Consider the following 57347-nt stretch of genomic DNA (forward strand, 5'->3'; position numbering starts at 1 on the left):
AATTCACTCCCAATATGATTTAGTCCAGTGTACACAAAAAACCTGAGCAATAGACTTTTTTAAGTGTCTACTACTCAGGGTACAGTTTATCCATCGCGGCCTTCCCTTTTTGTTGTTCAAGGTTTGTCACATGGCGTGCACGCGAGCCGGCAGCTCGACCCACTCGCCCGATAGATGGCCCAAATGATGCGTCAGCCAAGCGTTGAAACCGATGACGAGCGTCAATCGACCCGCTTCATTGATGCCCGCCGAGACGACACGAATCAATCTCTCCTCGATATGTTGCGAGACGAGAGTGATGCGGGCGAGTGCGAGTACGGACCGGACGATTTCATCGGCCGACACGTCAATGGAAACGGCGATGTCCGGGACCGATAATTCGATTGCCTGCCCAGGCTGACATAAGTAGCGGTCAATTAACACGTCCAAGACGATTCCATGTTGCCGTTCCCCGCTCGTCGGAGCGCGATAGAACGTCACTCCCTCAGTCGTCGTATAATCCGTCTGTCCCATCAAACATGCCTGTAAAAATTGATACATCGCCTGTCGCTCCATCGGTTCATATCCTCCCACTTGGTGACTATTCGCTACTATCATATGTGGCAACTCTATTCGGCACAATTCGCCTTATCACATATAAGCCTTGGCGTTCCGTCATTGAAAACACACCATGACCCATATGGCGCGTGAATTGGGAACGCGTTTTCGGGTACAATAATGGGGAAAGGAGCGGTTCATATGCAGAAGAGATGGAAGGTTGGACTCGCAACATTATTCACTGGCTATTATGCCATCAGCTACTATGCGTTCAAACGCATGACACGAGGGAAACGCAAGACGCCCGAGATGCTGTTGGCCCCCTACACGAAGGAAGATCAATCCTTTTATCACGACGTGCCATTTGAGCACGTCTCGCTCCGCTCGCAAGACGGATATCGCCTCTATGGGCGTGTCTACCGAAACGAAGGCTCATCGAAGTGGATCGTCTTCGTGCATGGCTATACGGCGTCCCACAGCTTCATGGCCCCGCATTTGGCGATGTTCCATCGCCTCGGCTACAATCTGCTCGCCGTCGATTTGCGGTCCCACGGCGAATCCGAGGGCGTGTACGCCTCGTACGGCTATCATGAGAAACATGACATCGTGGATTGGGTCGACTGGTTGCGGGTTAATGAGTCCGTCTCCGAGGTCGGGCTACATGGCGTGTCGATGGGCGCCGCCTCGATTTTACAGGCCGGTCCATTGACAGATGTCGATTTTTTGATTGCCGAGTGCCCGTTCGATGACATGAGACAACTCATGCGCCATCAGTTGAACGTCTTACACCGACTGCCTGGTGATTTGTTGTTGCCGGGAATCAATTACTTCCTTTGGACGCGAGCCGGATTCCGGATGCACCAAGTCCGACCGAAACGAGCGCTCGCGGCAATCGATGTGCCGGTCTTGTTCATCCATGGGACAGAGGACGATTACGTCCCGACCTGGATGTCCGTCGAGATGAATGCGCTCAACCGCAAAAATGAGATCGCCCTCATCCACGGCGCGGAACATACGAACTGTATTTTGAAAGACCAGCCCGCGTATGAAGCGGCCGTCAGTCAGTTTCTGAATCGACGACGTGAATCGGTCCAGCAATAAGATCGAGCAAGGCATGAACGACCATCACCGGCCAGAGGATACCCATCGCCACATATAAATAACCGAGCCCCCACCCGACGAGACTGGTCGCGAGGATGCCTCGGACACCTTGATAAGCGTGGGCCAACCCGAATAACGCTCCGCCGATCAAGGCGAGCATCGGGGGCGAGACGTCCATCCACAATGTGACCGTGTAGAGCAGAACGCCACGGAAGATGAACTCTTCGGTCACTCCAGCCGTCCAAGACACGGCGCCCCACGCTCTCGCCTCCTGAATCGTCTGAGGCAACAGTAGCCGTTCAATCTCGAGCTCATAATATGGCCGTAACCGGCGCCGCAAACCCGGAGACGTTTTCACGAGCAGATAGAACGCGATCAATGCGGAGATGAGGACGCTCGTCAAAAAGAAGAACTGCCAGGCGCGCAAATCCCCCTCGGCCGGGGCGAAGCCGAGCCCGACCGCTTCAGGCGGGACCTGGAACAAAAAGATGAGGGCGAGCAACAGCAAACAGAGCCCCCACGCCGATTTGATGGTCTGATCGTACACGCGGCTTCGTCCGAGCGTTTCAATCATCGGTTTCATCAACCGGGCGTTGAACAATTGGACAATCAATAAATACACGAGAATGATGGTAAAGACGGCCTGTTCGAGCATGGATATCCACTCCTGTCCTTCCTGTTAGCTATATGCTACACTATTCGGGTATTGTCTAGAAAGCTAGGAGGCGGAATCTTGAAACGATTGATTTTGCGACTGACCGGTCTCTTGCTTGTGATCGTGCTGTGCCTCGGCGCAATCGGCTGGTTTGGTCAACATGATAAAGTGAACAACGCCCTTTACCGGGCCTATTACGGGGATCACGGCATCCCTGCTGTCCATCGTGACGTGTATGAAGATGCGGCGGCGACGTATGACGTCGATTGGCGGCTTCTTGCCGCGGTCCATCGCGTCGAGACGATTTTCTCCCATAGCTCATCGATGCGTTCATCAGTCGGGGCGATCGGTCCGTTCCAATTCATGCCGCGGACGTGGCTCGGTTGGCAGTACGACACCGACGACCAAAAAGGTGACGTGCCTGAGGACGAGGTCGATTTGACAGACCTCGCGCTGATCGAACAGTATGGCGGTCTCGGACGCGACGGTAACAACGATGGCCAGGCCGACCCGCACAGTCTCGTCGATTCGGCCCATGCAGCCGCTTATTATTTAAGCGAGCACGGTGGGACGACGGCAGATTCGACCGATTCGATTCGGAACGCCATCTTCGAATACAACCGAAGCGAGCAGTATGTCAACGATGTGATGTCGTTTTATGAGTCATATCAAACTGACGTGTCTTATTTACCGGATGACAAGGCGACGGCGACGCAACAAGTCGCCCGCTATACGATTCGCTATTTGGAATGGTTCGCCGGCTGGGTCTGACCTGGCACTATTTGAGCAAAAGTGAGGAAACATTATGAACACCCATATCGAGGAAGTGACGATTCGCGTCAAGTCGGTCTTCAATGAGGACAAGACGAAACGATATATGCGAACGTACGAATTCACAGATGTCGTCGACGGCGTCATCTGTGCCGTCATCATCTACTCACCCCGGATGAGCGATGCCTTCTTGTCTGGCACGACCACGCAGCGGGCGTATATGCTCATGCGTAACCATCTCGATCAACCGATCCGTGAGATGCGCGTCATCAGTCTCGTCCCGACACTCGCCATCAATGACAATCTGCCTTACGTCGAGTCACAGCTTGACGAGGTCAACTTTCATTACGTGGAGGAAACGCTCGACGAGGTCGAGGCGACCGGCGGAATGGTGATCGTCGGCTGGGGCTCGCCAGGACGCTTGATGCACCATGCGACCCCGTATAAGACGCTGTTCGCCGACCACGAGGCCCATATGTTCTGTATCGGCACGACGTCCAAAGGCGAGCCGCAACAGATTCGTATGGCCAACGAGAACACTGTGCTCGAGGCGTTCAATAATGAATCGGTCAAACCGAAGTTTAGAATCGTGAAAGAAACGAAACAAGACGACTCCGAGTGAGTCGTCTTGTTTCGTTTATACGCCAATCCATACGCTCACTCCGAACAATACAATCAAGAGCGACGCCAACAGAAAGTCGTACCGAGTGATGGCGACTACTTCATACGTCGCTCGTGGTTCGCCCGTGAACCCGCGTGCCTCCATCGAGAACGCGATGCGTTCCGCTTGTCGGATCGATCCGGCCAGAAGCGGGATGACTAAATTCGGAACGTGCCGAATGTGATCGAGTCGTGTCTCTAAACGAACGCCTCGCAAAGCATGCGTTTCATACAGTTGCATCAGTTCATGCTTCAAAATCGGAAAGAAACGAAAGCCGACGAAGACACTGTAAGCGATTTTAGGTGACAACTTCCCTTGTTGCATCAAGCTGTAGACGAACCGTTTGGGATCCGTCGTCAGTGTGAACAGGAGTGACAACGCGGTGAATGCTAATACCCGTAAGGAGAGCGTCGCTGCTAGTATCACATTCTCGTCGGTGACGTCGTTGCCGAACAGCGTGAACATGACCTCCCCGCTCGTCTCTTTTCCAAAGACGAGCGTCGTCCACAATGTCCCGAGCGCGGTGAATAAAAACGGAATCATGAATAGCCCCCAGCGCTTCCAGTTCACGTTAGAAAAAAGAATTTGAAGTATAAGCGTTCCGATGAATACCGCAAGCGGCGTCCATGGATTGTACATAAAGGCAAGACCGAACATGAGACACGTCACGGTCATAAATTTGATCGTCGGATTCATCTCTTGAAACGTCATCACGATTCCTCCAGCAATAAACCGTGAGCTTGTAGTAGCTCCGTCTCATTCCAGAGCGATGCATCATATGGCCCACTCAAGTAACCTTCATGCATCAAGTAATAGGTGTTCGCGATTCGGGCGAAACTAAGGTCGTGTGTCACAAACAGAACCGTCTGGCCGGCGCGGATTCGTTCAACCATCAATTCATAAAGCGCACGAAGCGATACCTCATCTTGTCCAGCAGTCGGTTCATCGAACGCGATGAGCCGTTTATTCGAGAGCATCATCACGCCGATGGCGAGCCTTCGTTTTTGACCGTGACTAAGCGAGAGTGGGTGGTCGTTACGAAACGGTCCAAGCCCGAGCCGGTTCATGATGTCCCCAATCGGACGATTATGGCCATATGCGAGTTCACGTGTCACATCACTCGTGATAAATAGATGAGCCGGAGATTGTGGGACGAGTCCCACTTCTTGATGTTCGCGGGCAAGGCTCTTGAGCCAAGTCGATTTGCCACTGCCGTTTCGACCAAGTACGGCAATGAGATCACCCTCGGCGACGGTCAGCTTGCTCGTTGCTAGGTTGAATGTTTTTCGTTTCAATTGCGGTACGTGAAATAAAATAGTATTTCCTTGTATCACTTCAACCGGAGAGAACGTATAATCCGGGCGGGCAACGAACGGTCCGTCATAGTTGATGCGTCCGTTCACGAGTTCCACTTCTCTGTCGAAGAACCCGCCCCATAGGAAGGGTCGATGCTCGATGACGACAACGTTTACCGTCTGTGCGACGTTGTCGAGCCACTGAACGAAACGGGTTGATGTCTCGGGATCAAGGTGCGCGAGCGGCTCATCGAGCAGTAGCCATTCCGGCTTCCCGATCAAAGCACAGGCGACAGCGATTTGTTGCTTTTCACCACCTGACAGGTCATGAATGACTCGGTCACGATAATCGGTCAACTGCAATTCCGCTAAAATCTTGGCCACACGCGCCATCATCTCGTCCCTCGCCACGGCAAAATTTTCGAGTGTGAAAATCAATTCCTCCTCGACCGTCTGCATGACGAACTGACTGTCAGGATCTTGAAACACCGTTCCGACACGACGATTCACCTCACCAGCTGCATACGTATCATAAGAGCGGTCAAACAAGTGTAATTTGCCTGTCACGATGCCATCGCAGTTATCCGGATACAGACGATTCAACAAAGAGAACAATGTCGATTTTCCCGACCCGCTCGCCCCCGTGATGAGTGTCCTCCCAGCCGTTAATTGAAGCGTGATATCCGTCAATACTTCGCGCTGTTTTTCCGGATAGCGGAATGACAGCTGTTCTGCCTCAACCATGCACACGTCCCTGACGCGCGATGGCATACCCTTCGAGCGCACCCGTCCGAAGCAACAAGTCGCTTAAAATCTTACCTCCCAGACCGGCAATGAGCATCCCGCTCGTCGCTCGTAACGCGAACATCGTCGCCACGTATGTCGGACTGAGGGCAGCGAGTCCACCCATGACGTACGTATACGCGAAACTAGTCGCAGCTGCACCAAATCCGGCCAGCATGAGCACCCAAAGGTCATATCGCTTGTAGCTCGTGACCGCAAACGCTGCTTCAGCACCAAGTCCTTGAATGATCCCGACTAAAATAATACGAGGTCCAATCGCGTTACCAATCATCATCTCAATCGTCGCCGCAAGCACTTCGGACAAGAATGCGGCGCCAGGTCGGCGGATGATATAAGCCGCAATAATCGAGACGATGAACCAAATCCCAAAAATCCATTCGTACGCGATCGGTCCAATCAAGCCAGCCCATAGATTCCCGACATGGACGAACGCCAAATAGACGACAGCGAACACGACCGATAAAATGGCCAACAAGACGATTTCTTTTAACTTCCACGACTTAAGCATGCTGTTGTCCCTCGTGTGACGGGCTGTTCACGCTGAACGTCACCGTCATGACGACGTGGCTCGTCTTCGCACGGACCCGGTCGAACGTCGCCTCGTAAAATGAAAACACCGGTTCGATGTCGCCGTGAATGCCCGAGGCGTAATGCATCGAGTCATTGAAGACGCCACGCTCTTTCGCAAAGGCAATTTCTTCGTAGATGATGTCCATATACTTCGCGTCCCCGAGCGGATAGAGGGCGAACTGGGAAGAGACGTACTGGGTCGATACCGGACCGTTCACAGGATCAGTCGTCACGTCGAGCAGGTTGTCTCCTGCCGTGTCGCCTGGGCAGCCGACCGAGAACGTCCCGCTCATCGACATATGTTCCCCGTTCTTCGACGCATGTGACAAGACGGCTTTGGCCACGTCGAACACATGCTCACTGCGTCCCCGGATGACCGTCGAGACGTCATCGGTATGCCGCCAAACGTTTTGCAAGTTCGTCTCTTTCAATGCCCCTTTGATGACACTCACAAAATCAGATGTCATTGGGCTCAGCGTAAAGCGGAATCCGACGATCGGACTCGTACCACATTGGTTGTTCATGTTCTATTCCCCCTTATTGTATGTACACAAAAAAGCCGCATCCATGAGAATGCGGCCACTCGTCCAATGTAATAATCCATTAGAAAAAGTGCCACACTTCCTCACGCCGGTATTACCCGGATCGAGTCATAAGGGATTGGAGCCATGCTCACATCTCAGCCGAAGCACCCCTAGTGTAGTCCAATGTATGCGGTTATCTATGCAACGAGAAGTATAGACGACCGCTCCGAATTTGTAAACGGTTTATGTGAAAGTCACGATACCGTTCCCCGGAAGCGTGTCCTGCAACGTCGTCCAATCGAGCGCCATCTCCTCATCCGTCAACAGACACGCGTCGAGTCCGGCCTCGATGACCGCACGCTCCATCCGCTGCCCGATCAAGACGAGCTCCGTCTGACGGTCCCCGTACGGCTCGACGTAGTCGGCGGCGAGCTCAGGTTCTGCCGTGAACATGAGACTCCGCTCTTCCTCCGGCAGCGTCGCGAGCCAACGTCCCGCGTGTTCGAGCGTCGATGCGTACCCCGCTTGCGAGAACAGGCAGGCGATGTCGTTCCGGGAGGCGATCCATAAGAAACCTTTGGCGCGGACGACTTGATCCGGGAACGCCTCGATCCAGGCGTGGAGCCGCTCCGGATGAAACGGACGGCGGCGGCGATAGACGAACGAACTGATGCCGTATTCCTCCGTCTCTGGTGTGTGTGTCTCGGCCTCTAGTTCTTGAATCCAGCCGGCGGCGTGCATCGCCTGCTCGAAATCGAAAAGATTGACGTCCAACAGCTCCGTCAACTCCACGTTCGCGTAAACTGACGTCAACAGTTTGGCGGTTGGATTGAGCGCCTTCAACAGCCCGGCCATCTCACCGAGTTCTGTCTCGGTCACGCGGTCCGCCTTGTTCAAGACGATGATGTCCGCGAACTCGATTTGGTCGACAAGCAGGTCGACGACCTCGCGGACGTCCGTCTCATCGATGGCCTGCTTCCGTTCATGAAGCGACTCGCCCGAGTTGAAATCTTTCAAGAACCGATACGCATCGACGACCGTCACCATCGCATCGATATAGACACGGCTCGTCAAGTCGATGCCAAGGGCGTCATCGGCGTATGTAAACGTTTGAGCGACCGGAATCGGTTCTGAGATGCCAGATGACTCGATGATAATCCCGTCGAGCTCACGGTCGTTCGTGATGTCCTGTACCGCTTCGAGCAGGTCCTCACGGAGCGTGCAACAGATGCAGCCGTTCGATAGCTCGACCAATTTTTCGTCCGTCCGCGAGAAACCGTTCTGCTCGATCAATCGTTCGTCGATGTTCAACTCGCTCATGTCGTTGACGATGACCGCATATTTCTTGCCGGACCGATTGTTCAACAGATGATTCATCAACGTCGTCTTGCCGCTCCCTAAATAACCGGACAGCACCGTGATTGGAATTCGTTTCATGTATCTTCACTCCTAAATCGTAATCATTACTCTTTAGATAATGACGGGTCACCTTTGTCTTGTCAAGAAAAAACACGCCCGTTCCCGGACGTGTTCCTTTCCCTATTCTTCCAACGCCTTGCGTTCCGCCTCGGAGCGGGGATACGTGTTCGCTTGCCACTCGGCCCGATAAATCGAATCGAGTTGCGTCAGACCGACCTCATCCTCATCCTTATCGGCATCGACACTCGGGGCCTCATCCCAGCGCGGATTCAAATACGTGTGGTCGTCTTCCTGGTTCGAATCCAATAGTTTTTGAATCCCGACCCGGGCCACTGCCGCGAGTGCCAAACCGATGCCTGCACGAACGAGCAATCGCTTCACCATCTCTTTACCTCCTTATCGTCCAAACCGATAGAGCGGCATCCCTTTCACGTCTGTATCGATTTTAAAGACCGACCCCGCGTCCGGATGGGCTTTGAGTGCCTCGTCATCCATTCCTTCACGAGCCGTCGTGATGGCGAGTTGGTTCAAGTCGTCACCGACGAAACAGCACGATGTGACGTTCGGGGCCGGCACGAGCACCTCGAGCACTTTTTCACCCGTCTCCGGGTTCCAGCGCGAGACGCGGCCGCCGGCGAAGTGTGCAATCCATAAGAACCCTTCCTCATCGGACGTCATGCCGTCCGGGAATCCTTCCTCGACGGTGAAATCGATGATGGCCTCCCCTTCGCCGAGCGTACCCGTCTTCAAGTCAAAGGCGTATTTACGGACCGTCTCGGTCGGTGTATCGATATGATAGAACGTCGAATGGTCGGGTGACCATGTCAGTCCGTTCGATAATGTCAACTCGCTCAACATGACCTCGGTCGTGCCGTCGCGATTCAGGCGGTATAGTGTCGCTTGTTCCGCCTCGTCTTCAAGATGGAGCGTGCCGGCGAAGATGCGTCCGTACGGGTCGGCTTTCCCGTCATTGAAGCGGAGCTTTCCTTCCGGGTCGTCGAGTTCGACGATTTTATCGAGCTCTTTTGACGTCTCGTCCCACTCATAAATCCCGTCTTTCAAGCCGACGACGACGCCGTCCGTCACTTTCGGGACCGCGAACCCGATCTGTTGTCCCATATCGAACGACGACAATTCATCTTCCTTCTCATCGTACCACCAAAGTGTATGTCCCTCGATATCGACCCAATAGAAGCGTTTCAGTTCCGCATCCCAACACGGGCCTTCCCCAAGCGTATTTCGAACTCGAATCCATAACGCAGCGTTTACTGTCTCCATTGAATTGCCTCCACTCTCTACATTGATTTCAAGTGACTATTCCCTGAGGGGGCAATCTCTATTCAACATTTCCCAAAATAGCAACCGCTCGGAAGAAAAATATTGAACCGGGCCGGCATCCTTCTAGGGCAGAAGACAAAAAAACTCCTTGAATCATGAGATTCAAGGAGTCCCTGTCATTTTGCGCCTTCGACATTCATATGCTTGCTGCGCAACTGGCCACAGGCCGCATCGATATCAGTCCCGTGCTCGAGACGGACACCGGTATTGATGCCCCGCTTCTTCAAGACGTCATAAAACGCCATGATGTCCTCAGACGTGCTCCGCTCATACTGAATATGCTCGTTGACCGGATTGTACGGAATCAAGTTGACGTATGACTTGTCTTTAATATCGTCAATCAAGTCGGCGAGTTCCTCGGCGTGCTCCGGCAAATCGTTCACTTTCGATAAGAGAATATATTCGAACGTGATGCGTTTGTTCGTCTTCTCGACGTAATAACGGATGGCCGGCATGAGCTTGTCGAGCGGGAACGCCCGGTTGATTTTCATGATTTGCGTCCGCAACGCATCGTTCGGGGCGTGGAGTGACAGCGCCAAATTGATGCGAAGATCGAGGTCCGCGAATTTGTAAATCTTGTCGGCGAGACCGCTCGTCGACACGTTGATTTTACGCGGTGCGATGGCGAGTCCGCGTTCGTCTTTGACGACACGGAGGAAATCGACCAAGTTATCGAAGTTATCGAACGGTTCCCCGATTCCCATGACGACGATATGACTGACGCGGGCACCTTCCCCGACCTCGTCCAAATAATGTTGCACGGTCATGATCTGTTCGACGACTTCGCCGGCCGTCAAATCGCGCGTCTTCTTCAAGAGACCGCTCGCACAGAAGCTACAGCCGATGTTGCAGCCGACTTGCGTCGTCACACAGACCGAACGTCCGTATTTGTGACGCATGAGCACCGTCTCGATATAGTGTCCGTCATGCAGTTTAAGTAAAAATTTGACCGTCCCGTCGCCCGCTTCTTGTTTGACGAACAGGTCTTGCGTCGAGATGACGTATTCGGCGGCGAGCGCCTCACGTACCTCGGCCCGTACCGAGATGTCCTCGATGTGCTTGACTCGGTCGATATAGAGCGAGTCCCAGATTTGTCTAGCGTGGAAGGCGCTGTATCCCCAAGAGACGCACGCTTCCGTCAGCTGATCGAATGTCAGCCCGTATATAGATGGTTTCATTGCTATCTGTCCTTTCTTCAATCCACATACGTACCATTGTAGCGGACGTGGACGACCGGTGCAACGTTCTTATAACGGTGGGACGGGACGTGTCACGTGACGCTCGAACGCATAGGCGAGACGAATCAAGTCGCGTTCGGCATAGCTCGTCCCGGTGAATGATAGACCGAACGGGGCCCCGCTCGCCTTCAAGCGATACGGGATCGTGACGGTCGGATGGCCGGCTTTCGCCGCCATGTCATAATTGTGGTCATGCGGCAAGACGAGCGCATGAAGTTCCTGCTCGGCCAACAATCGGTCGATGCCGTCCGTCTTGGCGTGATAGACGTCGTCGAGGCGGCGCATCAAATAGGCGTCCTCAATCAAGCGACCCGATTGTTCGTTCGCTTTCTCGAACGTCTTCTGTCCGTGCGGAATCGTCTCCGGATGACTGTTGTTCCAATTAATCAAATCCGACAACGTCTCATACGGGAGCTTCGTCGAGGCGAGATACGCCTCGATTCCGAGCTTGAACTCATGATACAGGATATCCCCTTGGTCGAGCCCTGCTTTCGACGGCAGTTCGACGGTGACGACCTCGATGCCGCTCTGTTTCAGCAATGCGATTGCTTCGTCGTAGAGCACCTGCTCTTCTTCCGACAAATCGGTCTTGACGACGCCGACACGCATCCCGACTGCTTGCCGCTCATCGAGACAAGTCCGGTAAGGCGGACCGGCCGGAAGATGCGCCGTCGCTGGGTCAGCGGGATCTTCCCCGACCATCGCCTCAAGGGCGAGCACCGCATCCCGGAGTGTCCGTGCCATCGGGCCGGCCGTGTCTTGCGACCGGGAGATCGGGATGATGCCGCTGCGGCTAATCAACCCGACGGTCGGTTTGATACCAACGATTCCGTTATGGACGCTCGGGTGGATAATCGAGCCGCTCGTCTCGCTGCCGACGGCGAGCAACGTCAAGTTGGCCGCGACCGCTGACGCCGAACCTGAACTCGACCCTCCGACATCGAGCTTGTCCCCATATGGATTGAGCGTCTGGCCACCGACCCCACTCCAGCCGTTCGGCATGCCCTCGGTCAAAAAGTTGGCCCATTCGGACAAGTTCGCTTTCCCGAGGATGATGGCCCCGCTCGCGCGCAGGCTTTGGACGAGATGGGCGTCCCGGCCGGCGAAGTGATGCGCGAGGGCGACGGCCCCGGCCGTCGTCTTCATCAATCCGGCCGTCTCGACATTGTCTTTAATCAACACCGGGATGCCGAGCAACGGCAAGCGGTCACCTCGTCGAAACGCCCGGTCGGCCGCCTCGGCCTCGAACAAGGCGTCCGGGTTCACTTGAATGACCGCTCTCAGCTTATCGTTCAACTGGGCGATTCGAGTCAAATAATAGGCCGTCACGTCACGCGCCGTGAACGTTCCTTCTTTATATCCGCGATGGGCGGTCTCGATATCGAGTTCGAAACATGTGTTTGGTTCAGTCATATAGATTCCTCCTTTGGTCACTCGATGGTATTCGCTATCGCCACATGATTTCCTGTTTTCGTTCGCCAACGAATATGTAACTTGGTACACTGAAAGAAAAGGGAGGTTACTATGAACCGTTCGTACGTTCTCGTCTTATTGTCCGTCTTTGCCTTGTTCTTCTTACAGCTATATGCCGGGGACGCTCCGTATACGCTACCGCTCTCCATCGTCCTCGTCATCTTGATTCTCGGCGCCACCTTGGTCCAACTTCGACGCAAACCAAACCGTTGACGCCGCTTCAAATCTGATGGTATGATGCTCTCACCAACTACATATCGATATCTCGAGTGAACGAGAGACCTGGCTCTATGACTTCACAGCAACCTGCTTCGGCAAGGTGCTACTTCCAGCAAGGCAGTTTGCCTTGGCCGATATGACAGAGCGCTCATGTCGATGACATGGGCGCTTTTTTTTGGAAATGAACATGAGGGGGACTTATTAATGGAAAAAGCAACATTCGCAGGCGGCTGTTTTTGGTGCATGGTGACGCCGTTCGAGGAACAACCTGGCATCGAGTCAATCGTATCCGGTTATACGGGAGGTCACGTCAATGACCCGACGTATGAACAAGTGAAGACAGGGACGACGGGACACTATGAGGTCGTCGAGATCACGTTCGACCCGACGCTGTTCGCTTATGAACGACTGCTCGAACTATATTGGATTCAGACCGACCCGACCGATGACGGCGGCCAGTTCCAAGACCGCGGCAGCCAATATGCGCCGGCCATCTTCTATCATACGGAAGACCAACGCGTGAAAGCAGAACAGAGTCGCGACGCGCTCGCGGCGAGCGGACGCTTCAAACAGCCGATTGTCACGAAGATTCTACCGGCCGACACGTTCTATCCGGCCGAGGAATATCATCAAGACTTCCATAAAAAAAATCCGGCCCACTATAAAGAGGACCGGAAGAAATCTGGGCGCGACGCATTCATCGAGCAAGCCTGGTAAACAAAAGACGGGTCGTCTGACCCGTCTTTTTAGCTCTTGGCAATCCCGAGCATGAATCCGGCCACGACGATGAGCCCGATTCCCATAAAGACGAAGACCCGTTCTTTCGTCGTCTTCTCTTCTTTCAATAGATAAATCCCGCCGAGCGTCGCCACGACGACGTTCAATTGGGACAAGGCGAATGACGTCGCGATGCCGACCTCACCGCTTGACACGAACAGCCCGAAGTTCCCGATCCCCCAAGCGAGACCGGCCAAAATGTTTTTGAACGTCTTCGGGTCGAACTTCTTCACATCTTTCTCACGCAGGCTGAACAAGAGCGCCGCGACGAACATCCCGACCGACTGCGGCAAGATGGCCGTGATGCCGTCGACCTCGAAATAGTTCGTCAAGACGGCATACGTCACATAACCGATACTCGACACGAGCAGGACGAGCAAACCTTTCTTCAAGGCGCCGCTGCTATCGCCATCTTTTTGTTGTTGGTATGACGTCAGTGCCGCCCCGATGATAATCAACACGAGCGCAGAAAAGCCGAGCCACAACTCGGTCGTCGTCTTCCAATCGCCGAGCACGATGACCCCGAACAACGACGTCCCGACGAGTTGCATCCCGGTGCTGATCGGCATCGCTTTCGATACACTTAAAATTTGGAACGACTGGAACTGTAAATATTGCCCGAGTGCCCAGAACACACCAGATATGAAGCCGGTCACGATTGCGAGCGTCGTGAACTCCGGATTGAAGACGAGTGCGATGATGACCGCCATCACCATCGCCCCAATCGTCGTCCCGATTAACTGTTGAATCGGCTTGCCGCCGACTTTCGAGACGATGAGTGGGATACTCCCCCACATCAAGGCAGGTAAGAGTGCGAGTAAAATCATTTCCATAGATAACACCTGCTTTCGTAGAATAACATTACCCATGATTTTCCCACGTTTACGCCCGATTAAACTTTGTTCAAAAAAATTTAAAAATACCCATTGCCAAATGTTTTACTAGGATGATATAATAATTTTCGAACGGGGCATTAGCTCAGCTGGGAGAGCGCCACGCTGGCAGCGTGGAGGTCAGCGGTTCGAGCCCGCTATGCTCCATTATGGAAGTCACCACTCATTTGAGGGGTGACTTTTTTGCGTCTCCGCCCGGTTTAAGTCACCTGGTAGCGGGTAATGATTGTAAGACATCATTATTCTAAGGGGGACTTACTATGGATCGTGCCTCTGTCGAAGAGACCATTTTAGCCGTCATCGACTGTATGCGGGCAAGCAATCACTGTTTCTCAAAATGTTTACAAGAAGAGGATTTATTGATGGTCGCCGAGTGTATCCGGCTGACGAAAGAATGTTCGGAAGTGTGTGCGCTCGCCTTGAACGCGCTCGAGACCGATTCGGCTTTCACCAAACCGATTGCTGCACTCTGCGCCCAGGTGTGCGACACGTGCGCCGTCGAATGTGGCCGCCATTTGCATGACCATTGCCAACGTTGTTCCGAAGCGTGTCTCCGCTGTGCCGAGGCGTGTCGCAACCTCGTGGCCGCATAATCGCTTTTTAGTCTAACGATATGTTAGACTTTTTTTATACTTGTTTTATGAGAAAGGGACCGATTATGTCACATTCAATTCTTGCCATCGACGTCGAGACGGCCAACCGCGATAGTCGCAGCATCTGCTCTGTCGGCTGGAGCCTACTCGTCGACGGTGAAATCATCGAGACGAACCAACTACTCGTCAATCCAGAAGAAGACTTTGACGCAGGCAATATCCGCGTCCACGGCATCCGGCCGAGCGACGTCTGGGACGCCCCAGCCTTACCCGAGGTGCTTGAACAGCTCTATCCGACGCTGCGGGATGTCGACCTCGTCATGGCGCACAACGCCTCATTCGATATGGGCGCTTTCAAGAAAGCGATCGCCAAATATGATTTATATACGTTTCCGACGATCGAGTACGGCTGTACCGTCAAGCTGTCGCGAAAACTGTATCCTGGACTGCCGAATCACAAGCTGAACACGATGGCGGAATATTTGAACGTCCCGTTCATCCATCACGATGCGGCTGAAGATGCCCGCGTCTGCGCGTTGCTCATGCGCGACATGATGCAGAAGACCGGGATTCATGACCCGCGTGAACTGCACCGCTATACATCGGTCAAGCTCGGGAAGCTCGCCTATTGACCCATAAGCATGCCAGACAGGCCAAGACAATCGTCTTGGCCTGTCACCGTTTAAAGATCCATCTTTTTTGGACGTAATAACTGACGACGAACAAAAGGCTGTCGACGAGCACTTTAATCCACACTTCCCCGTCCCGAAACAACAGGAACAATACATAGACGAGACCGGCCGACAACGCCATCTGCACGCCGACGAGACCGAAGTATTTCGGCATCGCCCGTCTCGCTTTCGAATGGAACACGACTTTTCGGTTGACGATGTAATTGAATAAGGACGAGATGATGCGGGCCAATACCGTCGCAATCAAGACATGGGTCGTCTCGAACCACGGGTTCAATAAAAAGATGAATAAGGCATAGGCGCCGATATCTAATAAGAATGAGGCGACCGAGGATAATGAATAGGCTAAAAACATCCGATAAATCAGAATTGAGTCGATGACCGGCCGAAAATGGGACGAAGCGTTCTCGGCCACATACACGGTTTGAATCGGAATCTGTTGAATCGGGACTTGCCAACGTTTCGTGAACGTCAACATGTTCATCTCGAACTCATAGCGGTTCCCAGGCACATCCAGCAACTGTTCCGCATAGCGCAATGGAACCGCCCGTAGACCGGTTTGGGTATCTTTCAGCCGAAGTCCGCTGCCGACGAGCATGACACCACGGGTCATCTGGTTCCCGAATCGGCTCCGGAACGGAATGTGTGCGCCCGAGAAATCACGGCAACCCATGACCAGATGATGCGGCCGCTGAATACCCGCCTCATATACATGTCTTACATCTTCCGGCAGATGTTGTCCGTCCGCATCGACGGTGATGACACCATGCGTACCGGGGAATCGTTCGACGACGTGACGAATCCCCGTCTTCAACGCCGCACCCTTGCCTTGATTCCGTTCATGGACGAGAACAGTCGTCACCCACTTCCCGACCTCATCGAAGACAGTTTGGGACGTCTCGGCACTTCCATCGTTCACGACGATGACATGGACAAACCCTGTCTCTTTCAGCTCGCGGACAAGTGTGAGAAGCGCTTGATCCGGATTATAGGCCGGAATCACGACGACATACTTATCTAGACGTTCCACGGAATGCATTTGCATCGCCACCCCTCCTTCCCTCCTTCTATACCCAAGACGATGAAAAGTGATTCCTCGGTCCGCGGCAAATAAAAAACACGGTGCCTCGGAGGACACCGTGCCAGATTAACCGATGAAGATGAAGTAAGACGAAGCGAAGTAGACGAGTACGACGAGCACTGACGGCAAGACATAGCGGAACTTCGACGTCACGTCTTTACGAAGGAGCGTATACATGACCAACACCGACAAAATCGTGATGCCGATCGCCGTCACTAAGTGAGACGCAGCCACGTCGGCCAGAATCGAACCGTCTTGGTAAAACGCGTCCGACATGGCGATGATGAGCATGTTGAAGATGTTGCTTCCCAAAATCGAACCGAACGCCAAGTTGACGTTACGAAGTTTCAAGGCGACAAATACCGATACAGCCTCCGGGAGCGAGGTCGTCGCGGCAATCAAGAAGCTACCGACGAAGCTCGAACCGAGACCCGTGACGACGGCGATCTGATCGCCCAATACCGATAGTGCTGTCCCCGCCCCCATGATGACGAGTGCGGCGATGATGAAGCCGATGACCGCACGTTTGACCGTGATCGAACTCGTCGCACTCGCGCCGATTTCTTGTACGGCCTCATGTGCAGCTTCCCGCTCGACGGCAGGTTGTTGCGGGCGCTTGCCGATATAGTAAATCCCGATCCCGTACAATACCGCGATCAACAAGGCGTCAATTCCGATGCCGAGAATCGTGAAATCGATGCGCACGATCAGGGCAATCATCGTGACGAGCGTCAACATGAGACCTAGACCAGCTGTATAGAGATGATCTCGACTCGCCTCATTGAACATGCGCTTCTGACGATAGAAGAGGTCGAACATCGCCAAGATGAAGATGTTGAACAAGTTCGACCCGAGCATGTTACCGATGGCGATATCCGGGTTGTTGATCAAGACAGCCGAGACACTCGTCGTCACTTCCGGCAACGATGTCGCACCCGCCAGCAGCACTGTCCCGACGAGCATCCCGCTCATCGTCGACTTCTCACTGATGACGTCAGCGTAAGTCGAGAGTTTCATGGCGGCATACACGGTGATGGCAGCGGCCAAGATGAAATAAATAAATACCATTTGAATAAATCTCCCCTTTTCGTGAATTCAAAAAGACATTTTTATGGACGCCGAAAAAGCATCCATAAAAAGGTCTTGCGGACTTGGTAAGAAGCTCGATGGACCGAGTGCATTGCACCGTAATGACGACCCATCGACCACAGGTGTGGTCGCTACTCCCCCTCTTATGTTCACGACGAATATATCACGTTACATCTCATTTGACAATCATTTGACCTTTAAATGTGAAATGACGTCATCGACTGGCATCGCCGTCCGGTAAGACAGTTCTTCAATCGCTTGAAGCATCGGGAGCGGTAACGGTTCCCAGAGTCCTCCTTCTTTCAATTGAGCGGACAGGCCGTCAAGCTCCGGTTGATTGACGTCCGTGACGTGACGATAGCCTTCACGCATCGCCTCATGGATCTCATAGGCGGTCTGACAGAGCGTCGACGTCTCTTGGAGCCAGTCCTCTTCATGGAATCCTCGCTGAATGACGTCAAACAGTTTTCCGAGTTTGTCGAACCGCTCGTCGGCGACGCCATAAAACAATAGGTTCAGCTCTGTCTCGAACGATTCGATGAGCGTCGTCGTCTGACTGAACGGTTTGAACGCTTGGAGCAATTCGTGATAATACCACGACTGGTCGCGGAGCGGACGTCTGAAGCGATCCCATACTTGTTTACCGGCAGACTCAACGTCGAGTCGAATCGAACGAAGATTATGTATCTTGTCCGCCGCCAAGAGCGCCACTTCATCGTACTGCATCGTCTGCACGTGCTGAATCGTCATCCGTTTCCGTTCTTCCCATGAAAGGTGCTTCCCGGGTTCGGACACCGCTTCAACGAGTCGTCTCACTTCACTTCCGAACCGTTCTTCGATCTCTTCGGGGGTCGTCAACGTGTCTTCAAGCAAATCATGGAGCAAGCCGGCGGCCACGACCGGGACCGGTTGCCGGTCTTCGACGAGCAACATGGACACGGCGACGGGATGGGTTAAGTAGGGAATATTCGTTCCTTTTCGAAACTGTCCGTCGTGCCGGACGGCCGCGAATCGGAGCGCCTCTTCAATCAACTGGTGCACGGCGATTCCTCCTTCGATGGGTTCATAGAGCGTCCCCATCCTTTACCCATGCCTAGTCCCATCTACTCATTTCGCGTGTTAAAACATAGGGTAATGGTCCCGTTTTTTTCGTTTACGGCTCATAAATCATCTTCTTCGTCATCCCGCCGTCGACGACGAGGTTTTGCCCGTTGACGAAATCGTTCTGTTCATCAATCAAATAAGCGACTGCGCGGACGATATCGTCCGGTTTGCCGACCCGGCCCGACGGATGTTGCGCATGATCGATGTCACGGAGCGACTCGTCCGAGGTGTGAATCCAGCCGGGACTGATCGCATTCACCGTAATCGGACGCTCCGCGAGCGAGACCGCCATCGATTGGGTCAATGACACGATGCCACCTTTTGACGCGCCATACGCTTCCCAATCGGCTTCGTTTTGAAGCGAGCGCGTCGAGGCCAGATTGATGATGCGCCCGTATCCGGCTCCCTCGTTCAACGTCAAGAACGCTTTGGCACAAGCGAACGTTCCGACCAGGTTGACATCAATCACTTGTTTGAACGTCTCGACGTCAAGTTCGGTCATCGGTTTGACGAGTGATGAGACGCCACCATTGTTGATGAGTACATGGGCAACACCGACTTGGCGCTGAATGTCGGCGAACACGCGAGCGATCGCCTCATGGTCACCCAAATCCATCTCATGGAATGTCACGCCATCCAACTGTGGGTCGTCCCCTTTATCGAGTCCGATGACGTGATACGTGTCGCGGAAATGACGTGCCAATTCATAGCCGATGCCTTGGCTGACGCCAGTGATAATCATAATCTGTTTCATATACATCCCTCCTGGAGACTCACATACCCGGATTCGATAGAAACGAGTCCTACCCGTTCGTCCAGAGTCGTTGGTCAGACGTCGTCACGACCGTCGCACCAGCTTCGAGGGCGGCCTCGACTTCTTCAGTCGACGAAATCAATCCACCGGCGAAGACTGGGATTCCCGTCTCCGCTTTCACGGCCCTAATATATTTCGGGACGAGGCCCGGCAACACTTCAATATAGTCCGGTTGCGTCCGTTTAATGAGGCGATAGCTCCGCTCAAGCGAGCTCGAATCGATTAAAAACAGGCGTTGGACCGTTTTGACTTGTTTTTGCTTCGCTTTTAAAATGACGCTGCCTTTCGTCGAGATGATACCGTACGGACGATACGTCTGACAAATATACTCGGTCGCATATTCATCTGCCTTCAAGCCTTGAATCAAGTCAAGATGAACGAAGACGTGTTTGTCGTGGGCCTCCAATAATTGAAACACGGCATCGAGCCGGGCGACGTGCACTTCTAGCAACACACCGACACGGAACGGTCCCGTCACGAACTTCTCGAGGTCCCGCATATCGCGTAAGGCGGGTAAAATGGTTTGACCTTCTATCATATGGACACGTCCCTTTCTGTCAATCATGTCTTCATTATCTGAATAACATGAAGTGGAAATCAAGGTTTACCGATTCAATATAGCGGGAAAATAATTTTAACTTATGCACAGAGAGGAAGTAGCGATATGGTCAATGAAGTGGAAGTACGAATCGAGACACCGACACCGGAGGAACATCAGCGCCTTCGCGTCATCGCCGGGATGCCGAAACGTTCCGACTCGGGGACGGTGAAAGGACTGGCCAATACGTTATATGGCGTCTGTCTATATAAAGATGATCACATGGTCGGGATGGGCCGCGTCGTCGGCGACGGCGGAATGGTGTTCCACCTTGTCGATATCGTCGTCGACCCGGATTGTCAGGGGCTCGGGCTCGGAAAATTGATCGTGGAGCAGTTAATGGACTGGATTTTACAGGAAGCCGACGAGACGGCCATCATCAGCCTGATTGCGGATATCCCGGCCGACGGACTGTACCGTCAATTCGGCTTTGACTATTCGCGCCCGGAATCGGTCGGGATGGAATACCAATGGAATCGAGAATGATTCGTCGACGGGTACGCGTTCCCTATATAGGAGGTGACGTATGGAACTGAATATGATCGTCCTGCTCGGTCTAGCGCTAGCCGTCATCTCCGTACTCAGTCTGATCATCGAACGATTGTTCTTTCCAAGTATTCTTGCCTTTATCGCCATCGGCGTCGCCGTCGGCTTCTTCTGGGGCGGAAACGAGGTCTTTAAAATCGCCGGCGAAATCGGGATTATCCTGTTATTCTTTTTACTCGGTTTGAAGTTTCCGCTCGGAGAGTTGATGAAGCGTCTCAAGCTGGTGTGGAAGGCAGGTGTCCTGGACATCGTGCTCGCTTTTGGGGTCACGATTGGGATTGCCCTGCTGTTCGGACTCGATTTTTCCCAGTCTTTTTTAATCGGTGCCGTCTTGTTTGCGACGAGCTCGTCGATTTCCGCGCGTATGCTTGAGCGGCATGCAGATAAACATGAAGATGTGAAAGAGTTCGTCTTGACGCTTCTCATCTTTGAAGATATCTTCGCCCCGCTCATCTTGACCGTCGCCCCGTTCATCATTCAGGATGAGCCGATCGAGGTGTCTGATATCGGGAAAGTGTTCGCCGGCTTCCTCATCTTCGGTGTGTTACTCTTTATCGGATCGCGTTTCGTCAAGAAACAACCGAAAATCGCCAAACATCTGCTGCGGCAAGACGATGCGAGCATTGGCCTGATTGGCTTGATTCTCTTTTTCGCCGGAATCGGGATGGTGTTCGGACTGTCCGAGATTCTCGGGGCGTTCATCGCCGGCATCATGCTCGCAGGCATTCACGACGTCCGTCCGTTGAAACGGTTGACGGTCCCCGTCCGCGACTTGTTTTTGCCAATCTTCTTCATCTCGTTCGGGATTTCGATCAACCTGGAACAAGGCGTCATCGTCAACACGCTCTTCTTCGTATTGATCGTCTGGGGCGTCTTATCGAAATGGATTGTCGGCCGCGTCGGCGGCCGCATGTACGGCCTGACAAGAGTTCAGGCCAACGAGGCCGGCTTCTCGCTAGCTCCACGCGGGGAGTTCTCGATTCTCTTCACCGCCTTATCAAACGGGGCGATCAACTTGTTCGTCGGACTATATATTTTCGTCTCGGCCATCATCGGAATCGTCTTGTTCCGCTTCTCTGAAATTTTAGCCGCTAAGACGGAAGAAAAACTGGAAAAAGTTTTACCTGATGAGAAGAAGGATGATTCAAACAAATAATATAAGATACACAGGACCGATCTTCACACGAAGATCGGTCCTTGCCGTTTAAAATGAAGAGGCTTGTTTGGCTTGTTTCTTCTTCCGCTTTTTGCGCCAGATGAAAAAGGCGATGACTCCGATTAGCAAAATACCGTAAATGACATACGAATATACATCTAAATAGCTCAAAATCGACTCCCAATTCTCGCCGACGCGGATGCCGATATAGATGAGGATCGTATTCCAAATCACCGTCCCCGCTGTACTGAGCAACAAAAATTTCAAGAACGGCATATTCGACATACCGGCCGGGATGGAAATCAAACTCCTGACGACGGGCATCAAGCGGCCGAAGAACACCATCCATCCCCCGTATTTATCGAACCAGGCGTCGGCACGGTGCACGTCGGCGATGTCGAGTCGAATCCATTTTCCGTACCGTTTCGTCCACTTCTCAATCTGCTCGACGTCTAGATACAGTCCGATGCCGTACAATAGGACCGCTCCTAGGATGGCGCCTGCCGTCGCTGCGAAGATGACGAGCGGGACGATCAAATCGGTCTTCACGGCGAAAAAACCGCCGAATAAGAGCACGACCTCCGAAGGAATCGGCGGGAACACGTTCTCAATGAAAATCATGAACGCGATGCCAAAATAACCGAACTGTTCAATGACCTGGATCATCCAGTCTCTCATTTGCTTCACCCTCCAATAGTTCCTACTATACCCGTCACGTCCGGTCAAAAACCGTCGCAACATGTTAAAATGAAGCATTAGAAGGAAAGTGAGGAAACGACATGACTGAAATAACGCGTTGCCCATGGTGCGGCACCGACCCGTTGTACGTTCGTTATCACGATGAAGAATGGGGCAAGCCCGTCCATGATGATGTAAAGCATTTCGAATGTTTGACGCTCGAGAGCGCCCAGGCTGGACTCAGCTGGATCACCATCTTACGGAAACGCGAAAATTATCGGGACGCCTATGCCAATTTTGATGTCGTGACCGTCGCCTCGTTCGACGAGACGGATGTGGAACGATTGATGACCAATCCTGGTCTCGTCCGAAACCGTCGTAAAATCGAGGCATCCATCAACAACGCCAAGCGATTCATCGAGATTCAACAAGAGTTCGGGTCGTTCGATGCCTACATTTGGTCATTCGTCGACAACACGGTGATTCACAACGAGTGGGCATCGACCGACGACATCCCAGCCACGACCGAACTGTCCCACCAAGTGAGCAAAGACCTGAAGCGCCGCGGTTTCAAATTTTTGGGACCGACGACCGTCTATGCCCACCTGCAAGCGACGGGCCTCATCAACGACCATCTCACCTCTTGCTTCGCCAAATAATTTGATTATTTGGTCAATCCCTAAACAAAATCGTGCACTTCATTCATTTTTGTGACAAAATTTTGTCATGGTGCAATCCATAGATTTTGAAAGCGTTTTCATTATGAACGAGGGGGATGTTGTATGAACGGTGTATTGATTTCGATTACAGTGTATATGGCGCTCATGGTGTTACTCGGTGTCATCGCCTATCGGCGGACTGAGAGCATCGGCGACTATATGCTCGGAGGACGCGGCCTTGGTCCGGCCGTAGCGGCTTTGTCGGCCGGTGCTTCCGATATGAGTGGTTGGCTATTGATGGGCTTGCCGGGGGCGATGTTCGCGACCGGACTCTCGAGCGGATGGATCGTCATCGGGTTGACGATCGGTGCTTACTTGAACTGGTTGCTCGTCGCACCTCGTTTACGGACTTATTCTTATTTGTCAGAGGATGCCATCACGATACCAGATTTCTTTGAGAAACGTTTTAAGGATTCGCGTGGGACGCTGCGGACATTCTCTGCGGCCGTCACACTCGTCTTCTTCACGCTCTACGCCACGAGCGGGTTCGTGGCCGGCGGTCGCTTGTTTGAAGCGGTCTTTGATATCAATTTCGGGACCGGTGTCTTGATTTTGGCTTCGATTATCATTTTGTATACGTTCATTGGCGGCTTCTTAGCCGTCAGTTGGACCGACTTTGTCCAAGGACTCATCATGTTGTTCGCCCTCATCCTTGTACCGGCTATCGCCATCACGGCGACTGACGGGGTGAGCGCCGCGTTCCAAACAATCGGTGATATCGATGAGGCGCTACTTGATCCATTGACAGGACAGTCGCTTATCGGCATCGTCTCGCTCTTCGCTTGGGGTCTCGGTTATTTCGGGCAACCACACATCATCGTCCGTTTTATGGCCATCGAGAAGTTGCAAGACATCAAGAAGGCACGACGCATCGGCATCTCGTGGATGTTGTTCACCGTCGTCGGGGCCATGGCGACCGGATTGTTCGGACTCGCCTACTATACTCAGCGCGGGCTAGAAATCGACAACCCGGAAAATATATTCATCAATCTATCTGATTTGTTGTTCGTCGATCTCATCACCGGTGTGTTGCTCGCAGCCTTGCTTGCAGCCATCATGTCGACGATCTCGTCACAGCTCCTCGTCTCATCGAGTGCGGCGACGACCGATTTCTATCAGAAGTTCTTCCGCAAAGACGCCGGCGACCGCGAACTCGTCATGGTCGGACGGATTACCGTCATCCTCGTCTCGCTCATTTCGATTTGGCTCGCGTTCGGGGCGGATGACACGATTTTGAACTTGGTCGGATATGCCTGGGCCGGATTCGGCTCATCGTTCGGTCCACTCATCCTGTTCAGCCTGTTCTGGAAACGGACGACGCGTCAAGGCGCGCTGGCCGGGATGTTGACCGGTGCGTTCGTCGTCATCGTCTGGAAAAACGTTGCTGCCGATTGGTTCGGGACCTTCGGCGAGCTATATGAGATGATTCCAGCGTTCTTCTTGTCGAGCCTCGCCATTTATGTCGTCAGTTTGCTGACACCGCCACCGAGCACGACGATCACGAACGAGTTCGAGGAAATGGAACACATCTTGAAGTCAGAACGGATTTAACACTCGGAGTGCCATGCTACTATAGCCTGGCACTTTTTTCTTGTGCCCTGACAAGGACATTCTTCTTCCATGGCGAATGACTTGAGTAGACCAGTTTGGATCACACGAAAGGAAGTGACTCGTCCGTTGAAACGAGTAATCCCGTATAAACAAGCCATGTTGACCTTGCCCCTCCTCTTTCTGTTCGGCTGTGCGACCGCTGACGTCGAGACGTCTACGGAGCAAACGGAGACCCCGGCACCAGAGGCGGAGGCGGAAGCCCCGGCTCCTGTTCCTGAAGAGCCAGAACCCGTCGTGACGACGACGTCGCTCTATGCGATTGGCGATATCTTGTTGCACGACAGCGTGTATAATGCCGCCAAGCGCGGAGACGGCTATGATTTCACCGCCGCCTTCGAACCAATCGCTCCGATTTTGACCGAGGCCGACATCGCCATCGCCAACCAAGAGAGCATGATTGGGGGCAGTGAAATCGGTTTATCGAGTTATCCCGCCTTCAACAGTCCGTATGAGGTCGGCGATGCGCTCCAAGACGCTGGCGTCGACTTGGTAACGACGGCGAACAACCATACGCTCGACCGGGGTGTCACGGCCATCGAGAATTCAATCGCGCACTGGAACGAGATCGGCATGCCGTACACCGGTTCATTCTTATCGGAGGCGGACAAGTCCGAGCTTCGGACGCTGACCGAGAATGACATCTCATTTGCCTTTCTCGCCTATACGTACGGGACGAATGGAGTCGTTCCGAAACAACCGTATCACGTCAATTACATTGATCTCGAGGCGATGACCCTTGAAATCGAAGCGGCCGAGCAAGCGGCCGATATCACGGTTGTCTCGCTTCATTTCGGTAACGAATACGAGACGGTCCCGAACGAGGCGCAACAGACGCTCGTCCAACAACTGTCCGACCTCGGGGTCGATCTCATCATCGGCCACCATCCCCACGTCCTCCAACCGGTCGCCTGGGTGGATGGCGCCGAAGGCAATCGGACGTTCGTCGCCTACTCGCTCGGCAACTTCCTGTCCGGACAACAAGGGGACGACCGGAATACAGGTGGCATCGTCGGCATCGATGTCGTCAAGACGGTCGAGGCGGATGAGACGACGTTCGAACTCGCCAACCCGATGTTCTATCCGACGTTCACCCGCCGCACAAGTGCCGACGGTCCGTTCGAGGTCGTCCCGTTACAGTCGGCCAAGCCGGAGCTGTTCGAGGCCACGAGCCAACATATGTCGCAGTGGATGCCAGAGCTCGAAATCGTCCAATGAAGGATCACTTTCACAAGTGATTCTTTTTTTTTCGCCAAAAAGGTTGCTTTACGGCGAAGCATACGTTAGAGTAATTCGTATATTTATAAATACAGATGAATAATTATGTGTAAGGGGTGTAAGGAAATGAAACAAAAACTCGTATTAGCTTATTCAGGTGGACTTGATACATCGGTCGCAATCAAATGGTTGGATGAACAAGGGTATGACGTCATCGCCTGCTGTTTGAACGTCGGCGAAGGAAAAGACTTGGAACGCATTCAACAGAAAGCACTCAAAGTCGGGGCCGTCAAATCGGTCGTCATCGATGCGGTCGATGAATTCGTCAACGATTTCGCCCGTTACTCGATGCAGGCACATACTATGTATGAAGGCGTCTATCCGCTCGTCTCTGCCCTATCGCGCCCGCTCATCTCGAAGAAGCTAGTCGAGGTCGCACAAGCCGAAGGTGCCATCGCCGTCGCTCACGGATGCACGGGGAAAGGGAACGACCAAGTCCGGTTCGAAGTGTCGATCCATGCGCTCGATCCGTCGCTTGAAATCATCGCCCCGGTCCGGGAGTGGAAATGGTCGCGGGAAGAAGAGATCGCCTATGCGGCCGAGCACGGTATCCCAATCCCAATCGTCCAAGAAGAACCGTTCTCGATCGACCAAAACATTTGGGGCCGGGCTGTCGAATGCGGCATCCTCGAAGACCCTTGGGCCGCTCCACCAGCGAGCGCCTATGAATTGACGGCGCAACTCGAAGACACACCGAACGAACCGACCTATGTCGAAATCGAATTCAACGCCGGTGTACCGGTCGCCATCAATGGACAAGCGGCGACGTTCACAGCCATTCTTGAGCAGTTGAACATCGTCGCCGGGGCCCACGGCATCGGGAAAATCGACCATATCGAGAACCGGGTCGTCGGCATCAAATCGCGGGAAGTGTACGAGGCACCGGGCGCGATGACGCTCATCACCGCACACCAGGCGCTCGAGGCGCTCACACTCGTCCGGGAAGTCGCCCATTTTAAACCGATCGTCGAACAGAAGTTGACAGAGACGATTTATAACGGTCTCTGGTACTCACCATTGACGAAAGCACTCCTCGCCTTCATCGATGAGACGCAACAGACGGTGACCGGTACGGTCCGGATGAAACTATTCAAAGGACAGGCCATCGTCGACGGACGGAAGTCACCGATCTCGCTCTATGACGAGCACCTCGCGACATACACGTCAGCCGACACGTTCGACCAGCAAGCGGCCGTCGGCTTCATCAAACTTTGGGGGCTGCCGACGAAAGTGCAAGCGGAAGTGCTCGCAGAGAAAGGAACGATGGTGCATGAGTAAACTATGGGGCGGCCGGTTCGAACAGACGGCCAGTGAATGGGTCGACGAGTTCGGTGCCTCGATTCATTTCGACGCCCAGCTCGTGTTAGAAGATATCGAAGGGAGCATCGCCCACGTGACGATGCTCGGGGAGCAACATATTTTGACAGCAGATGAAGTCGCGCAAATCGTCGCTGGTCTGAAGACCCTAGCCAAGAAGGCACAAGCGAGCGAATTGACGTTTAACGTCTTCCATGAAGATATTCATATGAACCTCGAGGCGTTGTTGCATGAAGAGATCGGGCCCGTCGCTGGAAAGATGCACACGGCCCGTAGCCGGAACGACCAGGTCGCGACCGATATGCACCTCTATTTGAAGCGCCGCGTCCTCGAGACAATCGAAGGGATTGAAGCCGTGCAGACGGCACTCTATGACCACGCCGCTCAAAACGTTGAGTCGATCATGCCGGGCTATACGCACTTGCAACGGGCCCAGCCGGTGTCGCTCGCCCATCACTTGCTCGCTTACTTCTGGATGCTCGAGCGCGACAAGGAGCGTTTCGGTGACAGCTTGAAACGGATCGACATGAGCCCGCTCGGTGCCGGGGCTCTCGCTGGGACGACGTTCCCGATCGATCGCCACCGTTCGGCCGAGTTGCTCGGCTTCGCCAACGTGTATCCAAACAGCCTGGACGCCGTCAGCGACCGTGATTTCATCTTGGAATTTTTATCGAACGCGTCGCTCCTCATGATGCACTTGTCACGGTTCTGCGAGGAGTTGATTCTTTGGAGCAGTGAAGAGTATCGGTTCATCACGATCTCTGACGTGTTCTCGACGGGATCGAGCATGATGCCTCAGAAGAAGAACCCGGACATGGCCGAACTCGTCCGCGGGAAATCGGGACGGGTCGTCGGTAATCTGATGGGGCTTCTGACCATCATGAAAGGCTTGCCGCTCGCCTATAACAAAGACCTGCAAGAAGACAAGGAAGGCATGTTTGACACCGTCAAGACGCTCCAAGGGAGCCTCAGCATCATGGCCGGCATGATTCAAGACATGACGTTCCACACGGACACGATGAAACAAGCGACCGAGCGCGATTTTTCGAACGCAACCGAGCTCGCCGACTATTTGACGGCAAAAGGCATGCCGTTCCGGGAGGCGCATGAAGTGACGGGGACACTCGTCCGCTACTGTATCGATCATCGTCTGTATTTGGCGGAGCTGCCGATTGAGACGTATCATGCCCACTCTGGATTGATTGAACAGGACGTGTACGAGGCACTCTCTCCGGTGACGGCCGTCAAACGTCGCAACAGCTACGGCGGAACAGGGTTCGACTCCGTCCGTACGCAATTGAGCGAAGCAAAAGCCAAGTTACCGACCAACGTGTAACGAATAAATCAAAACAAGCGTCCGTTCCGCGAGGAATGGACGCTTGTTCATGTTGATGACTCCGTTGATTACAATTGTTCACCATTCGATGCAATCACTTGCTTATACCAATCAAATGACTTTTTCTTCTTTCGCTCGAGCGTGCCGTTGCCATAGTCGTCTTGATCGACATAGATAAAGCCGTAACGTTTTGACATCTCCGACGTACTTGCGCTGATGAGATCGATGCATCCCCAGCTCGTATACCCGATCAAGTCGACACCTTCTTCAATCGCTTGTCCCATTTGCTCGATATGGGCCCGCAAATATTCGATCCGGTAGTCATCGTTGATTGTACCGTCTGCTTCGACGACATCGTATGCGCCCAATCCATTCTCGACGATGAACAACGGCATCTGATAACGGTCATACATCTTCTTCAAGGTGATGCGTAACCCTTTCGGATCAATCTGCCATCCCCAATCGGACGCCTCCAAATAAGGATTCTTGATGCCACTGAAGAAGTTTCCTTTTTGTTTCGCCTTCTCAGGGGCACCGCTGGCGACCATCGACATATAATAGCTGAAGGAGATGAAGTCGACGGTGTGCTGTGACAAAATCTCTTCATCTCCTGGCAGCACTTCAATCGAGATATCATGTTTGTCGAAATAGCTTAACATGAAGCTCGGATAATATCCGCGCGCTTGCACGTCGGTAAAGAACAAGTTCTTTTGATCTTCTTCGAGCGCAGCTAACACATCGTCTGGATTACTCGTTTCCGGGTACACTTCCATTCGGGCGAGCATACAGCCGATTTGAGAATTTGGAATGATCTCATGACATGCGCGCACGGCACGAGCACTCGCCACGAATTGATGATGAAGCGCTTGGTACACAGTCGCCTCCACATTCTCAACGCGATCGACTAAAATCCCACTCCCGATGTATGCTGACATCGTCGAGACGTTAATCTCATTGAACGTCAGCCAATACTTTACTTTATCCTTGTAACGAGTGAAGACGGTCTCTGCGTAATGGACAAACAAGTCAACGAGCCGACGGTCCGCCCAGCCGTTATATTTTTTGACGAGTGTGAGCGGCAATTCATAATGCGACAATGTCACAAGCGGCTCGATCCCGTACTTGAGCAGCTCATCAAAGACGCGGTCATAAAACGCTAGCCCTTCTTCGTTTGGTTCGAGCTCATCCCCGTTCGGGAAAATCCGAGGCCATGAAATCGACATCCGGAACGTCTTAAAACCCATCTCGGCGAAGAGAGCGATGTCTTCTTCATAGCGATGATAAAAATCGATGCCGCGACGTTTTGGGAAATTCGCCCCATCATCAGCCGCTAACAGTCGCTCAAGTTCGGCTTCACTCTTCACGTCCATCTCGATTTCAGCTGTACGCGCTTCTTTAGGGACGAATGTCACCATATCGAAAATGGATAGACCTTTCCCTCCTTCTTTGTAAGCTCCTTCTAATTGATTGGCCGCCGTTGCGCCACCCCATAAAAAGCCTTCTGGAAATCGATGTGTACTCATATGTAATACTCCTCTCTTCATTGAACACTTTTTTGATACGGTCTAGCAGTCCATGTTCGACTCTGTAACCGTTTGCATTTCTGCTTGCTTGTAGTGTACTCATTCCCATTCGGCTTTTTTTGTATTTATTTATCATTTTTAGTAGATTTATAATACAATTTGCAGATACACCCGATTGATAGGAGAGATGATTTGATGGATGTGAATCAGAGAGACACGAATCAGGATTACACGTATTGGTGCCGGTTGTTGCATCAGACTACCCATCTGTCCGTGTTATTTTACAATGACCGATTATCGTTGCAGATGGCGTATCCAGAAACATCATTCATTCCCCCTTCTCTACGTCAACTTCTGGAGCGGTTAACTCTCTTAAATGAGCCTTCTAACATACCGGTTTGGCGTCGTCTCAATTCGAACGAACAGGTCGTGACGTTGGTCATCACCGACAACGAGCAGCCGATTGGCCTTTTCATTCTCGGTCCGTGTCTGGATTCGGCAGAAGTGGAACCGAATAGTTTTACGAATGGCTTGCCTGTTTTTTCGCGACAAGACCTACTACATGTAGCCGTGCTCGCGACCTCGATTTTGACCACGAGACGACTTTCTACGTCCGATGTCGTCCTAGATGGGGATTCGTCCAAGCGTCGCACGACAACCGAGGATACGAAAACCTATGAACGAGAGCTGTTCAAAAACAGACAAGACATTGCATTCCACGCGACGTATCAATCGGAACGGATGACGTTACGGTGTGTCAAGGAAGGTCAGAAGGAAGAGTTACTTCAGCGACTGGCATCACCCGACCGAGATGGACGAATCGGGGTGCTCTCCAAACAGAGCACTTTGCGAAATGAAAAAAACCTCCATATTTCTACCATCACGTTAGCGACACGTTATGCGATTGAAGGAGGACTTCATCCGGAAACGGCATATACGATGAGCGATCACTATATCCAAGGGGCCGAAGAACTTCGAACGATTGAAGCTGTACAACGTTACACCAAGGAGGCGTTATGTGAATTCACGGATCAAGTCAACAAATCAAAACAGCTTCGACATAGCGCCCCAATCATCAAATGCCAGTCGTACGTCTTTAAACATCTGTATGACGCCATCACCTTACAAGACGTTGCTCGATTCGTGAATCTTCATCCCAACTATTTGTCGTCCCTGTTTAAGAAAGAAGTCGGGCTTTCGTTCACAGAGTATGTGTTGCGAGAAAAAATAGCGGAAGCCAAAAAACTGTTAAAGTACACCGATTCCTCTCTTTCTGAAATTTACACATGGCTTAATTTCCACGACCAGAGCCATTTCACAAAAGTCTTTAAAACCTACACGGGCACGACTCCCAAACAATTCAAGCAACACGAGCACATGCCAACGATGTGAATTTGAATCTCCAACATATGGAATTAGTTTCACGCTCAACGTTAAAAGTGTCCGTAGGCGTAAAAACATCCTCAATACGCCGAGGTTTGGAGTGTCTGCCTAAAGCTGAATTTGTAGCCTCAAGCTGAATTTGTAGCCTCAAGCTGTATACGACCAGGTACTTAGTTTAGTACTTGCCAACTTCTTACGATGATGTTAACCTAACTTTAGTCAACGTTAACAGAAAAGGGGTTTACATAGTGAAAATTCATGATATGACACAAATTGCTATCGGTGCCGCGCTGCTCGCGAGCATCGGTTCGATTGCCATCCCAATCGGTCCGGTCCCAATTACGCTGCAAATGCTCGGTATCATGACGGTCGCTTCCGTCCTCGGTGCCAAAAAAGGCGGACTCGCCGTCATCGTCTATCTCTTGCTGGGCTTAATCGGCCTTCCAGTACTCAGCGGTTCGGGCGGACTTGCCCCGTTCGTCGGTCCGACGGTCGGATACTTGCTCGCCTTCCCAATCGCGGCCTTTTTGATTGGCTGGTCATCGGAACGGCATCGTTCGTTCCCTGCCCTCATCGGCTACAACGTCTTATTTGGACTCGGTCTTGTCTATTTGCTCGGCAGTCTTGGCTTGCAAGCCGTGTTTGGCATGACGTTCATCGATGCGCTCAAAGTGAACATTCCGTTCATCATCGGCGACTTAATCAAAGCAGTGTTGGCGGCAGCTACCGCTTATAAAGTGTCCACTAACCCTCAAATGCGCAAAACCCTCGCCTCTTGAAGGTTCAAACGTTTCAGCGGAAAGTATAGGTGGAACGTATATAGTATGGAAGGGGGTGTCCTTATGAGCGATTCGACGTTTAAAAAACGTTTGGCTAAAGCGACCCATCGCTTTCCGAAAGGACAACGACGCGGGAAAGACGAGACGCGGCACGAGAAGCGCGATATCGAGGCGTTCGAACGACGTCTGCGGGAAGCGAAAAGTAAAGTCGGAGAGATTCAAGAAAACATTGACCATATTGCCAGACGTTAAAACCTCGTCCTCGGACGGGGTTTTTTACTGTGCTGAACTGGTTAAGAATGCTCGGTACGTCGCATCGATCGAATAGCCTTAGTATATCCCCACAAACAAACCCCCGTCCGTAGACGAGGGTTTGGGATCACTTCAAACGCGGTCGGATGAACAGCGCGACGATGAACGAGAGTGCGAGCACGACGAGCAGTCCGAGCGAGAGATCGTTATAACCGAGCAAATTGAGGGCGACACTGATGGCGACGGCGACATAGAAACCACCGAGCGCCTTTTTGACGAGTTGCGAACTGAACCGCTGCAACTGTTTCGCCCCGATCGGTGAACCAATCATCGCACCGGCGATGAGCGCCAAGCCGTGCCAATAGTTCGCATCGGCTCCGGCAACGGCATAGTTGATCACGCCCGAGACGACGATGAGGAACGCCGCGGCGATACTCGTCCCGACGGCCCGTTTCATCTCGGTGTTGAGTAACTTGACTTGAAGTGGCGTCAATACGAACCCACCGCTGACACCCATAAGTGACGAGATGAATCCGCCGAACAACCCGATGAACCCGAGGCGTGGGACCGACTCCGAACCGACGCTACCCTCTTCGTGCTGTTTCGACCGGAAGAACGAGACGGCGAAATACGTCAACAGCGCGATATAGGCGAGCGAGATGACCGGCTTCGCGCCGTCGAGTGTCTCCAGATAAAATACGAGCGGCGTCGCCACCCAAGTCCCGACGACCCCGAACGCGCCAATCAAGAGGGCGTGTTTCGGATTGACGTTCTTTAATTTGATATGGGAGATCGTACCGGCCGTCGTCGACCCGAGCGTGAGCATGAGACTGAGGGCGATGGCCGCGCTCGCCTCGTATCCGAAGACGAGCAAGAGCGGCGTGAGTAAAATCCCGCCCCCGATGCCGAAGAATCCGCTCAAAATTCCGATGAGCGTTCCGAGCAAAAGAAACGATAGTAATGCTGTGACGTCCATGAACAAACCTTCTTTCTTTCCTTTTCATAACTAATCATAACAAAAAAGGAGCGCATGTTGCGCCCCTCACTTACAACACACGCTCTAAAAATTCGAATACCGTCCGGCGATATTCGGTTTGGAACGAGCGATGCGACTGCACGTGCCCATCATTCTCGGTCACCCACAGTTCGACATCCTCGCCGGCTTTGGCCAATTGCTCGCTCTCGCTTACGGGAATGGCATCGTCACCTTGACTATGAATCAATAACACCGGTGCCTCGATTTGAGCCATATCGTCAATCGGTTTGACCACATCCGCGTCGAGCCCCGTGAACCAAGGCGTCACCGTCATGATGACCGGTGTGAACGGGAAGTTCGGTAAATCGCTCCATACCGGCAGATTCGTCTCGAGATAGCCGCGGAGGTCACTGAACGGGCTATCGGCGATGACGGCGGCGACATCGGTCTCGTCAGCCGTCGCGAGTGCCGTCGCGGCACCCATCGAAACCCCATATAAGACGATGGGCCCGTCCGAGCGCTCTTTCGCGTACGCGATGGCGGCAGCAAGGTCAGATTGCTCCTTCGCCCCGACCGTCACGCGATCCCCTTCTGAAATTCCGGAGCCGCGAAAGTCGAACGTCAAAAACTGATACCCTTGCTCATGGAATTCCGGAATCAATTCTTTGAGCGGCAAATCGGATTGTTCACGGTTCTTCCCGTAGCCATGCGCAAAGACAATCGTCGCACGCGGCGTCGGGTGCGGGATCCACCAGCCGTATAAATCCTGTTGATCCTCTGATTCGATCGTGATGTTCTCATACTTGACGCCTAGCGTCTTCGGGGTGAACGTCAACGTCTCCCGTTCAGGTGACGTCAATTGATCTCCAATGTGGGCCGAGATGCCCACGACGGCAAGAAACGCGACGAGCACCAACACGCCGACGGCGATTCCCATATATTTGACCCAGCGATTCATCGCAGTGCCCCTCTCCTAAGTATAGTTCGCATCAGCCGTCTCACCGGAGCCAGCTCCGTAAGGCGACGAGCGCATGTTGTACCGGCTCCCACGTCTCAGACGGGATGACGTAACATGTCGCTTCGTGAATCGTGAACGTCTTGACGTCCGCACGTTTGACGATATTCTCGCCAATGGCACCGAACGGGTCACTGTTGACGTCGGTATGCTCGAACGTCTTCCACACCCGTTGACCGTTCTCCACTAACGCACATTCGAACGGCTTCACCGGACCCTCAATCCCGTATTCGGCATAATGCCATAACGTTGTCGCATCGAGCGGCGAACCGAGATGTAATATTTTCGCATCGCGGTCAATCATCCGTTCAATCGGCGATCCTGGCCCGAAGCCGACGTCGAGCGTATGTCCAGCCACGATGTGTTCGGCGTCCCGTCCCCACGCGGCGACCGACCACATCGGGTGATCGCTCCGGAACACTACCGGATACGAGCGGAACAGCTCTGGGACACGCCCCATCCCTCGGGTCGCTGTTTTCGCCGGGTCATACGCTGGCATCTCATCACGGATGGTCTGCCACCATTCGACCGGGACCGGTGGGGCTTCCCATTCAGCGGGATTTGAATTATCCCCGCTCTGGGTCGCCATCATGATGAGCCCGTCCGGTCCGACCGCTTCTTGGAGCGCCTCGATGACCGTCTGGGGCCCGCCGCACACCCAGCCAAGTTTTGATAGCGACGTGTGGACGAATAGTGCGTCCCCTCGTCGAATGCCCGCCTCTTGCAGATGGGCCACTAACGTTGTTTTCGTTTCCATATGTTTCATCGATCTCACTCCACGATGAGCTGGATCGTTGATCCGCTCCTTGATTTCTTGACTTCAATCCGGGCGTCGACCCGGTCTTTCAATTCTTGGACGTGGCTGATGACCCCGACGAGCCGGCCGCTCGATTGCAGCGACATGAGCAATTCAATCGCTTGATCGAGCGATTCGGCGTCGAGCGTCCCGAAGCCTTCATCGATCAGCATCGTCTCGAGACTGACCCCACCACTCAACTGCTGGACGACCTCGGCCAATCCGAGGGCGAGCGAGAGCGATGCCTTGAACCCTTCGCCGCCCGATAAGTTTTGGACCCGGCGTGACTGGCCGGTATAGGCGTCAAAGACTAATAATTCGAGACCGGACTTGGCATTTCCTTTCGCCGTCTCAATTTTTCGCTCTAATTGGAACTGTCCGCTCGTCATTTGATCGAGATGGACGTTGGCCGCATGGAGAATTTGATCGAAGAACGCCGTCTGCACGTACGTCTCGAACGTCAATTTTTGCGGATTCAGGCCACGTCCGGTGTCGGCAATCAATTTGACCGTCTCCAGATTCCGCTGATCCTCATCCGTCTTCTCCCGTAACGCGTTCCATTCGGCGACGATGTGACGATGGCGTTTCAATTGTCCGTCCGCCGTCACGAGTTGTTCGGACAGCGTTTCGAACGAACGGCCCTCTTCGTGCAACTTCTCCTGGAGCCGTTCAAGGTCTGGTCGCGGACGGTCCCCGATTTTCTCGTTCAGCGCCTTGACGGCGTGTTCGAGCCGGAAACCTTCCTCAAGCTCAGTCGCTTGGCGCTCGCGTAGTTCGGGCAGTTGCTCGACGCGCAAGCGATACTCCTTGAACACAGCTTCAGTCAACTCAATTCTCTCGAAAGCGGCCTCCAGTTCAGCCGTCGCTTCGGAAAGACGAGCATGTTCGAACTCGAGTTGTTCGCCAAGGAGACGGAGTCGCTCCGCTTCCCCCCACTTCAATCGATTCAATTCTTCAAGCCGACGTTCATACGTCTCCACGTTTCGTTCGATGTGAGCGAGTCGCGTCGCGAGCTGATTCCGCTCGGTCTGCAACATCTCTAACGTCGTCCCATCCGGTTGACGCATCGACTGAAGCTTCTCTTGGACGGTTTGGAGCTGTTCGAACAACTTCTGTCGTTCTTCAGCCTGCACACGCTTCGCCGTCTCGAGTTGCTTCAATTCGGTTGTGGTCGACCGCAGGAGACGCTCCATCCGTTGTCGTTCTTCGGCTTCTTGACGCAACTGACGGATGCGGGCGTCTTGGTGTTGCATCGCAGTGTCAGCCGCACCATCGAGCTTCAACTCAAGTCGAGCGAGATCGCGTTCACGGATCAGTTCATCGAGTTGGCGTTTGAGCGCCCGATAATCCGCCCGAGCTTCATGGAGGTCGGCCTCAATCCGTTTCAGTGTCTCAACGGCTGAGCGATGACCAGCTTGGTCGATGGACGTCCCCGTTCGCTCGACGTGTCCGTGGGTCAATGAACCGCAGACCGGACAAGGTTCTCCCGCTTCGAGATGCTCGCGTAGCGTGTCGGCCATGAGCGCATGCTCGGCCTCGACGAATTGGTCGACCTGTTTCGTCTGGGCGGTGAATTGTCGTTGGACTTCCTTCCCGTTGCGTTCACAGGCACCGAGTCGTTCCGTGACCTCTGCCACTTTCGACTCGAGTCGAACCTGATGTTGAAGCTGACTATACAGTCGTTCGGCCTCGACGAGTTGGTCTGGGGCCGGTGCGTGTTCCAGTTTAGCCGCAAGTTCGCCTTCGGTCGCTTGGAGCTCCTGGAGACGCGCTTCTTCTGAGAACAGACTGAGGGGCTCCAACCGGCGTTTCAAGTCATCCCGACGTCTAGTGGCCCGGTGCCATTCATCGACATAGGGCAACATCTCGTCAATCGCATTGACGCGACTTGTGGCTTGGTCTGCCTCCTGGCGCATGGTCGTGATGGCCTCTGCTTCTGCCTTCAACTCCTCCAACTGTCTCGTGTAGCCTTCGTCTCGTTGACGGGATACATCGCGTTCACGGGTCAACCGTTCGATATCGTGACGCACCGTTTCGGTACGTTGATAGAGCGGGCTGACGCTCGCCACTTGTTCAAGTCGCAAGATGAGCGCCTGGCGTTCTTCGCGTGCTTGTGCCGCTTGGCGGAATGCTTGGAGCGCGGTTGCGCGCACGTCCCGCTCTTCCATCAACTCGGCGAGCGCGGTCGCCTGATTCACTTCTCGTCGCAACGCCTCGAGTCGTTCCTCACCAGTCCGGCGCTGAGCCTGTAACGTGTCCCGCGCCGCCAAGAGTCGCTCCTCCCGGGCGTCGAGCCACGTCACGATTTCAGGCAAGTTGCGGGTCGACATGTCCTCGACGGCCTCGTCTTCGAGTTCCAACAGTTTTAAACGCGTCGTCTCGACCGCCCATTCGACGCGTTTGCGGTACTTGCCGTAACGTTCGATCCAATCCTCCTGAAAGGCGCGGTACGCCTCCGTCTTGAAGATTGATTGCAGAATCTGTTGCTTCTTCGTCGAATCGGAATCGAGGAGCTGACGGAACTGGTTCTGCGGCAACAGCAAGATTTGACTGAACTGCTCATAGCTTAGCTGCAACAACGATTCAATCGTCTGTTCGACGTCGTTCACTTTCGTTGCCAACGGTTTCCATGTTTCTTTCCATTCATAGAGCACCGCCTCGTGCGGAATCGGCGTCTTGTTTTTCGGATGCGGTTGTTGCGGCTGACGAACGAGCCGATACCGTTCATCACGAATCGTGAACGTGAAGTCGATTTCAGTCTTCCGTTCCGGGTCCGCATATTGGCTTCGGAAATCGCTGGCGTTCCGGAGTGCCCCGCTGGCCCGGCCATAGAGTGCGAACGTCATCGCGTCAAAAATGGTCGTCTTTCCGGCACCGGTCCGGCCGCTGATGACGAACATCGAACGTCCTTCAAGCTGCGTAAAATCGATTTGTTCCGTCTCGGCGTAAGGACCAAAGGCGGTGATGGTTAATTGTTCCGGTCTCAAATCGATTCCTCCCCTTCTAAGAAGCGTTGCACCGTCGCATCGACATCGCGGCCGTGGACGGCTTTAAAGAAGTCCATATATACATCCTCGACCGATTGCCGCTCGAGCTTCTCACGTTCGAAGCGGGACGTCTGGTCTTGGCGACGCAACAACTCGAGTTCGAGGTGTAAGATGTTCGGATAGACGGTCCGTAATTTCGCCATCGGGTCGAATAACGCACGTTCATCGGTCAAGACGATTTTCAAATAGTCGTCGACGGCCTCATCTTGATAAAACGACGGGTCGAGTAGCTCGTTCAGCGTCCCGGTCAAAATGCGCAAATCTCGTCGCGCTTTTAGCGGGCGCCGACGGCGTGTCCATGTCCCGTCCCATTCGATGACGTCGACCGATTTCACATGGGACGCCTCGGAGAACGAATATTTCATGAGCGAGCCGCTGTACGCAACCCGGTCGTCGCGGATGGCGTCACGGTTATGCAAGTGTCCGAGTGCCGTATAGCCGAACGGCGCGTATAGTCCTTTGGCGACTTGCCCTGCCGTCCCGACGGACAGCTGCCGTTCGGAATCGGTCTCGAGTCCACCGGCGACGAAACTGTGGCCGACGGCGACCGCACGTGCCTCAATCGCCCCGTATGAGTCGATGACTGCGGCGAGTGCGTCATGATGGGTCCGAATCGACTCGTCGCCGAACGCATAACGGATGCGCGCCGGCTCAAGGAACGGCATCAAATAAAATGGGATGTCGTTCACGACAATCGGCCCTGTGCCCGGGTCAACCTTCCCGACGATATGGAGACCGACTTTCGTCAATAGTTTGGAGCTGTATTGGAGCCGCTCGGCCGAATCATGATTGCCGGCGATGGCGAGCACGGGGATGCCCCGCTCGAGGACGAGCGCGCGCCACATCTCATCGAGCAGATCGACGGCCTCGACAGGAGGCACGGCCCGATCATATAAATCACCGGCGACGACGATGGCATCAGGCTTCTCCTCGTCGACGATGTGTAAAAAAGACTCAAATAAAATGATTTGTTGTTCTTCTGTCATATGGCGGCCGTGGACGATTTTACCTAAATGCCAATCGGCCGTATGTATCCATTTCATGCGACTTCACCTCTGATTCCATTCTAGCATTATTCCGGTGTACGATTCGACGTCTTGACACTTGTTTTCGAAACAGCGAAAGTTAATAGGAAAGGGGGACGTATCATGGAGTCCACATCTACATGGCAAGCCTTTCTGCGCTTGTTCCGTGTCGCTCAACCACCGAAAGGTCTGTTTATCGGTGCCGTATTGATTTCATTGCTTCAAGCGATGGCTTCACTCGCCATCCCGCTCATCTTGCAACGCGTCGTCGACAATTGGAGCGAGGCCGCGCTCGACGCCCGCCTCGTCGCCATCTTCGTGACGGCGTTTCTCATCCAAGTCGTCTCGAGTGCGATTTCGATTTATTGGCTACATATCGTCGGACAACGGGTCGTCGCCAATTTGCGGACGACGTTATGGGAGCATCTCGTCGCCCTCCCAATCCCGTTCTATGACGGCGTCAAATCAGGGGATCTCGTCTCACGGTTAAATAACGACACGACGACGTTGCAGCAGCTCTTGTCCGAACAGAGCGTCCGTCTCTTGACGTCGTTCGTCTCGGTCATCGGCGCCGTCGGTATCTTGTTCACGCTCGATTGGCAGATGACGCTCGTCATCTTGTTCTCCGTGCCGACGACACTTCTTATCGTCATCCCGCTCGGGCGTAAACTTCGGAAAATCGCCAAGGCGACGCAACATGAGCTCGGTGACTTGTCCGGGTTTTTCGCTGAACTGCTCGGAGAGATCCGGCTCGTCAAATCACAGGCGACCGAATCCGTCGAGGTCGCAGAAGGAAAACGACGCATTGAGCGTCTCTTCGGCCTCGGTGTGCGCGAGGGACGGATTCAAGCGATTTTGATTCCGCTCCTGAACGTCACGTTGACGGCGATGCTGATCGCCATTCTCGGCTTCGGGGCTTATCGCGTCTCGACCGGTGCCTTATCGACCGGTTCGTTGCTCGCGTTCATGCTGTACTTGTTCCAAATCATCACGCCGCTCATCACGATGACGGAGTTTATCACTCGGCTCCAAAAAGCACGCGGGGCCACCGAACGAATCTCCGAGCTGCTCGCCATCGAGCCGGAACCGTACACGGATGAGCCGTCGACGATTCGACAGTCGTCGCTCTCGTTCGAGGGCCTGACGTTCCGCTATGGCGACCAACCTGTCATTGACGACGTGTCGCTCACCGTCCCATTCGGTGCCACGACGGCCATCGTCGGACGTAGCGGTGCCGGCAAGACGACACTGTTCGCCCTCGTCGAGCAGTTCTACCTTCCGTCGAGCGGACACATCCATTACGGGGACCGGGACATCTCAACCTACGGCCGCAACGAATGGCGACAAGTCATCGGCTACGTCGCCCAAGATTCGCCCGTCTTATCCGGGACGGTGCGGCAAAATATCTTATACGGCTTGACCCGGACCGCGACCGAGGATGAGATTCGTCACGCCTGTGATATGGCCAACGCCTGGTCGTTCATCGAGGCGATGCCGGACGGGCTCGATACGGAAATCGGCGAGCGCGGCGTCCGGCTATCTGGTGGACAGCGCCAACGGCTCGCCATCGCTCGGGCGCTGTTACGTGACCCGCAAATCTTATTGCTCGACGAGGCGACATCAAGCCTTGACTCGGAATCCGAGCGTGTCGTCCAAGAAGCGCTCGACCGGCTCATGACAGGACGGACGACACTCGTCATCGCCCATCGGCTCTCGACCGTCCAACATGCCGATCAAATCGTCGTGCTCGAGGACGGCGGCATCAGCGGGCTTGGGACACATCAAGAGTTGCTTCGGGATAACGTGCTCTATGAACGACTCGTGAAACAACAACTTTTAGGAGGCAATCAACTATGAAGACAGTCGGATTTATCGGACTCGGTGTGATGGGTCAATCGATGGTCAGAAACTTAATGAAGGCGGGATTCGAAGTCCAAGCGTATACGCGGACGAAAGAGAAAGCGACTGATTTATTGGCGGAAGGTGTCCGTTGGTGTGATTCGGTCGAAGCCGTCTGTCAAAACGCCGATGCCGTCATCACCATCGTCGGCTATCCGTCTGACGTCGAGAGTCTTTATTTCGGGGACGGTATGATTTTGCAATCGGCTGAGCCAGGAACGCTCGTCATTGATATGACGACGTCTTCGCCACTCCTGGCCGAACGGATCGCTGATGCCGCAATCGACTGCAGCTTGCTCCCGCTCGACGCACCGGTCACGGGCGGTGACGTCGGTGCCAAGAACGGGACGTTGTCGATTCTCGTCGGCGGCGGCGAATACGCCTTCACGAAGGCGCGCCCGCTGTTCGAGGCGATGGGCCAATCGATTGAACGGATGGGGTATGCCGGAAGCGGCCAATATGGGAAACTCGCCAATCAAATCGCAATCGCCGGCATCATGATGGGCAACGCCGAAATGCTCGCCTTCACGAAACGGGCCGGGCTCAATCCCGATCAATTGCGCCAGACGATTCGGGGCGGTGCCGCGGGCAGCTGGACGCTCGAGAACCTTGTTCCCCGGATGATTGTCGAGGACTATGCTCCTGGTTTCTTCATCAAGCATTTCCTGAAGGACATGAAACTCGCCCTCGAGAGCGCCGAACAGTTGAACATCAAACTACCGAGCCTCGAGTTGGCGTATAAACTGTACTCCATCCTCGAAGAGAACGGCTACGGCGAGAACGGGACGCAGGCGCTCATCGAATACTACATGCATCAGGACGTTTGAATCGTCCCGCTCGTGGAATTAGTAGTACAGAAGGGAGCGATTACAGATGCCATGGAATATGAAAGACTATCCGGAATCACTGAAGAACTTCGACCCACTCGTCAAAAAGAAAGCCATCGATATCGCCAACGCCTTGCTCGCCCAAGGTTACTCCGATCAAAAGGCGATTCCAATCGCCACGGAACAAGCGAAGAAATGGCATGAACATGCCTCAAAAGAAGAGAAATCTGAGTTTCGTGACGCTCCTGACCCACAAAAGTCGGATCGGCACGGAACATAAAAACAACCGGTCGGCTCATGAGCCGACCGGTTGTTCGTTTGCGTCTGTCGCTGCCTTGATTTCAACATATAACCCGGCGAGCGCCGTGTTGATATAAGGCTGTACGAAAATATAGGCCAATCCGCCCGTGAACAAGACGAGCACATACCAGCCGATGAAACTCGCATACAAGCGCAGCATCGTCCGTTTATGGCCGCGCATGAGACGCCGACTTTCTCGCATCGCCTGAAACGCAGACAGTTCCGGTTGGTCTCGTAGCACGAACGGGACAATCCGATACGTCAAATAGAACCAGACGCCCGGGACGATTAAGAACAACATGAGCACGTTCAACCCGAGATAAAAGACGGCATAATACGTGACCGCCCGGACGTAATCTTTGAGCGAACCGAATGCATCGAACAAGAGCCCGAATGAAGGTTTCTCGGCTTTGGCGATATCGAGGAACACCCAGTTGCGGCCAAGTTCGAGCGGGGCGAGCAAGACGGTCGCACCGTACAGCAGACCGATTGATACGAACAGGATGCTCGGGTCGGTCGATTCCAAATCGAGCTGCGTCGTGATGACCGCCTGAACGAGCATCGTCGCCACGACCGCAAGCAGCGAGATGCCCCAGTTGCCGGACAACATCCGAAGGGCAAATTGTTTATAGACTGATGATTGCATGACTTCACCTACAGTATCGTTTTCTTCATTATAGCAAAAAAACAGTCAGCCGACTGTTTTTAGCGTGCCATCTGTTGTTTGATTGCCTTGAACTTGTGCTCATCCAAGCGGCCCTCGGTCCGTACCCCGCTTCCGACATGGACGAAATCAACGCCTAGCCGGTCGATCAGTTGCGCCACATTGTCGGCCGTGATGCCGGCACCCGGGAGGATGTTCATCTCCGCCACCTCATGCATCGCACTTAATCGGTCTATGCCTTCAAGTGCCGTCGCTTGTCCTCCGGACGTCAAGACGTGGTCAACTTCTGGGAAGTCGTTTAGCACCGTGATCGCGTCCATCAAGTCGACCGCGTCATCGATGGCCCGATGGAACGTGAGCACCATCTCGCCTTTATGTTTAATCACTTCTCCGAGCAGCGCCTCATCGATACGCCCTTCGCTCGTCAAGGCTCCGAAGACGATGCCATCGGCCCCGAGTTCACGGCAAAGACCGATATCCGCCAAAATCGTCTCTGCATCTTCCTCGTTATAGACGAACGAGTCCGCATGGGGCCGAATCATGACGTGGACAGGAATGGTAGCCTGTTCGAGCACGTTACGAATCGTCCCGAAACTCGGTGTCGTCCCGCCGGCCGGCAAATCGGCAATCAATTCGAGCCGATCCGCCCCGAACCGCTCCGCCGTTTTGGCTTCGGTCAATGTCGTCACAATCACTTCAATCATGAAATCCCTCCTCCTTATGGTGCGAAGCGCCACTCGACCTCATGCTCCGCCAAGGCGCGCTTCCAATCCGTCGGTTCCGGAAAATCAGAGATGATGGTCGTCACCTTTGAAAAGTCGGAGACCCGATAGCGTTTTTGTTGATTGAACTGGGTATGGTCGGCGAGCAAATAACATTGACGCGATTGATCGAGGACCGCCTGCGTCACGGTCGAGAGACCATGGGCATCACACGTCAATCCGAGTGAGGCATCGACGCCCTCGACGGACAGGAAGGCCATATCGAACACATACGCCTTCAGTTGCTGCAGGACGTGCTCGCCGACGGTGACGAGATGTTTCGGATCAATCGTCCCACCGAGCAATTGGATATCGCCAGTAAACACGCCCTTGGCGCGTTGCTCAAAGAGCGCCTTGGCGACCATGAGCGACGGAGTGACGACGGTCAAATTTCGTCCGCGAAGTCTGGCCGCGACTTGTTCTGGGGCGACGCCGTGTCCGATATACAGCAACATGTCATCCTCGACGAGCTGAAACGCCGTATAGGCGATGCGACGAATCCCGTCCATGTTCGAGATCATCATCGGTTGGAACGAGACGCTCTGATGGAGCACCGCCCCGCCATACACCCGCTTGATGCGATGCTCTTTCTCAAGCTCTTCTAAGTAGCGGCGAATCGACTCCCCCGAGACGTTCAACCGTTCGATCAACTCGCTCGTCTTCACTTTTCCTTCCCGCTCAATCCATTCAACAATCTTTTGTTTACGTTCTTCTCCAATTAAAGACACTTCCCTGCCTCCTCCGCAAATATCGCTTCCTTTTTCAGTGTAGCGAACGGATGTAAATTTAACGTAAACAGAAAGTAAAGAACGGGCAAATCCAACACTTTTTTCGAACTTTTCGGCAAAAATCAACGGAAATCCACAAAAAGACAGCCTCATCATGAGGGTTGAGGTTTCAACTTCTCGTTTTTTACATGAAAAAAATGACCATCCTTCTCTGTATATCGAGCAGGATGGTCATCGATCGTTACTTTCGCTTTTGGAACAGCGGCACTTTCGGTTCCGTGCCGGCACGGATTCGTTGCCAGTTCGAACGGTGCTTGATAATGATGAACAAGGCGAGCGGGACGATGACGATGAGCGGCAACCAGTCTTTGGCGATGATGCCATAGGCGACGACGGTCACGAGTCCGACGACAGAGGCGGCCATCGACGAGAGCGACACCATCTTTGAAATAAGCAACGTCACGATGAACGTGCCGACGACGACGACGAAAAACCATGGGAACGCAGCAAGCAGGATCCCCGCGCTCGTCGCCACCGATTTTCCGCCCTTGAATTTGGCGAAGATGGGATAAGAGTGGCCGATGATGGCCGGAATCCCGGCGAGGAGCAGACTCATTTCGCTCCCGAATAGGAGCGGCAATAAAGCCGCGACCAAGCCTTTCCCCATATCCCCTAGTAGGACGATCGTACCCGCTTTCTTCCCAAGCACGCGAAACGTGTTCGTCGTGCCCAAGTTCCCGCTCCCGTGCTCGCGGACATCGACTTTATAGCCGAGCTTACCGACGAGGAGGGCGAACGGGATTGAACCAAGTAGATAGCTGATGATGATAATGATGATTTCTGTCAAATAAGGCATCGCGATTCCCCTTAATTCATGGATTGCTCGAGATAGCGTTCAAACGGGACGTTCGTCTTATGAACGTTCGTCGCATGCTCCACCCCGATGTAGCGTAAGTGCCACGGTTCAAACATATAACCCGTCTCCGCCTCATAGGCGCGTTGATAGCGGACGATGAACCCATACGTATGGGCATTGTCGGCCAACCACTTGCCTTCTTTCGTCTGCTCAAGGCTCTGTGTCAATTGATACCCGACCGAGGCGCTCGAGACGTCGATGGCGAGTCCCGTCTGATGTTCTGAATGACCCGGCGGCGCCGAATACTTCATCGCTTGTTCTTTTCCGTCTTTGGCGACATAGGCGTTGAACAATTGCACTTGATAGTCGTATGAACGGAACGCGCTCGTCCCTTTCAAATCGATTCCGGCCGCTTTCGCACCGGCCATCAATTTTTCGATTGCCTGTGCCGCTTCTTTACGGAGCATTCTCCGCTCCCCGGACGCCGTGTCGACAAAATCGATATTCGCCGTCACGAGGTCGGTCGGTTTGTAACCGGCCGGCAAGGCGATTTGTTTATTGACGAGGATGAGCGTATCGAGTTTCACGTTCGCCGTCCCGTTTTGTTCGAGCGGCTGGCTCGGCGTTTGGACCGGTTCTTCTACAGGCGGTGCTTCCACAACAGGTACTTCTTCGGCCTCAGGTTCGTCTGCTGCCGGTTCTTCCGCAGGCTCGTCTTCTGCCGGGGGCTCGGCTTCAGGTGCCGGAGCTTCTGCAACCACTTCGTCTTCTGTATCCTTCGGCGTATCGGCCGGAGTTTCTGATTGTTGTTCGGTGTCGGCCGGTTTGTTCTCGGCTTCTTCCGTTTTGCTTTGGTCGCTTGTGGTACAGCCCACCAATGTGAGCGTCAAGGCGCAGCATACCATCAACAGAGATGGTTTTCGCATGCGATCTTCCCCTTTCTTTGTACAAAAAATACCGTCAAGATATGATACCATACTGACGGTACAAAAGAACCACTGTTATGTGACGGGACTCATGACACGCATATACATGTCATGCCATTCTGGAAACTCGCGGTCGAGACGGACCGGCTTGAAGTCGCCCTGTTTGACGACGACGTGGGTCGTCTTCGCCGAACCGACGAGATGTCCGTCTTGATCGGTCAACTCATAGCCATAGACGGTCCGGATTTTGGAATAGCTGTCGACCCATACCCGTACGTGGACCGTATCGCCGAACGTGACGCTCTTCTTATAGTCGACCGAGACGTTCGTCACCGGAGAGACGAAGCCCGCCTGTTCCATGTCTTTATATTCGACCCCGAGCTCGCGCAATAATTCAGTACGAGCGATTTCGAGATACACTAAATAGTTCGCATGATAGACGATGCCCATCATGTCGGTCTCTTGGTAGCGGACCGGAATCTGAATCATATGCATTAAATCGTCCTCGCTTTCAAGGTCATTATATTATAACTTGGTCTTAATATCTACTACTAAAATATGATTCAAGTCGTCAGTTTCAGCTTGTCCTTCAATCAAACGGTATGACTGTCTCGCAATGGCTTCATCAATCAACGACAGCGCCGTCCTCGCGTTTGGCCGGTCGATACCAGACAATCGCTCTTTAAGCGCTTGCTCCACCGTCTCGTCATACGTATAGCCAAATTTCTCGGCATACGTCTTGGCAATCTCGACGAGTTGGTCGGTCGAGTAATCCTCGAACTGGATGGTGCGCTTAATCCGACTACTCAGTCCAGGATTCGACTCGATCAATCGCCGCATCGGCGCCTCGTATCCCGCCATGACGACGACGAGGTTGTCCCCGTGCTTCGGCATCTCGTCGACGAGCGTATCGATTGCTTCACGACCGTAATCGTTTGGTCCGCCGTTCAAACTATAAGCCTCGTCAATCAACAACACTCCGCCGAGCGCATCGCGGATGGCCGCTTTCGTCTTCTGGGCGGTCTGGCCGACATAGCCACTGACGAGATCGGCCCGACTGACGACTTTCAAGTGTCCCCGTTTCAAATAACCGGTTTTCTTCAACAGTTGGGCATACAGGTGAGCGAACGTCGTCTTCCCTGTTCCGCTGTTGCCGACGAGTGCGGCATGAAGTTGGACCGGAGCCGTCTTCAATCCAAGTTCGCGGCGCCGTTTTTGAATCGTGACGAGCGCCTCGATTTCACGCAGTTGCCGTTTCGCCTCTTCCATCCCGACCAAGTCGTCGAGCGTCGGGACTGACGTGTCCTCGGTCGCATCCATCTCGAAATCGAGCTCCGTCAACAAGGCCATCTCGTCGAGCGGAGCATCGGCACCGAAGCGGGACCCTTTTTTGAACATGGCGTCGAGCAAAATGTTATGCACCGTGCGCGCGTTCCCGAACGTGGCGTCGACCCGTTCCCGGTCAATCCGCGCAATCAAGGCGCGCTTCGCCTCGACCGTCAGGACGTAATTGTTCTCCGCGGCCACTTTCTCGCCGATGGCGACGAGTTCGTCATCACTGTAGTTCGGCAACTCGTAATGGTTTGATTCCGGGAAACGCGAACGTAGTCCCGGATTGGCCAATAGAAAGTGACGCATCTCTTCCGGATAACCGGCGAGGATGACAACGAATTTTCCAGCGTACTCACCACTCGTCATCGCGGCGACGAGCGTATCGATGGCTGCCTGTCCATAGTCACTCCCGCTCGCATCCTGACGTTTGAGCGCATACGCCTCGTCGATGAACAGGACTCCGCCCTCGGCTTCTTTCACTTTGTTCATGACTTGCTCTTCCGTCTGTCCGACGAACGCGCCGACGAGACTCGACCGATCCGCTTCGACGACGTCGGGACGGGCGAGCAGACCGAGCTCAAAATATATCTCGGCCATGAGACGCGCGAGCGTCGTCTTACCGGTGCCTGGGTTTCCCGTGAACACGAGATGGAGCGAAGGTTGGTGTTTGGACGAGAAGCCTGCATTCTCCCGTTCTTTTTGGAACAAGAGGAAGCGGTACCACGCTTTGACACGTTGCTTCACGTCCGTGAGCCCGATCATCGCCTCGAGTGATTCAATCGCGCTCGACCGAACTTGTTCCGTCTGTTCCGGCAAATGTTCGACGATCATGGCGAGTCGCTGTTTGACGAGCCCGACCCGCTCACCGAAACGGTGGAACGCCTCACGGCTGAAGTAATTGCCTTGCATCGATGCCAAGAGCGAGGCCGTGTCATCTTCGAGTGCGGCCACTTCTTGCATCGTCTCGATGACGACAAGGAATAACCGCTCGAGCTGTCCTTTGAATTCCGAGTCCCGAAGGTCGGATTTGGCACGGTCAATCTCGTCGTGAAGCTGTTCAAGTTGCTCGAGCAGTTCCGACGTCTTCGCTTCGTATTCGGTTAAAATTTGGACTTTCATCGACGCGTAATCCGCCTCACGTAATTTCGGCCATTCGACGTGCAAATGTTGTTTATGACGTCGCAACACTTCGTATAATTGACTGACGCGGAGAGCTGGCGGTAATGCGTTGAGCGACTCCAATTCCTTGACCCAACGATGTAATAACGGGTCGATAGTCTGGCGCGCTTCGAACCGTTTCGTTGCGAGGAGCGTCAAGGTGCGAATCAACTCTTGACGGTGGCCGGTCGCGCGCGACCAATGGGCGTAAGACAATAGCGCCGCTTCCTCGATGCGTCCACCCGCTTCCCACGCCGTCAAGTCCGATTGCACTTGATCCAAGGTGATCTGTTTCATAGTATTCTCCTTTTTAGACGACAAAGGAGCCGACGTTTTAGTCTGCTCCTCGCCGGATTATCGTGATTCAAAAGAAGTCATCCGAATCGAATGGAACAACTTCCCGTTGTTTCGTGATTCGGCAGCGAGCAAGATTCGCTCGTTCGCGTCGACGTAATACGTGACCGCTTCTTCATTGTCGTCCTCACTGAATATCGATGGGTACTTTTCGACCCATTCTGCCGGGACAGCTTCAGGTGACTCTTTCTTGACGAACGCTTGCGCGGTCCGTCCGATGATATCGACATCACCTTCGCTCGAACCGAGCGTCCCATCGTCGAGCCATTTACGAATCTGTTCATTCGTCGCGCGCGACAAGAATGGGTGCGGAGCCACGGCACCGGAGCTCGTCTCTTGACTGTTTGTCTCCTCGCCGTCCGGGTTGAACTCACGATAAACGGTTCCGTCCCACTCGGCCCGGGCACCAACGTTAGGGCCCTCCACGACCTCGGACACGAAGTGACCGTCCTCATCGTATGTCACTTCATATTCACGAACTTCCAACGTCTCGCCGTTTTCCGGCAATTTTTTCTCTTCATAGCCGATTACGACGGATGTATAAAACGGTTCGGCCCGGTTGACGCGGCCCTCGTCGTCTTTCAAGTTCATGATCGAGTAAAAGTTATAGGCGAGCAGGGCGCCGACAATGAGGATTCCCGCAAAAATCACCCAACTCAATCGCTTTTTAACATGTTGTTTCATAGAATGCCCTCCCAATCTTCTTCACTTACTATCCTACACTAGCGAGAGGGTCCTGCAAAACATTTACAACCAAAAAAGGGCCTCAACCGAGACCCTTTCCTTTTATCCGAGCTTATCTTCTTCTTCCTGCTTATACGCTTCAATATACTTGTCCCGTTCGTCTGGTTCATCAGACAAATCTTTGAACAAGGCGACAATCATCAAAATTAACACGAAGATGAACGGGAAAGCGACCAGGATGGCGACCGCTTGTAGCGCTCCAAGTCCACCGACGTATAAGAGCACGGCGGCAATCGATGACTGAATGAGACCCCAGATGAGCTTGATCCGCATCGGCGGCACGAGTTTTCCATTCGTCGACAACATGCCGAGCACGTATGTCGCCGAGTCCGCTGACGTGATGAAGAAGACAGAGACTAAGAAAATGGCGACGACACTAAGGATCGTGCCAAACCCACCAAACGTCTCGAACAAGGCGAACAGACCGACTTCCGTGCCAATCTCGTTAACCGTTGCAATCAAGTTTGCCCCACCGTTCAAATCAGCCCAGATGGCCGCACCGCCAAATACGGAGAACCAGAGCAGACCGAACGAGGTCGGCACGAGTAGAATCCCGATGATGAATTCACGAATCGTACGTCCTTTCGAGACACGAGCGATGAACGTCCCGACGAACGGTGACCATGAAATCCACCAAGCCCAATAGAAAATCGTCCATCCGTTGATCCATTCGCGTTCCACCGGCTCAAACGCTGCCGTCCGGAAACTCATCGACGGTAACTGTTGCAAATATGTCCCGATCGTCTGCGTGAACAAATCGAGGATGAATGCACTCGGTCCGACCATGAGCGTTGCGATCAAGAGGACGATGGCGAGAAAGATGTTCGTATTACTTAAAATACGAATCCCTTTCTCGACTCCCGTCGATGCACTGATCATATAGAGTACCGTTACGACGGCGATGATAATCAATTGGGTCGAGAACGCGTTTGGTACGTTCGGAATCAAGAAGTGAATCCCGCCGGCAATTTGCTGGGCCCCGAAGCCGAGCGAAGTCGCCACACCGAACGCGGTCGCGATGATGGCCAACACATCGACCGTCCGTTTGACCGGTATTTCGTAGCGGTCTTTGACGAGTGAGCCGATGGTCTCCCCGATCGTCGCCGGACGCCCTTTCCGGAACGTTGAGTAAGCAATGGCGAGCGCGATCATCGCGTAAATCGCCCATGGGTGCAAGCCCCAGTGGAAAAACGAATATTGCATCGCCGTTCGGGCATCGCCCTCAGGTGTGCCCGAATCGAATGGCGGCGCGTGAAAATGTGACAGCGGTTCGGCTGCCCCCCAGAAGACGAGTCCGATCCCCATCCCGGCACTGAACAACATGGCGAACCATGACAGATACCCGAATTCCGGACGATCCGTATCTTTCCCGAGTCGAATTGACCCGAACCTCGAGAAGATTAAAAAGATGGCGACGAGTAGAATTCCGGTCGCACTGAGTAAATAAAACCAGCCAAAGCCGTTCGAGAGCCAGCCCTGCAGTTTCGTCGTCACGTTCAAGAGACTGCCGTTACCGAGGACGCTCTCTGGGATGACACCCCAGATCGTGAATAAGACCGTAATGATGGCTGAAACGAGAAAAACGGTCGTCACTTGGCTTTTCCTTTCCATAATCTCACTCCTATTCAATTTTCTTATTTTCATATACGTTTTCCACCGTAACATAGTTTGTAAACCAGACTCAACCCCGCGACGTGCTCGGACGACCATGTCAAAAAAAGTGACGATGGCGTGTCGTCACTCTGGCGGTTTCGGTTCCAAGGACACGATTAACGTCTCGTCAACGACGTAATAGGGCCGTTTCGGCAGTACTTTCAAGTAGCCGCCTTCACGTAATCGAGTCAAATCCAATTGCAGTGTCTGTTGAAATTTTCGAAACGGTATTTTTTTTTCTTGTTCAAAGTATAAATCGAGCGCCCGTTGTACTTGATCCATCTCATAGACCAATTCCCGTTCGTCCTCAGGGACGATATGAAACGTCTCTTTTGACATATAGAACCGCTGTCTCGGTTTACCGGGCAAGTGTTTTTTCAGTCGAGCCAAATCGATTTCTTGCGTTTCGTCGAGCAAGACCGTGCGATTGACGCCTTTCGGTAACGTCTGTTCATATTCATGGATGGCTTCTCGCAACTGCGGAAGCGTGAGGTCGAACTCTTCCTCCGGCACTTCCTCTTTTTGCGTCAGCCGTTGCCACCAGTTTTTACCTGATTTCGTCTGTCGTTCCATACACTCCCCCCTCTCCCCATTCTCTTCCCGATATGAGTCATCCTCTCACCTTTTATTCGCATATTCACAAAAAAAACCTTCCTTTTTGCAAAGGAAGGCTATGTTGCTTATTTCAATTTGTTGCGGAGAACCATCTGCAAGATGCCACCGTGACGGTAATAATCGATCTCGACTTCTGAATCGAAGCGCGCGATGACTTTGAACTCGGTCACTGTGCCGTTCTCGTGTGTTGCTTTGACGTTCAGGATATCACGTGGGCGGACTGACTCGTCGACTTGGATGTCGATTGCTTCTTCGCCTGTGAGTCCGAGTGAGTCAGCTGACTCCCCGTCCATGAACTGAAGTGGCAATACGCCCATCATGACGAGGTTCGAGCGGTGAATCCGTTCGAAGCTTTGCGCGATGACAGCACGGATGCCGAGTAAATTCGTCCCTTTGGCTGCCCAGTCACGTGACGAGCCCATACCGTAGTCGTTTCCAGCGAAGACGACAAGGCCTGTGCCTTGCTCTTTGTACTTCATGGCTGCATCGTACATCGGCATGATTTCGCCAGTCGGCCAGTACGTCGTGAAGCCGCCTTCAGTGCCAGGTGCGACTTGGTTACGGATACGGATGTTCGCGAACGTACCGCGCATCATGACTTCGTGGTTCCCGCGGCGTGAGCCATACGAGTTGAAGTCGAGCGGTGCGACACCTTTCGATTGAAGGTATTGGCCGGCTGGTGTCGTTTTCGAGAATGCTCCAGCTGGTGAGATGTGATCGGTCGTGACCGAATCAGCAAACTTCCCGATGACGCGGAGTCCGTTCAACGCATGTACTTCTCCCGCTTCTGGCTCGAGGTTTTCGAAGAACGGTGGGTTTTGGATATACGTCGAATCGTCCGAGAAGTCATACAAGTTGCCTTCTGGCACGTCGAGGGCATTCCAACGCTCATTCCCTGTGAACACCGTGTCGTACTCTTTCCGGAACGCTTCTGGTGAGACGACATCTTGAACGACCATCTTAATTTCATCGTTTGATGGCCAGATGTCTTTGAAGAAGACCTCGTTGCCATCTTTGTCCGTTCCGAACGACTCGTTCATGATGTCGAAGTTGACTGATCCGGCGAGTGCGTAAGCGACGACGAGTGGCGGTGACGCCAAGAAGTTCGCTTTGACGAGCGGATGGACTCGGCCTTCGAAGTTACGGTTCCCCGAGAGGACCGATGAGACGAGCAAATCGTTCGATGTGATCGCTTCTTCGACTTCGCGGTCGAGTGGACCCGAGTTTCCGATACATGTCGTACATCCGTACCCAACGGTGTTGAAACCGAGTTGGTCGAGGTATGGCGTGAGACCGGCTTTGTCGAGGTAGTCGGTAACGACTTTCGAGCCCGGTGCGAGCGACGTCTTCACGAATTTTGGAACCGTGAGACCGCGTTCGACAGCTTTCTTCGCGACGAGACCTGCTCCGACCATGACATATGGGTTTGATGTGTTCGTACAGCTTGTGATTGCTGCGATCGCCACGTCACCCGTGCGCATGTCGACAGAGCCGTCTGCATAGTTGATAGCTGCTTTCTTCTCAAGCTCGGATTTTTCAAGACCGAAGCCGCTGTGTCCGGCTGGTGCCGTCACGCTATCGACGAACGCTGTCTGAAGGTCTGATAAGTTGATTCGGTCTTGTGGACGTTTCGGTCCAGCAAGCGACGGTTGTACTTTCGACAAGTCGAGCGTGAGCGTCTTCGTGAACGACGGGTCCGCTTGATCTGGTGTGTAGAACAAGTCATTCGCTTTCGAGTAGGCTTCGACGAGGTCGATCAATTCTTCTGGGCGACCTGTCGTGCGCATATAGTTGAGCGTCTCTGTATCGACTGGGAAGAAGCCACAAGTCGCACCATACTCAGGCGCCATGTTGGCAATCGTTGCCCGGTCTGAGAGCGGCATCGTGTGAAGCGATGGACCGAAGAACTCGACGAACTTGCCGACGACTTTCTCGTTACGGAGCATTTCTGTGACGACGAGCGCGACGTCTGTCGCCGTGACACCCGGATTGACTTCACCGATGATTTTGACGCCGACGACGTCTGGTACCGGGAAATAAGACGGTTGTCCGAGCATGCTCGCCTCGGCTTCGATTCCACCGACACCCCAACCGAGGACGCCGAGACCGTTGATCATCGTCGTGTGCGAGTCCGTTCCGACGAGCGAGTCTGGATAGGCGACATTGCCCGTTCCGTCATTCTTCTCGAGGACGACCGACGCCAAGTACTCCAAGTTGACTTGGTGAACGATTCCTGTCGCAGGCGGAACGGCGCGATAGTTGTCGAACGCCGTCTGGGCCCAACGCAAGAACTTGTAGCGCTCTTCGTTACGCTCGAACTCGATGTCCATGTTTTTCATGAGTGCGCCGGCAAAACCGTACGCATCGACTTGGACCGAGTGGTCGACGACGAGGTCAACCGGGATTTCAGGATTGACTTTGTTCGGGTCTCCACCAAGGTCAGCCATCGCCTTGCGAAGTGAGGCGAGGTCAACGACCGTCGGTACACCCGTAAAGTCCTGAAGGACGACACGAGCCGGTTTGAACGGAACATCGATGTCTTTCGAAACTTCGGCAGTACCCCATTTAGCCAAGTTCTCGACATGTTCTTTCGTGATGGCACGGCCATCCTGTTGACGAAGCACAGATTCGAGCAATACGCGAATCGAGTACGGAAGTCGACTAAGTTCCGTCACCCCTTCTTCTTCAAGCTTTTTAAGCCGGTAATAATCGTACGCTTGTCCATTGACCTCGAACTGCGTCCGAGATTTGAAAGCGTCTAATACGTTCGTCTGTTCCATACGATATCCCCCTTTTTGAAAGCGGCGATGCCGGCACGTGCCGTAATCGCTTACTTATCACATGTTTATCATAATACAACTATAGCGTGACGTAAAATACATTCCGTCACAAATTAGTCATAAGTAAAACTTATCAATAGCGTCGGACTCACTGAAACAAGAAAAGACGGCCCTTGGACAAGAGCCGTCTTCAATCATTATTCTGCGCCAATCTCGACGTTGACGTCGAGGGCGTCGACGAGCGTGAGCTCATCTTCATACCGTTCTTTGAAGCGATCGAACGTGAACTCGTTGGCGAACAAGAACACAGGACGCTCCCAACGATCCGTCACGAGCATGTTGCGTGAGTCCTGGAAGGGCTTGAGCGCCTTCAATTCCTTGTCCTTCACCCAACGTGCGACGCTGTACGAGACCGGCTCCATACGGATGTCGACGCCGTATTCGTTGTTCAAGCGATACTCGAACACTTCGAATTGGAGTTGACCGACCGCACCGAGATAAATCTCGTTGTATTCGTTGCGATACACTTGAATTGCTCCCTCTTGGGCGAGCTGCTCCACACCTTTGTGGAAATGCTTCGACTTGAGCGAGTTGATTGGCGAGACGCGCATGAACAGTTCAGGCGGGAACGTCGGCAACGCCTCAAACGCGATTTTCTGTTTCGACGTCGTGATCGTGTCGCCGATTTGGTATGTCCCCGAATCGTAAATCCCGATCACGTCTCCAGCGAACGCCTGATCGACCGTTTCCCGGTCGTTGGCCATGAGCTGCGTCGATTGACTCAATTTGATTTTCTTCCCTGTCCGCGTGAGTGTGACGTCCATGCCGCGCTCGAACACGCCCGAACAGATGCGGACGAAGGCGATGCGGTCACGGTGGGCCGGGTTCATGTTCGCTTGAATCTTGAAGACGAAGCCGCTGAAGTCTTCTGACGTCGGGTCGATTGGACCGACATTCGACTTACGGGCCTCAGGGGCCGGTGACATGGCGAGATAGTGGTTCAAGAACGATGTCACGCCGAAGTCGACGAGGGCCGTCCCGAAAAAGACCGGAGTCAATTTCCCGTGCTGAATCGCATCGACTTCGATTTCATTGCCGGCACCGTCGAGAAGATCGATTTCATCTCGAAGGTTCGTCAAGTTCTCTTCCGTCAAATAATCGGCGAGAATCGGGTCATTGACGCCGTCCTCGTTCAACGTGAGCGTCCCTTTCTCACCCCGGAACAAGTGGACTTCGTTCTTCAGGCGGTCGTACACCCCTTCGAACTGCATCCCGCTCCCAATCGGCCACGTGACGGCGACCGAAGGCATGCCGAGCACTTCTTCGAGCTCTTCCATGAGTTCGAGCGGATCTTTCGCTTGGCGGTCCAATTTGTTCATGAACGTGAAGATTGGAATCCCCCGCATCCGACAGACTTGGAACAATTTCTTCGTCTGCGTCTCAATCCCTTTGGCCGCATCGATGACCATGACGGCGCTATCGACCGACGTCAACACACGGTACGTGTCTTCCCCGAAATCGTTGTGTCCGGGCGTGTCCATGATTGAGACGACCTTATCTTGATAGACGAACTGCATGACCGATGACGTGACCGAGATTCCACGTTGTTTCTCGATCTCCATCCAGTCAGATTTGGCGTGTTTAGAGTTTTTACGGGCTTTGACCGTCCCCGCTTCACGGATGGCTCCCCCGTGAAGGAGCAATTTCTCGGTGAGCGTCGTCTTACCGGCATCCGGGTGCGAGATGATGCCGAAAATACGCCGCTTCTCAACTTCTTGTTTTAATTGGTTCATGTATGGCTCTTTCCTTTCTGAACATTACGATTTACACTGGCTCTTGCTCATTGCAACGCTATCTATTCTAACGAAGCCCGCGCGTTTCGTCCATCTTTATAGTAAGGAACGGATAGCTGTAGCTTTTGTATCGCGCCCCTTTTTTGTATACTTAGCTTGAATGATCGTGAAATGACAGAACGGGGGAAAGACGATGCCAGAAAACTTGGTGATGTATTTCATTGTCTTCTGGGGATTCGTGATGATCGGGTTGATGTCGATCGGCGGCTACTTCATG

Annotated in this window: 57 protein-coding genes, 1 tRNA gene and 2 riboswitches (1 of these 60 running past the window's edge); of the genes, 22 read left to right on the top strand and 36 right to left on the bottom strand. The window is 53.5% G+C overall.

Translation table 11 applies throughout. The features are described from left to right. Positions 1 to 126: 126 nt before the first annotated feature. Positions 127 to 555 carry a hypothetical protein gene (locus KNP71_RS02925; protein WP_214756590.1) on the bottom strand — a complete coding sequence of 143 codons (429 nt, stop codon included), beginning with the start codon at positions 553 to 555 and terminating at the stop codon, positions 127 to 129. 183 nt (positions 556 to 738) lie between these two features. Here KNP71_RS02925 and KNP71_RS02930 point away from each other — a divergent pair, with 183 nt between their 5' ends. After that, positions 739 to 1638, top strand: a complete 900-nt coding sequence (locus KNP71_RS02930; protein ID WP_131471189.1) for an alpha/beta hydrolase — start codon at positions 739 to 741, stop codon at positions 1636 to 1638. Here the strand turns inward: KNP71_RS02930 and KNP71_RS02935 are convergent. After that, positions 1595 to 2293, bottom strand: coding sequence for a CPBP family intramembrane glutamic endopeptidase (locus KNP71_RS02935; protein WP_214827354.1), 699 nt, complete (start codon positions 2291 to 2293; stop codon positions 1595 to 1597). The two genes, KNP71_RS02930 and KNP71_RS02935, sit on opposite strands and share 44 nt — an antisense overlap. A gap of 78 nt (positions 2294 to 2371) precedes the next feature. Between KNP71_RS02935 and KNP71_RS02940 the strand changes: the two genes are divergently transcribed. Together KNP71_RS02940 and KNP71_RS02945 are read left to right on the top strand one after the other, a co-directional pair. After that, positions 2372 to 3064 carry a lytic transglycosylase domain-containing protein gene (locus KNP71_RS02940; RefSeq protein WP_251128654.1) on the top strand — a complete coding sequence of 231 codons (693 nt, stop codon included), beginning with the start codon at positions 2372 to 2374 and terminating at the stop codon, positions 3062 to 3064. A gap of 34 nt (positions 3065 to 3098) precedes the next feature. Further along, a complete protein-coding gene (locus KNP71_RS02945; protein ID WP_029595402.1) occupies positions 3099 to 3686 on the top strand; it encodes a DUF1643 domain-containing protein in 588 nt (195 codons plus the stop codon). Positions 3687 to 3701: 15 nt separating this feature from the next. Here the strand turns inward: KNP71_RS02945 and KNP71_RS02950 are convergent, their stop codons facing one another. The 9 genes from KNP71_RS02950 to KNP71_RS02990 form a co-directional block, all read right to left on the bottom strand. Further along, positions 3702 to 4436: an energy-coupling factor transporter transmembrane component T family protein gene (locus KNP71_RS02950; RefSeq protein ID WP_214802526.1), complete on the bottom strand. Its 735-nt coding sequence runs from the start codon at positions 4434 to 4436 to the stop codon at positions 3702 to 3704. After that, complete coding sequence (locus tag KNP71_RS02955; RefSeq protein ID WP_214802523.1) at positions 4436 to 5764, bottom strand: ABC transporter ATP-binding protein; 1329 nt, start codon at positions 5762 to 5764, stop codon at positions 4436 to 4438. Before KNP71_RS02955 ends, KNP71_RS02950 begins: the two co-directional genes overlap by 1 nt. Further along, positions 5757 to 6332, bottom strand: coding sequence for an ECF transporter S component (locus KNP71_RS02960; protein ID WP_131471192.1), 576 nt, complete (start codon positions 6330 to 6332; stop codon positions 5757 to 5759). Before KNP71_RS02960 ends, KNP71_RS02955 begins: the two co-directional genes overlap by 8 nt. Further along, complete coding sequence (locus KNP71_RS02965; protein ID WP_131471193.1) at positions 6325 to 6918, bottom strand: YkoF family thiamine/hydroxymethylpyrimidine-binding protein; 594 nt, start codon at positions 6916 to 6918, stop codon at positions 6325 to 6327. Before KNP71_RS02965 ends, KNP71_RS02960 begins: the two co-directional genes overlap by 8 nt. An 81-nt stretch (positions 6919 to 6999) precedes the next feature. Then, positions 7000 to 7100: riboswitch (TPP riboswitch) on the bottom strand. 61 nt (positions 7101 to 7161) lie between these two features. Beyond that, on the bottom strand, positions 7162 to 8355 hold the full coding sequence (locus KNP71_RS02970) for a GTP-binding protein (RefSeq protein WP_214802520.1): 1194 nt from the start codon (positions 8353 to 8355) through the stop codon (positions 7162 to 7164). A gap of 102 nt (positions 8356 to 8457) precedes the next feature. Further along, a complete protein-coding gene (locus KNP71_RS02975) occupies positions 8458 to 8721 on the bottom strand; it encodes a hypothetical protein (RefSeq protein WP_029595396.1) in 264 nt (87 codons plus the stop codon). 12 nt (positions 8722 to 8733) lie between these two features. Beyond that, the gene (locus tag KNP71_RS02980; protein WP_131471194.1) at positions 8734 to 9615 is read right to left on the bottom strand and encodes an SMP-30/gluconolactonase/LRE family protein; all 882 of its coding nucleotides are present in this window, start codon (positions 9613 to 9615) and stop codon (positions 8734 to 8736) included. A 176-nt stretch (positions 9616 to 9791) separates the two neighbouring features. Next, complete coding sequence (rlmN, locus tag KNP71_RS02985) at positions 9792 to 10853, bottom strand: dual-specificity RNA methyltransferase RlmN (protein WP_021067532.1); 1062 nt, start codon at positions 10851 to 10853, stop codon at positions 9792 to 9794. A gap of 69 nt (positions 10854 to 10922) precedes the next feature. Continuing rightward, complete coding sequence (locus KNP71_RS02990; protein ID WP_131471195.1) at positions 10923 to 12326, bottom strand: amidase family protein; 1404 nt, start codon at positions 12324 to 12326, stop codon at positions 10923 to 10925. A 111-nt stretch (positions 12327 to 12437) separates the two neighbouring features. Here KNP71_RS02990 and KNP71_RS02995 point away from each other — a divergent pair, with 111 nt between their 5' ends. Continuing rightward, entirely contained in the window at positions 12438 to 12599 is a 162-nt protein-coding gene (locus KNP71_RS02995) for a hypothetical protein (protein WP_029595393.1), read from the top strand. A gap of 44 nt (positions 12600 to 12643) precedes the next feature. Continuing rightward, positions 12644 to 12745: riboswitch (SAM riboswitch) on the top strand. Positions 12746 to 12809: 64 nt separating this feature from the next. Next, positions 12810 to 13322, top strand: coding sequence for a peptide-methionine (S)-S-oxide reductase MsrA (msrA, locus tag KNP71_RS03000; protein WP_029595392.1), 513 nt, complete (start codon positions 12810 to 12812; stop codon positions 13320 to 13322). A gap of 29 nt (positions 13323 to 13351) precedes the next feature. Here the strand turns inward: msrA and KNP71_RS03005 are convergent, their stop codons facing one another. Then, on the bottom strand, positions 13352 to 14215 hold the full coding sequence (locus KNP71_RS03005; RefSeq protein WP_029595391.1) for a GRP family sugar transporter: 864 nt from the start codon (positions 14213 to 14215) through the stop codon (positions 13352 to 13354). A gap of 134 nt (positions 14216 to 14349) precedes the next feature. Between KNP71_RS03005 and KNP71_RS03010 the strand changes: the two genes are divergently transcribed. From KNP71_RS03010 to KNP71_RS03020, 3 genes are all read left to right on the top strand, one after another. Continuing rightward, positions 14350 to 14422 (top strand) — tRNA-Ala (locus KNP71_RS03010). A 113-nt stretch (positions 14423 to 14535) separates the two neighbouring features. Then, complete coding sequence (locus KNP71_RS03015; RefSeq protein WP_021067537.1) at positions 14536 to 14868, top strand: four-helix bundle copper-binding protein; 333 nt, start codon at positions 14536 to 14538, stop codon at positions 14866 to 14868. Positions 14869 to 14933: 65 nt separating this feature from the next. Then, complete coding sequence (locus KNP71_RS03020) at positions 14934 to 15500, top strand: 3'-5' exonuclease (protein ID WP_131435170.1); 567 nt, start codon at positions 14934 to 14936, stop codon at positions 15498 to 15500. Positions 15501 to 15543: 43 nt separating this feature from the next. Here the strand turns inward: KNP71_RS03020 and KNP71_RS03025 are convergent, their stop codons facing one another. The 5 genes from KNP71_RS03025 to KNP71_RS03045 all read right to left on the bottom strand — a co-directional run bounded on the left by KNP71_RS03025 (position 15544) and on the right by KNP71_RS03045 (position 20186). Beyond that, positions 15544 to 16605 carry a bifunctional glycosyltransferase family 2/GtrA family protein gene (locus tag KNP71_RS03025; protein WP_131471196.1) on the bottom strand — a complete coding sequence of 354 codons (1062 nt, stop codon included), beginning with the start codon at positions 16603 to 16605 and terminating at the stop codon, positions 15544 to 15546. 102 nt (positions 16606 to 16707) lie between these two features. Beyond that, positions 16708 to 17709 (bottom strand): sodium:calcium antiporter, encoded by a 1002-nt coding sequence (locus KNP71_RS03030; RefSeq protein WP_131471197.1) that lies wholly within the window; start codon positions 17707 to 17709, stop codon positions 16708 to 16710. Positions 17710 to 17916: 207 nt separating this feature from the next. Further along, complete coding sequence (locus KNP71_RS03035; protein ID WP_035385739.1) at positions 17917 to 18771, bottom strand: HD domain-containing protein; 855 nt, start codon at positions 18769 to 18771, stop codon at positions 17917 to 17919. Between the two features lie 112 nt (positions 18772 to 18883). Beyond that, positions 18884 to 19588 (bottom strand): SDR family NAD(P)-dependent oxidoreductase, encoded by a 705-nt coding sequence (locus tag KNP71_RS03040; protein ID WP_198922697.1) that lies wholly within the window; start codon positions 19586 to 19588, stop codon positions 18884 to 18886. A 49-nt stretch (positions 19589 to 19637) separates the two neighbouring features. Continuing rightward, complete coding sequence (locus KNP71_RS03045; protein WP_214756586.1) at positions 19638 to 20186, bottom strand: glycerol-3-phosphate responsive antiterminator; 549 nt, start codon at positions 20184 to 20186, stop codon at positions 19638 to 19640. Between the two features lie 126 nt (positions 20187 to 20312). On the opposite strand from KNP71_RS03045, the gene KNP71_RS03050 reads away from it, so the two are divergent. Both KNP71_RS03050 and KNP71_RS03055 read left to right on the top strand, forming a co-directional pair. Further along, positions 20313 to 20732 carry a GNAT family N-acetyltransferase gene (locus KNP71_RS03050; protein ID WP_029595384.1) on the top strand — a complete coding sequence of 140 codons (420 nt, stop codon included), beginning with the start codon at positions 20313 to 20315 and terminating at the stop codon, positions 20730 to 20732. Positions 20733 to 20772: 40 nt separating this feature from the next. After that, positions 20773 to 21948, top strand: coding sequence for a cation:proton antiporter (locus tag KNP71_RS03055; RefSeq protein ID WP_214756585.1), 1176 nt, complete (start codon positions 20773 to 20775; stop codon positions 21946 to 21948). A 48-nt stretch (positions 21949 to 21996) separates the two neighbouring features. Here the strand turns inward: KNP71_RS03055 and KNP71_RS03060 are convergent, their stop codons facing one another. Further along, on the bottom strand, positions 21997 to 22626 hold the full coding sequence (locus KNP71_RS03060; RefSeq protein ID WP_029595382.1) for a DedA family protein: 630 nt from the start codon (positions 22624 to 22626) through the stop codon (positions 21997 to 21999). Positions 22627 to 22727: 101 nt separating this feature from the next. Between KNP71_RS03060 and KNP71_RS03065 the strand changes: the two genes are divergently transcribed. The 5 genes from KNP71_RS03065 (at position 22728) to argH (ending at position 28884) form a co-directional block, all read left to right on the top strand. Beyond that, positions 22728 to 23285 (top strand): DNA-3-methyladenine glycosylase I, encoded by a 558-nt coding sequence (locus tag KNP71_RS03065; protein ID WP_198922696.1) that lies wholly within the window; start codon positions 22728 to 22730, stop codon positions 23283 to 23285. Positions 23286 to 23408: 123 nt separating this feature from the next. Next, positions 23409 to 24896 (top strand): sodium/proline symporter PutP, encoded by a 1488-nt coding sequence (putP, locus tag KNP71_RS03070; RefSeq protein WP_131471198.1) that lies wholly within the window; start codon positions 23409 to 23411, stop codon positions 24894 to 24896. Positions 24897 to 25022: 126 nt separating this feature from the next. Further along, on the top strand, positions 25023 to 26171 hold the full coding sequence (locus KNP71_RS03075; RefSeq protein WP_251132737.1) for a CapA family protein: 1149 nt from the start codon (positions 25023 to 25025) through the stop codon (positions 26169 to 26171). Positions 26172 to 26297: 126 nt separating this feature from the next. Beyond that, on the top strand, positions 26298 to 27509 hold the full coding sequence (locus tag KNP71_RS03080) for an argininosuccinate synthase (protein ID WP_029595378.1): 1212 nt from the start codon (positions 26298 to 26300) through the stop codon (positions 27507 to 27509). Next, positions 27502 to 28884 carry an argininosuccinate lyase gene (gene argH / locus KNP71_RS03085; RefSeq protein WP_029595377.1) on the top strand — a complete coding sequence of 461 codons (1383 nt, stop codon included), beginning with the start codon at positions 27502 to 27504 and terminating at the stop codon, positions 28882 to 28884. The genes KNP71_RS03080 and argH overlap by 8 nt, the downstream gene beginning before the upstream one ends. Positions 28885 to 28952: 68 nt before the next feature. Here argH and KNP71_RS03090 read toward each other — a convergent pair whose 3' ends face one another. Next, positions 28953 to 30407, bottom strand: coding sequence for a glycoside hydrolase family 1 protein (locus KNP71_RS03090; RefSeq protein ID WP_131471200.1), 1455 nt, complete (start codon positions 30405 to 30407; stop codon positions 28953 to 28955). Between the two features lie 195 nt (positions 30408 to 30602). Here KNP71_RS03090 and KNP71_RS03095 point away from each other — a divergent pair, with 195 nt between their 5' ends. From KNP71_RS03095 to KNP71_RS03105, 3 genes are all read left to right on the top strand, one after another. Next, entirely contained in the window at positions 30603 to 31799 is a 1197-nt protein-coding gene (locus tag KNP71_RS03095) for a helix-turn-helix domain-containing protein (RefSeq protein WP_214829976.1), read from the top strand. Positions 31800 to 32038: 239 nt separating this feature from the next. Then, positions 32039 to 32569, top strand: coding sequence for a biotin transporter BioY (locus KNP71_RS03100; RefSeq protein WP_214829979.1), 531 nt, complete (start codon positions 32039 to 32041; stop codon positions 32567 to 32569). 63 nt (positions 32570 to 32632) lie between these two features. Beyond that, a complete protein-coding gene (locus KNP71_RS03105; RefSeq protein WP_021067555.1) occupies positions 32633 to 32821 on the top strand; it encodes a hypothetical protein in 189 nt (62 codons plus the stop codon). Positions 32822 to 32948: 127 nt separating this feature from the next. On the opposite strand, the gene KNP71_RS03110 is transcribed toward KNP71_RS03105, so the two are convergent. From KNP71_RS03110 to KNP71_RS03130, 5 genes are all read right to left on the bottom strand, one after another. Then, positions 32949 to 33797, bottom strand: a complete 849-nt coding sequence (locus tag KNP71_RS03110) for a sulfite exporter TauE/SafE family protein (RefSeq protein WP_021067556.1) — start codon at positions 33795 to 33797, stop codon at positions 32949 to 32951. A 70-nt stretch (positions 33798 to 33867) separates the two neighbouring features. After that, positions 33868 to 34755, bottom strand: a complete 888-nt coding sequence (locus tag KNP71_RS03115) for an alpha/beta hydrolase (protein ID WP_021067557.1) — start codon at positions 34753 to 34755, stop codon at positions 33868 to 33870. 40 nt (positions 34756 to 34795) lie between these two features. Beyond that, complete coding sequence (locus KNP71_RS03120) at positions 34796 to 35578, bottom strand: AAC(3) family N-acetyltransferase (protein ID WP_214829982.1); 783 nt, start codon at positions 35576 to 35578, stop codon at positions 34796 to 34798. Positions 35579 to 35583: 5 nt separating this feature from the next. Further along, on the bottom strand, positions 35584 to 38595 hold the full coding sequence (locus tag KNP71_RS03125) for an AAA family ATPase (protein ID WP_214829984.1): 3012 nt from the start codon (positions 38593 to 38595) through the stop codon (positions 35584 to 35586). After that, positions 38592 to 39698 (bottom strand): exonuclease SbcCD subunit D, encoded by a 1107-nt coding sequence (locus KNP71_RS03130; protein WP_021067560.1) that lies wholly within the window; start codon positions 39696 to 39698, stop codon positions 38592 to 38594. The genes KNP71_RS03125 and KNP71_RS03130 overlap by 4 nt, the downstream gene beginning before the upstream one ends. 105 nt (positions 39699 to 39803) lie before the next feature. On the opposite strand from KNP71_RS03130, the gene KNP71_RS03135 reads away from it, so the two are divergent. Genes KNP71_RS03135 through KNP71_RS03145 form a run of 3 tightly spaced genes read left to right on the top strand, consistent with a single transcriptional unit; the run spans position 39804 to position 42686 of the window. Further along, a complete protein-coding gene (locus KNP71_RS03135; RefSeq protein ID WP_021067561.1) occupies positions 39804 to 41537 on the top strand; it encodes an ABC transporter ATP-binding protein in 1734 nt (577 codons plus the stop codon). Further along, on the top strand, positions 41534 to 42406 hold the full coding sequence (locus KNP71_RS03140) for an NAD(P)-dependent oxidoreductase (protein WP_021067562.1): 873 nt from the start codon (positions 41534 to 41536) through the stop codon (positions 42404 to 42406). The genes KNP71_RS03135 and KNP71_RS03140 overlap by 4 nt, the downstream gene beginning before the upstream one ends. Before the next feature lie 46 nt (positions 42407 to 42452). Further along, positions 42453 to 42686 carry a DUF2188 domain-containing protein gene (locus KNP71_RS03145; protein ID WP_021067563.1) on the top strand — a complete coding sequence of 78 codons (234 nt, stop codon included), beginning with the start codon at positions 42453 to 42455 and terminating at the stop codon, positions 42684 to 42686. Between the two features lie 15 nt (positions 42687 to 42701). Here KNP71_RS03145 and KNP71_RS03150 read toward each other — a convergent pair whose 3' ends face one another. The 12 genes from KNP71_RS03150 to KNP71_RS03205 form a co-directional block, all read right to left on the bottom strand. After that, on the bottom strand, positions 42702 to 43352 hold the full coding sequence (locus KNP71_RS03150) for a DUF975 family protein (protein WP_021067564.1): 651 nt from the start codon (positions 43350 to 43352) through the stop codon (positions 42702 to 42704). 59 nt (positions 43353 to 43411) lie between these two features. Next, positions 43412 to 44074 (bottom strand): copper homeostasis protein CutC, encoded by a 663-nt coding sequence (locus KNP71_RS03155; protein WP_021067565.1) that lies wholly within the window; start codon positions 44072 to 44074, stop codon positions 43412 to 43414. Between the two features lie 14 nt (positions 44075 to 44088). Beyond that, positions 44089 to 44859, bottom strand: coding sequence for a DeoR/GlpR family DNA-binding transcription regulator (locus tag KNP71_RS03160; protein ID WP_058763795.1), 771 nt, complete (start codon positions 44857 to 44859; stop codon positions 44089 to 44091). Positions 44860 to 45100: 241 nt separating this feature from the next. Then, complete coding sequence (gene plsY, locus KNP71_RS03165) at positions 45101 to 45715, bottom strand: glycerol-3-phosphate 1-O-acyltransferase PlsY (protein ID WP_021067567.1); 615 nt, start codon at positions 45713 to 45715, stop codon at positions 45101 to 45103. A gap of 11 nt (positions 45716 to 45726) precedes the next feature. Further along, positions 45727 to 46641 (bottom strand): M15 family metallopeptidase, encoded by a 915-nt coding sequence (locus tag KNP71_RS03170; RefSeq protein WP_131471204.1) that lies wholly within the window; start codon positions 46639 to 46641, stop codon positions 45727 to 45729. 75 nt (positions 46642 to 46716) lie between these two features. After that, positions 46717 to 47136, bottom strand: coding sequence for an acyl-CoA thioesterase (locus tag KNP71_RS03175; RefSeq protein ID WP_214827332.1), 420 nt, complete (start codon positions 47134 to 47136; stop codon positions 46717 to 46719). Between the two features lie 30 nt (positions 47137 to 47166). Continuing rightward, on the bottom strand, positions 47167 to 49428 hold the full coding sequence (locus KNP71_RS03180; protein WP_214829987.1) for an AAA family ATPase: 2262 nt from the start codon (positions 49426 to 49428) through the stop codon (positions 47167 to 47169). A gap of 57 nt (positions 49429 to 49485) precedes the next feature. After that, positions 49486 to 50169, bottom strand: a complete 684-nt coding sequence (locus KNP71_RS03185; protein WP_131471206.1) for a hypothetical protein — start codon at positions 50167 to 50169, stop codon at positions 49486 to 49488. A 102-nt stretch (positions 50170 to 50271) separates the two neighbouring features. After that, positions 50272 to 51840: a BCCT family transporter gene (locus KNP71_RS03190; RefSeq protein WP_214829990.1), complete on the bottom strand. Its 1569-nt coding sequence runs from the start codon at positions 51838 to 51840 to the stop codon at positions 50272 to 50274. A 126-nt stretch (positions 51841 to 51966) separates the two neighbouring features. Continuing rightward, the gene (locus KNP71_RS03195; RefSeq protein WP_214714777.1) at positions 51967 to 52455 is read right to left on the bottom strand and encodes a DUF3939 domain-containing protein; all 489 of its coding nucleotides are present in this window, start codon (positions 52453 to 52455) and stop codon (positions 51967 to 51969) included. 107 nt (positions 52456 to 52562) lie between these two features. Continuing rightward, on the bottom strand, positions 52563 to 55277 hold the full coding sequence (gene acnA, locus KNP71_RS03200; RefSeq protein ID WP_214829993.1) for an aconitate hydratase AcnA: 2715 nt from the start codon (positions 55275 to 55277) through the stop codon (positions 52563 to 52565). Between the two features lie 197 nt (positions 55278 to 55474). Beyond that, positions 55475 to 57070 (bottom strand): peptide chain release factor 3, encoded by a 1596-nt coding sequence (locus KNP71_RS03205; protein ID WP_058763801.1) that lies wholly within the window; start codon positions 57068 to 57070, stop codon positions 55475 to 55477. A 193-nt stretch (positions 57071 to 57263) separates the two neighbouring features. On the opposite strand from KNP71_RS03205, the gene KNP71_RS03210 reads away from it, so the two are divergent. Next, on the top strand, positions 57264 to 57347 hold the start of the coding sequence (locus tag KNP71_RS03210) for a DUF2621 family protein (RefSeq protein ID WP_034777781.1). It continues 348 nt past the right edge of the window; only the first 84 of its 432 coding nucleotides appear in the window; its start codon is at positions 57264 to 57266; the stop codon falls past the right edge of the window.

Origin of the sequence: Exiguobacterium sp. s56 (assembly GCF_018618255.1) — a bacterium.
GTDB classification, from domain to species: Bacteria; Bacillota; Bacilli; order Exiguobacteriales; family Exiguobacteriaceae; genus Exiguobacterium; species Exiguobacterium chiriqhucha.

What these genes read in the sequence shown, in the direction of transcription:
- KNP71_RS02925 (WP_214756590.1), bottom strand. Translation starts at nt 555, where the DNA reads ATGGAGCGACAGGCGATGTATCAATTTTTACAGGCATGTTTGATGGGA.
- KNP71_RS02930 (WP_131471189.1), top strand. Translation starts at nt 739, where the DNA reads ATGCAGAAGAGATGGAAGGTTGGACTCGCAACATTATTCACTGGCTAT.
- KNP71_RS02935 (WP_214827354.1), bottom strand. Translation starts at nt 2,293, where the DNA reads ATGCTCGAACAGGCCGTCTTTACCATCATTCTCGTGTATTTATTGATT.
- KNP71_RS02945 (WP_029595402.1), top strand. Translation starts at nt 3,099, where the DNA reads ATGAACACCCATATCGAGGAAGTGACGATTCGCGTCAAGTCGGTCTTC.
- KNP71_RS02950 (WP_214802526.1), bottom strand. Translation starts at nt 4,436, where the DNA reads ATGACGTTTCAAGAGATGAATCCGACGATCAAATTTATGACCGTGACG.
- KNP71_RS02955 (WP_214802523.1), bottom strand. Translation starts at nt 5,764, where the DNA reads ATGGTTGAGGCAGAACAGCTGTCATTCCGCTATCCGGAAAAACAGCGC.
- KNP71_RS02960 (WP_131471192.1), bottom strand. Translation starts at nt 6,332, where the DNA reads ATGCTTAAGTCGTGGAAGTTAAAAGAAATCGTCTTGTTGGCCATTTTA.
- KNP71_RS02965 (WP_131471193.1), bottom strand. Translation starts at nt 6,918, where the DNA reads ATGAACAACCAATGTGGTACGAGTCCGATCGTCGGATTCCGCTTTACG.
- KNP71_RS02970 (WP_214802520.1), bottom strand. Translation starts at nt 8,355, where the DNA reads ATGAAACGAATTCCAATCACGGTGCTGTCCGGTTATTTAGGGAGCGGC.
- KNP71_RS02975 (WP_029595396.1), bottom strand. Translation starts at nt 8,721, where the DNA reads ATGGTGAAGCGATTGCTCGTTCGTGCAGGCATCGGTTTGGCACTCGCG.
- KNP71_RS02980 (WP_131471194.1), bottom strand. Translation starts at nt 9,615, where the DNA reads ATGGAGACAGTAAACGCTGCGTTATGGATTCGAGTTCGAAATACGCTT.
- rlmN (WP_021067532.1), bottom strand. Translation starts at nt 10,853, where the DNA reads ATGAAACCATCTATATACGGGCTGACATTCGATCAGCTGACGGAAGCG.
- KNP71_RS02990 (WP_131471195.1), bottom strand. Translation starts at nt 12,326, where the DNA reads ATGACTGAACCAAACACATGTTTCGAACTCGATATCGAGACCGCCCAT.
- KNP71_RS02995 (WP_029595393.1), top strand. Translation starts at nt 12,438, where the DNA reads ATGAACCGTTCGTACGTTCTCGTCTTATTGTCCGTCTTTGCCTTGTTC.
- msrA (WP_029595392.1), top strand. Translation starts at nt 12,810, where the DNA reads ATGGAAAAAGCAACATTCGCAGGCGGCTGTTTTTGGTGCATGGTGACG.
- KNP71_RS03005 (WP_029595391.1), bottom strand. Translation starts at nt 14,215, where the DNA reads ATGGAAATGATTTTACTCGCACTCTTACCTGCCTTGATGTGGGGGAGT.
- KNP71_RS03015 (WP_021067537.1), top strand. Translation starts at nt 14,536, where the DNA reads ATGGATCGTGCCTCTGTCGAAGAGACCATTTTAGCCGTCATCGACTGT.
- KNP71_RS03020 (WP_131435170.1), top strand. Translation starts at nt 14,934, where the DNA reads ATGTCACATTCAATTCTTGCCATCGACGTCGAGACGGCCAACCGCGAT.
- KNP71_RS03025 (WP_131471196.1), bottom strand. Translation starts at nt 16,605, where the DNA reads ATGCAAATGCATTCCGTGGAACGTCTAGATAAGTATGTCGTCGTGATT.
- KNP71_RS03030 (WP_131471197.1), bottom strand. Translation starts at nt 17,709, where the DNA reads ATGGTATTTATTTATTTCATCTTGGCCGCTGCCATCACCGTGTATGCC.
- KNP71_RS03040 (WP_198922697.1), bottom strand. Translation starts at nt 19,588, where the DNA reads ATGAAACAGATTATGATTATCACTGGCGTCAGCCAAGGCATCGGCTAT.
- KNP71_RS03045 (WP_214756586.1), bottom strand. Translation starts at nt 20,186, where the DNA reads ATGATAGAAGGTCAAACCATTTTACCCGCCTTACGCGATATGCGGGAC.
- KNP71_RS03050 (WP_029595384.1), top strand. Translation starts at nt 20,313, where the DNA reads ATGGTCAATGAAGTGGAAGTACGAATCGAGACACCGACACCGGAGGAA.
- KNP71_RS03055 (WP_214756585.1), top strand. Translation starts at nt 20,773, where the DNA reads ATGGAACTGAATATGATCGTCCTGCTCGGTCTAGCGCTAGCCGTCATC.
- KNP71_RS03060 (WP_029595382.1), bottom strand. Translation starts at nt 22,626, where the DNA reads ATGAGAGACTGGATGATCCAGGTCATTGAACAGTTCGGTTATTTTGGC.
- KNP71_RS03065 (WP_198922696.1), top strand. Translation starts at nt 22,728, where the DNA reads ATGACTGAAATAACGCGTTGCCCATGGTGCGGCACCGACCCGTTGTAC.
- putP (WP_131471198.1), top strand. Translation starts at nt 23,409, where the DNA reads ATGAACGGTGTATTGATTTCGATTACAGTGTATATGGCGCTCATGGTG.
- KNP71_RS03080 (WP_029595378.1), top strand. Translation starts at nt 26,298, where the DNA reads ATGAAACAAAAACTCGTATTAGCTTATTCAGGTGGACTTGATACATCG.
- argH (WP_029595377.1), top strand. Translation starts at nt 27,502, where the DNA reads ATGAGTAAACTATGGGGCGGCCGGTTCGAACAGACGGCCAGTGAATGG.
- KNP71_RS03090 (WP_131471200.1), bottom strand. Translation starts at nt 30,407, where the DNA reads ATGAGTACACATCGATTTCCAGAAGGCTTTTTATGGGGTGGCGCAACG.
- KNP71_RS03095 (WP_214829976.1), top strand. Translation starts at nt 30,603, where the DNA reads ATGGATGTGAATCAGAGAGACACGAATCAGGATTACACGTATTGGTGC.
- KNP71_RS03105 (WP_021067555.1), top strand. Translation starts at nt 32,633, where the DNA reads ATGAGCGATTCGACGTTTAAAAAACGTTTGGCTAAAGCGACCCATCGC.
- KNP71_RS03110 (WP_021067556.1), bottom strand. Translation starts at nt 33,797, where the DNA reads ATGGACGTCACAGCATTACTATCGTTTCTTTTGCTCGGAACGCTCATC.
- KNP71_RS03115 (WP_021067557.1), bottom strand. Translation starts at nt 34,755, where the DNA reads ATGAATCGCTGGGTCAAATATATGGGAATCGCCGTCGGCGTGTTGGTG.
- KNP71_RS03120 (WP_214829982.1), bottom strand. Translation starts at nt 35,578, where the DNA reads ATGAAACATATGGAAACGAAAACAACGTTAGTGGCCCATCTGCAAGAG.
- KNP71_RS03130 (WP_021067560.1), bottom strand. Translation starts at nt 39,698, where the DNA reads ATGAAATGGATACATACGGCCGATTGGCATTTAGGTAAAATCGTCCAC.
- KNP71_RS03135 (WP_021067561.1), top strand. Translation starts at nt 39,804, where the DNA reads ATGGAGTCCACATCTACATGGCAAGCCTTTCTGCGCTTGTTCCGTGTC.
- KNP71_RS03140 (WP_021067562.1), top strand. Translation starts at nt 41,534, where the DNA reads ATGAAGACAGTCGGATTTATCGGACTCGGTGTGATGGGTCAATCGATG.
- KNP71_RS03145 (WP_021067563.1), top strand. Translation starts at nt 42,453, where the DNA reads ATGCCATGGAATATGAAAGACTATCCGGAATCACTGAAGAACTTCGAC.
- KNP71_RS03150 (WP_021067564.1), bottom strand. Translation starts at nt 43,352, where the DNA reads ATGCAATCATCAGTCTATAAACAATTTGCCCTTCGGATGTTGTCCGGC.
- KNP71_RS03155 (WP_021067565.1), bottom strand. Translation starts at nt 44,074, where the DNA reads ATGATTGAAGTGATTGTGACGACATTGACCGAAGCCAAAACGGCGGAG.
- plsY (WP_021067567.1), bottom strand. Translation starts at nt 45,715, where the DNA reads ATGCCTTATTTGACAGAAATCATCATTATCATCATCAGCTATCTACTT.
- KNP71_RS03170 (WP_131471204.1), bottom strand. Translation starts at nt 46,641, where the DNA reads ATGCGAAAACCATCTCTGTTGATGGTATGCTGCGCCTTGACGCTCACA.
- KNP71_RS03175 (WP_214827332.1), bottom strand. Translation starts at nt 47,136, where the DNA reads ATGCATATGATTCAGATTCCGGTCCGCTACCAAGAGACCGACATGATG.
- KNP71_RS03180 (WP_214829987.1), bottom strand. Translation starts at nt 49,428, where the DNA reads ATGAAACAGATCACCTTGGATCAAGTGCAATCGGACTTGACGGCGTGG.
- KNP71_RS03185 (WP_131471206.1), bottom strand. Translation starts at nt 50,169, where the DNA reads ATGAAACAACATGTTAAAAAGCGATTGAGTTGGGTGATTTTTGCGGGA.
- KNP71_RS03190 (WP_214829990.1), bottom strand. Translation starts at nt 51,840, where the DNA reads ATGGAAAGGAAAAGCCAAGTGACGACCGTTTTTCTCGTTTCAGCCATC.
- KNP71_RS03195 (WP_214714777.1), bottom strand. Translation starts at nt 52,455, where the DNA reads ATGGAACGACAGACGAAATCAGGTAAAAACTGGTGGCAACGGCTGACG.
- acnA (WP_214829993.1), bottom strand. Translation starts at nt 55,277, where the DNA reads ATGGAACAGACGAACGTATTAGACGCTTTCAAATCTCGGACGCAGTTC.
- KNP71_RS03205 (WP_058763801.1), bottom strand. Translation starts at nt 57,070, where the DNA reads ATGAACCAATTAAAACAAGAAGTTGAGAAGCGGCGTATTTTCGGCATC.